The 57,671-nt window shown below is 26.6% G+C and carries 53 protein-coding genes (1 of these 53 cut by a window edge); 39 read left to right on the top strand and 14 right to left on the bottom strand.

Features of this window, described 5'->3' with window-relative positions:
* Window positions 1-346, top strand: partial view of an ABC transporter permease gene (locus tag IC174_RS07050; protein WP_227482511.1) — the final stretch only. 359 nt of this gene lie to the left of the window's left edge; only the last 346 of its 705 coding nucleotides appear in the window; its start codon lies beyond the left edge, outside the window; it ends in the stop codon at window positions 344-346.
* 156 nt (window positions 347-502) lie between these two features.
* On the opposite strand, the gene IC174_RS07055 is transcribed toward IC174_RS07050, so the two are convergent.
* Complete coding sequence (locus IC174_RS07055; protein WP_227482512.1) at window positions 503-1,759, bottom strand: MFS transporter; 1,257 nt, start codon at window positions 1,757-1,759, stop codon at window positions 503-505.
* A 258-nt stretch (window positions 1,760-2,017) separates the two neighbouring features.
* On the opposite strand from IC174_RS07055, the gene IC174_RS07060 reads away from it, so the two are divergent.
* The 8 genes from IC174_RS07060 to IC174_RS07095 all read left to right on the top strand — a co-directional run bounded on the left by IC174_RS07060 (window position 2,018) and on the right by IC174_RS07095 (window position 8,622).
* Entirely contained in the window at window positions 2,018-2,515 is a 498-nt protein-coding gene (locus IC174_RS07060; protein ID WP_227482513.1) for an SPOCS domain-containing protein, read from the top strand.
* Window positions 2,516-2,542: 27 nt separating this feature from the next.
* Window positions 2,543-3,556 (top strand): DUF11 domain-containing protein, encoded by a 1,014-nt coding sequence (locus IC174_RS07065; RefSeq protein WP_227482514.1) that lies wholly within the window; start codon window positions 2,543-2,545, stop codon window positions 3,554-3,556.
* A 632-nt stretch (window positions 3,557-4,188) separates the two neighbouring features.
* Window positions 4,189-4,731 carry an N-acetylmuramoyl-L-alanine amidase gene (locus IC174_RS07070; RefSeq protein WP_227434839.1) on the top strand — a complete coding sequence of 181 codons (543 nt, stop codon included), beginning with the start codon at window positions 4,189-4,191 and terminating at the stop codon, window positions 4,729-4,731.
* A 343-nt stretch (window positions 4,732-5,074) separates the two neighbouring features.
* The gene (locus IC174_RS07075) at window positions 5,075-6,568 is read left to right on the top strand and encodes a DEAD/DEAH box helicase (protein ID WP_227482515.1); all 1,494 of its coding nucleotides are present in this window, start codon (window positions 5,075-5,077) and stop codon (window positions 6,566-6,568) included.
* A gap of 129 nt (window positions 6,569-6,697) precedes the next feature.
* Window positions 6,698-6,937 carry a hypothetical protein gene (locus tag IC174_RS07080; protein ID WP_227482516.1) on the top strand — a complete coding sequence of 80 codons (240 nt, stop codon included), beginning with the start codon at window positions 6,698-6,700 and terminating at the stop codon, window positions 6,935-6,937.
* A gap of 84 nt (window positions 6,938-7,021) precedes the next feature.
* Complete coding sequence (locus tag IC174_RS07085) at window positions 7,022-7,186, top strand: hypothetical protein (protein WP_227482517.1); 165 nt, start codon at window positions 7,022-7,024, stop codon at window positions 7,184-7,186.
* A 145-nt stretch (window positions 7,187-7,331) separates the two neighbouring features.
* A complete protein-coding gene (locus IC174_RS07090) occupies window positions 7,332-8,096 on the top strand; it encodes an alpha/beta fold hydrolase (RefSeq protein WP_227434835.1) in 765 nt (254 codons plus the stop codon).
* 82 nt (window positions 8,097-8,178) lie between these two features.
* The gene (locus IC174_RS07095; protein WP_227482518.1) at window positions 8,179-8,622 is read left to right on the top strand and encodes a VOC family protein; all 444 of its coding nucleotides are present in this window, start codon (window positions 8,179-8,181) and stop codon (window positions 8,620-8,622) included.
* A 312-nt stretch (window positions 8,623-8,934) separates the two neighbouring features.
* Here the strand turns inward: IC174_RS07095 and IC174_RS07100 are convergent, their stop codons facing one another.
* Window positions 8,935-9,792 carry a LysR family transcriptional regulator gene (locus IC174_RS07100; protein WP_227482519.1) on the bottom strand — a complete coding sequence of 286 codons (858 nt, stop codon included), beginning with the start codon at window positions 9,790-9,792 and terminating at the stop codon, window positions 8,935-8,937.
* A gap of 113 nt (window positions 9,793-9,905) precedes the next feature.
* Here IC174_RS07100 and IC174_RS07105 point away from each other — a divergent pair, with 113 nt between their 5' ends.
* Both IC174_RS07105 and IC174_RS07110 read left to right on the top strand, forming a co-directional pair.
* Window positions 9,906-10,478, top strand: a complete 573-nt coding sequence (locus tag IC174_RS07105; protein ID WP_227434833.1) for a chromate transporter — start codon at window positions 9,906-9,908, stop codon at window positions 10,476-10,478.
* Window positions 10,475-11,035, top strand: coding sequence for a chromate transporter (locus tag IC174_RS07110; RefSeq protein WP_227482520.1), 561 nt, complete (start codon window positions 10,475-10,477; stop codon window positions 11,033-11,035). The genes IC174_RS07105 and IC174_RS07110 overlap by 4 nt, the downstream gene beginning before the upstream one ends.
* A gap of 148 nt (window positions 11,036-11,183) precedes the next feature.
* Here IC174_RS07110 and IC174_RS07115 read toward each other — a convergent pair whose 3' ends face one another.
* Window positions 11,184-14,372 carry a DEAD/DEAH box helicase gene (locus tag IC174_RS07115; RefSeq protein WP_227482521.1) on the bottom strand — a complete coding sequence of 1,063 codons (3,189 nt, stop codon included), beginning with the start codon at window positions 14,370-14,372 and terminating at the stop codon, window positions 11,184-11,186.
* Window positions 14,373-14,631: 259 nt separating this feature from the next.
* Between IC174_RS07115 and IC174_RS07120 the strand changes: the two genes are divergently transcribed.
* Together IC174_RS07120 and IC174_RS07125 are read left to right on the top strand one after the other, a co-directional pair.
* Window positions 14,632-16,806 carry a molybdopterin-dependent oxidoreductase gene (locus IC174_RS07120; RefSeq protein ID WP_227482522.1) on the top strand — a complete coding sequence of 725 codons (2,175 nt, stop codon included), beginning with the start codon at window positions 14,632-14,634 and terminating at the stop codon, window positions 16,804-16,806.
* 13 nt (window positions 16,807-16,819) lie between these two features.
* Window positions 16,820-17,251 (top strand): 4Fe-4S dicluster domain-containing protein, encoded by a 432-nt coding sequence (locus IC174_RS07125; protein ID WP_227482523.1) that lies wholly within the window; start codon window positions 16,820-16,822, stop codon window positions 17,249-17,251.
* A 170-nt stretch (window positions 17,252-17,421) separates the two neighbouring features.
* Here the strand turns inward: IC174_RS07125 and IC174_RS07130 are convergent, their stop codons facing one another.
* Window positions 17,422-18,174, bottom strand: coding sequence for an AAA family ATPase (locus IC174_RS07130; protein WP_227482524.1), 753 nt, complete (start codon window positions 18,172-18,174; stop codon window positions 17,422-17,424).
* 327 nt (window positions 18,175-18,501) lie between these two features.
* Between IC174_RS07130 and IC174_RS07135 the strand changes: the two genes are divergently transcribed.
* From IC174_RS07135 to IC174_RS07145, 4 genes are all read left to right on the top strand, one after another.
* Window positions 18,502-18,981, top strand: coding sequence for a DUF2975 domain-containing protein (locus IC174_RS07135; protein ID WP_227482525.1), 480 nt, complete (start codon window positions 18,502-18,504; stop codon window positions 18,979-18,981).
* A gap of 489 nt (window positions 18,982-19,470) precedes the next feature.
* A complete protein-coding gene (locus IC174_RS21075; protein ID WP_255615797.1) occupies window positions 19,471-19,605 on the top strand; it encodes a hypothetical protein in 135 nt (44 codons plus the stop codon).
* 43 nt (window positions 19,606-19,648) lie between these two features.
* Window positions 19,649-19,858, top strand: a complete 210-nt coding sequence (locus IC174_RS07140) for a hypothetical protein (protein WP_227482526.1) — start codon at window positions 19,649-19,651, stop codon at window positions 19,856-19,858.
* Window positions 19,859-19,991: 133 nt separating this feature from the next.
* A complete protein-coding gene (locus tag IC174_RS07145; RefSeq protein ID WP_227434825.1) occupies window positions 19,992-20,741 on the top strand; it encodes an amino acid ABC transporter ATP-binding protein in 750 nt (249 codons plus the stop codon).
* A gap of 201 nt (window positions 20,742-20,942) precedes the next feature.
* Here IC174_RS07145 and IC174_RS07150 read toward each other — a convergent pair whose 3' ends face one another.
* Window positions 20,943-21,659 carry a Crp/Fnr family transcriptional regulator gene (locus IC174_RS07150; protein ID WP_227434946.1) on the bottom strand — a complete coding sequence of 239 codons (717 nt, stop codon included), beginning with the start codon at window positions 21,657-21,659 and terminating at the stop codon, window positions 20,943-20,945.
* 163 nt (window positions 21,660-21,822) lie between these two features.
* Between IC174_RS07150 and IC174_RS07155 the strand changes: the two genes are divergently transcribed.
* The 5 genes from IC174_RS07155 to IC174_RS07175 all read left to right on the top strand — a co-directional run bounded on the left by IC174_RS07155 (window position 21,823) and on the right by IC174_RS07175 (window position 27,928).
* A complete protein-coding gene (locus IC174_RS07155; RefSeq protein ID WP_227434824.1) occupies window positions 21,823-22,551 on the top strand; it encodes a 4Fe-4S binding protein in 729 nt (242 codons plus the stop codon).
* Window positions 22,552-22,614: 63 nt separating this feature from the next.
* Window positions 22,615-24,207 (top strand): hydroxylamine reductase, encoded by a 1,593-nt coding sequence (gene hcp / locus IC174_RS07160; protein WP_227482527.1) that lies wholly within the window; start codon window positions 22,615-22,617, stop codon window positions 24,205-24,207.
* A gap of 373 nt (window positions 24,208-24,580) precedes the next feature.
* Window positions 24,581-25,492 (top strand): patatin-like phospholipase family protein, encoded by a 912-nt coding sequence (locus tag IC174_RS07165; RefSeq protein ID WP_227482528.1) that lies wholly within the window; start codon window positions 24,581-24,583, stop codon window positions 25,490-25,492.
* A 191-nt stretch (window positions 25,493-25,683) separates the two neighbouring features.
* Window positions 25,684-26,637, top strand: a complete 954-nt coding sequence (msrA, locus tag IC174_RS07170; RefSeq protein ID WP_227482529.1) for a peptide-methionine (S)-S-oxide reductase MsrA — start codon at window positions 25,684-25,686, stop codon at window positions 26,635-26,637.
* Window positions 26,638-26,797: 160 nt separating this feature from the next.
* Window positions 26,798-27,928: an XRE family transcriptional regulator gene (locus IC174_RS07175; protein WP_227434820.1), complete on the top strand. Its 1,131-nt coding sequence runs from the start codon at window positions 26,798-26,800 to the stop codon at window positions 27,926-27,928.
* A 166-nt stretch (window positions 27,929-28,094) separates the two neighbouring features.
* On the opposite strand, the gene IC174_RS07180 is transcribed toward IC174_RS07175, so the two are convergent.
* Both IC174_RS07180 and IC174_RS07185 read right to left on the bottom strand, forming a co-directional pair.
* Window positions 28,095-29,048 (bottom strand): L-lactate dehydrogenase, encoded by a 954-nt coding sequence (locus tag IC174_RS07180; protein WP_227434819.1) that lies wholly within the window; start codon window positions 29,046-29,048, stop codon window positions 28,095-28,097.
* 109 nt (window positions 29,049-29,157) lie between these two features.
* Window positions 29,158-30,126, bottom strand: coding sequence for an L-lactate dehydrogenase (locus IC174_RS07185; protein WP_227482530.1), 969 nt, complete (start codon window positions 30,124-30,126; stop codon window positions 29,158-29,160).
* Between the two features lie 359 nt (window positions 30,127-30,485).
* Between IC174_RS07185 and IC174_RS07190 the strand changes: the two genes are divergently transcribed.
* From IC174_RS07190 to IC174_RS07215, 6 genes are all read left to right on the top strand, one after another.
* Entirely contained in the window at window positions 30,486-31,685 is a 1,200-nt protein-coding gene (locus IC174_RS07190) for a DHHA1 domain-containing protein (RefSeq protein WP_227482531.1), read from the top strand.
* A gap of 55 nt (window positions 31,686-31,740) precedes the next feature.
* Window positions 31,741-32,241, top strand: coding sequence for a GNAT family N-acetyltransferase (locus IC174_RS07195; protein ID WP_227482532.1), 501 nt, complete (start codon window positions 31,741-31,743; stop codon window positions 32,239-32,241).
* Between the two features lie 138 nt (window positions 32,242-32,379).
* Window positions 32,380-32,694 carry a hypothetical protein gene (locus tag IC174_RS07200; RefSeq protein WP_227482533.1) on the top strand — a complete coding sequence of 105 codons (315 nt, stop codon included), beginning with the start codon at window positions 32,380-32,382 and terminating at the stop codon, window positions 32,692-32,694.
* A 162-nt stretch (window positions 32,695-32,856) separates the two neighbouring features.
* Window positions 32,857-33,822: a VanZ family protein gene (locus IC174_RS07205; protein WP_227482534.1), complete on the top strand. Its 966-nt coding sequence runs from the start codon at window positions 32,857-32,859 to the stop codon at window positions 33,820-33,822.
* A 111-nt stretch (window positions 33,823-33,933) separates the two neighbouring features.
* On the top strand, window positions 33,934-34,722 hold the full coding sequence (locus IC174_RS07210; RefSeq protein ID WP_227482535.1) for a putative ABC transporter permease: 789 nt from the start codon (window positions 33,934-33,936) through the stop codon (window positions 34,720-34,722).
* Window positions 34,723-35,016: 294 nt separating this feature from the next.
* A complete protein-coding gene (locus IC174_RS07215; protein WP_227434812.1) occupies window positions 35,017-36,336 on the top strand; it encodes an aminotransferase class III-fold pyridoxal phosphate-dependent enzyme in 1,320 nt (439 codons plus the stop codon).
* Between the two features lie 72 nt (window positions 36,337-36,408).
* Here IC174_RS07215 and IC174_RS07220 read toward each other — a convergent pair whose 3' ends face one another.
* The 6 genes from IC174_RS07220 to IC174_RS07245 form a co-directional block, all read right to left on the bottom strand.
* Window positions 36,409-36,843 carry a hypothetical protein gene (locus tag IC174_RS07220; protein WP_227482536.1) on the bottom strand — a complete coding sequence of 145 codons (435 nt, stop codon included), beginning with the start codon at window positions 36,841-36,843 and terminating at the stop codon, window positions 36,409-36,411.
* Between the two features lie 89 nt (window positions 36,844-36,932).
* Window positions 36,933-38,309, bottom strand: a complete 1,377-nt coding sequence (hydG, locus tag IC174_RS07225) for a [FeFe] hydrogenase H-cluster radical SAM maturase HydG (RefSeq protein ID WP_227482537.1) — start codon at window positions 38,307-38,309, stop codon at window positions 36,933-36,935.
* Window positions 38,310-39,395, bottom strand: a complete 1,086-nt coding sequence (hydE, locus tag IC174_RS07230; protein WP_227434809.1) for a [FeFe] hydrogenase H-cluster radical SAM maturase HydE — start codon at window positions 39,393-39,395, stop codon at window positions 38,310-38,312.
* A 35-nt stretch (window positions 39,396-39,430) separates the two neighbouring features.
* Window positions 39,431-40,639, bottom strand: a complete 1,209-nt coding sequence (gene hydF, locus IC174_RS07235; protein ID WP_227482538.1) for a [FeFe] hydrogenase H-cluster maturation GTPase HydF — start codon at window positions 40,637-40,639, stop codon at window positions 39,431-39,433.
* A gap of 14 nt (window positions 40,640-40,653) precedes the next feature.
* A complete protein-coding gene (locus IC174_RS07240) occupies window positions 40,654-40,905 on the bottom strand; it encodes a TM1266 family iron-only hydrogenase system putative regulator (protein ID WP_227434807.1) in 252 nt (83 codons plus the stop codon).
* Between the two features lie 379 nt (window positions 40,906-41,284).
* Window positions 41,285-42,325, bottom strand: coding sequence for a M42 family metallopeptidase (locus tag IC174_RS07245; protein ID WP_227482539.1), 1,041 nt, complete (start codon window positions 42,323-42,325; stop codon window positions 41,285-41,287).
* A gap of 479 nt (window positions 42,326-42,804) precedes the next feature.
* Between IC174_RS07245 and IC174_RS07250 the strand changes: the two genes are divergently transcribed.
* The 11 genes from IC174_RS07250 to IC174_RS07300 all read left to right on the top strand — a co-directional run bounded on the left by IC174_RS07250 (window position 42,805) and on the right by IC174_RS07300 (window position 56,890).
* Window positions 42,805-43,965 carry a DUF819 domain-containing protein gene (locus IC174_RS07250; RefSeq protein ID WP_227482540.1) on the top strand — a complete coding sequence of 387 codons (1,161 nt, stop codon included), beginning with the start codon at window positions 42,805-42,807 and terminating at the stop codon, window positions 43,963-43,965.
* Between the two features lie 342 nt (window positions 43,966-44,307).
* Window positions 44,308-44,469 carry a hypothetical protein gene (locus tag IC174_RS07255; protein WP_227434804.1) on the top strand — a complete coding sequence of 54 codons (162 nt, stop codon included), beginning with the start codon at window positions 44,308-44,310 and terminating at the stop codon, window positions 44,467-44,469.
* 189 nt (window positions 44,470-44,658) lie between these two features.
* The gene (locus IC174_RS07260; RefSeq protein ID WP_227482541.1) at window positions 44,659-45,288 is read left to right on the top strand and encodes an endonuclease/exonuclease/phosphatase family protein; all 630 of its coding nucleotides are present in this window, start codon (window positions 44,659-44,661) and stop codon (window positions 45,286-45,288) included.
* A 251-nt stretch (window positions 45,289-45,539) separates the two neighbouring features.
* A complete protein-coding gene (locus IC174_RS07265) occupies window positions 45,540-46,799 on the top strand; it encodes a VanW family protein (RefSeq protein WP_227434802.1) in 1,260 nt (419 codons plus the stop codon).
* Between the two features lie 183 nt (window positions 46,800-46,982).
* Entirely contained in the window at window positions 46,983-47,960 is a 978-nt protein-coding gene (locus IC174_RS07270) for a protein kinase domain-containing protein (RefSeq protein ID WP_227434801.1), read from the top strand.
* Between the two features lie 250 nt (window positions 47,961-48,210).
* On the top strand, window positions 48,211-49,278 hold the full coding sequence (locus tag IC174_RS07275) for an RNA ligase RtcB family protein (RefSeq protein ID WP_227482542.1): 1,068 nt from the start codon (window positions 48,211-48,213) through the stop codon (window positions 49,276-49,278).
* Between the two features lie 507 nt (window positions 49,279-49,785).
* The gene (locus IC174_RS07280) at window positions 49,786-51,702 is read left to right on the top strand and encodes an endonuclease MutS2 (RefSeq protein WP_227482543.1); all 1,917 of its coding nucleotides are present in this window, start codon (window positions 49,786-49,788) and stop codon (window positions 51,700-51,702) included.
* A 151-nt stretch (window positions 51,703-51,853) separates the two neighbouring features.
* Window positions 51,854-52,603 (top strand): ABC transporter ATP-binding protein, encoded by a 750-nt coding sequence (locus tag IC174_RS07285; RefSeq protein ID WP_227482544.1) that lies wholly within the window; start codon window positions 51,854-51,856, stop codon window positions 52,601-52,603.
* 25 nt (window positions 52,604-52,628) lie between these two features.
* Entirely contained in the window at window positions 52,629-54,608 is a 1,980-nt protein-coding gene (locus tag IC174_RS07290; protein ID WP_227482545.1) for an ABC transporter permease, read from the top strand.
* A 748-nt stretch (window positions 54,609-55,356) separates the two neighbouring features.
* The gene (locus tag IC174_RS21370) at window positions 55,357-56,307 is read left to right on the top strand and encodes an ATP-binding protein (RefSeq protein ID WP_227482546.1); all 951 of its coding nucleotides are present in this window, start codon (window positions 55,357-55,359) and stop codon (window positions 56,305-56,307) included.
* 4 nt (window positions 56,308-56,311) lie between these two features.
* Window positions 56,312-56,890, top strand: coding sequence for a response regulator transcription factor (locus IC174_RS07300; protein ID WP_255606521.1), 579 nt, complete (start codon window positions 56,312-56,314; stop codon window positions 56,888-56,890).
* A gap of 138 nt (window positions 56,891-57,028) precedes the next feature.
* Here the strand turns inward: IC174_RS07300 and ytaF are convergent, their stop codons facing one another.
* Complete coding sequence (gene ytaF, locus IC174_RS07305) at window positions 57,029-57,652, bottom strand: sporulation membrane protein YtaF (protein ID WP_227482547.1); 624 nt, start codon at window positions 57,650-57,652, stop codon at window positions 57,029-57,031.
* Window positions 57,653-57,671: the final 19 nt, after the last annotated feature.

A 57,671-nucleotide genomic window follows, 5' to 3' on the forward strand; every position in this document is an offset into this window, starting at 1 on the left:
TGGGACGATTATTTCCCTCCTTATATTTATGGTTACAGAAGCTTTTTTTCCTATGATTTCTGATAATTTTACTCTTGGATTGTTTTTTAAGATTATTATTGAAACAATTTTGTGTGCTGTATTCTCTTTATTTATAGGTGTAATTTCTGCTAGCATTGGATTTCGAAAATATTCCATTCAAACAACGATTATAGTCTCTGTTATTCTTGCTTCCTGCACTGCTAACATTATAACAACTATGATTCACACATATATTCCTTTTATTATTGTATGGATAGTAGCAGCAGTATTAGCTGGACTTTCGTATTTATGGCTTATCTCAAAAGTTGAAGACATAGAAGTATAATTGTATACTTAATAAAGGTAGTTCTAATGAATAAAGCAACAGATAATAATGCGTCATACTTTATTTATCTGTTGCTTTTTAACATTTTGTGGATGATTAAAGTATGTTTTCCAATCGGTTTGTACATTTAAAAATAATTTTTAATTATTTTATACTTTATGCTTTTGATTCATTCTTATATAGATACTTAGCAAGAATTGAAATTAATAGCATAATTATGAACATACATACTATAGGTATATAGACTGTGGAACTGAAAATTTCAAATAATTTTCCATGCATAATTTGACCAACTGGAGCAACACACTGTGATACAGCGGTAATAGTAGCCATTACTTTACCCAATAATTCATTAGGAGTTTGTTTTTGAACAATAGTTAAAACGAATATAGTAATAATTGTCATAGACATGGCTATAGGTATAACACAAATAAATAACAATATAAAAGATGGATAATATCCTAGTCTAAGCATTAAAGGTGAAATAGAAATAGCCATTGGTATCATCAGAATACTAATTAACATTAACCAGCGATACAGTGTATTCATTTTCATTTTTTTAGCAAACAGACCTATTGAAAGTGCACCTAAAACACTACTAAATTCAATAATTCCTATCCCTATGCCATACATATTATTACTACTATGCATTGTTATACGTAAAATATATTGTATTCCTACAAGTAAGAATGGAGTCAAAAATAAATTTAAAGAAGCAGCTAGAATCATGGCTTTACTAATATAAGATTGTTTTATAACATAAGAAAATCCTTCTTTCATATCACTGACTATTGTTGATACTATGCTTCCATTAACTTTTCTTTTATTAAAAGGTATATGAATAAACATTTCCATTACTGCGGATAGAAAAAATGCAATACAACTTACAATAAGAAGCATCTTAATTCCAATAAGGCCATATAACAAACCTCCAAGTACAGGAGCAAACATACTTGAAAGAGAGCTTATTCCGTTTACAATTCCATTTGCTTGTTCTAAATCTTTTTCATTTGCTATTAAAGGTATGCTTGCTTGCACAGTAGGTTGATACATAGAACTAATAATTGATAATAGTACCATAATAACCCCAATTAATACAATAGAATTATTTAAAGTAGAAAGAAGACAAATAAAAGTAAAAATAATAACTGAACTAATAAAATCAAATATAACCATTAAATTTTTACGATTAAATCTATCAGCTATTGCACCACCAATTGGAGAAAATAAAAGAGGTATGCTTGATATTGCGTATAAAGTTGCAAATATGTCTGCACGTCCTGTCATATCTAAAATATAAGTGGAAAGTCCAAATCTTAACAACGATGAACCAAGTATAGAGACAATTTGACCAAGTACTATTAAATTAAAATTCTTATTAAAACAACTATTCATTTTATTTAAATCTTGCATTTCTAGAACACCTCACTTTTTAAGACTGACCGTCGGTTTAGAAAAATTATAATCAATCACAAATAAAAAGTCAATAGAAATATTTAATTTATAATTTTAAAATTATATTTTTATTTTAAATAAAAGGTATGATATCTATCAAAAATATATCATATCTTATAAATAGCGATATTTCTTTCATACAAAATTAAAAATGGTAATTTGAAATAGTTATAATGAATAGTATTAATATATAGATATAGGGAGATTGATGAAATCATGCATGAAAAAGATAAGGTTATATATAATCTGGAAGAATGTGAGAGTCTAGAAAATACACTTTACTTCTCTCAATTTAATACATATAAAAATTTTAAGCTAGTTTCTAAAAAATCTGGAGTAAATTTATTAGATACATCTATTTGTGGCATGAATATCCACGATATAAAATTGATTGATACAATAGAATGTATGTCGTTAGAGGATGAGCAGATGACTGGTAAAAAGTTAATTTTAGTTGGCGATATAAATACTAACATAAGGTTAGAAAATATAAATAATGCTAAAAGAAATAGGAATTTTACAAAGAAAAATATACTTGAATTAAAAATACCTTTTAGTACATTTATACAAATGCCTAGAGGAATAAAAAATAACGATAAAATTAATTTAAAGTATATTATACAAGATATAACATCATCCATTTTAGATGACAATAATTTATTTATAAGTATAACTACAATTATAAGTTATGACAATAATTTTAAAATAAGATAATATTTAAATTATAGAAAGGTGGGTGCAATGAGAGGTATCAATGAATATGGGGGAGATTTTAGTTATAAGTTATTATCTAGAAGCCCTATAATAACAAAAACTACTTTTAGTAATATTGTTTCAAATGATATGAGTGGAAATATTTTAGAGGTAGAAAAATATGTTGATAAAGAATGTGCATCTGTATTTGATATTTTAACATATACTATTGTTGTTACAAATATGAGTAATCGCAAAACTGGGAATATATTTTTTAAAGATTATATTTCTAAGTACATAAAATTTATAAATAATACTGTAGAAGTTAATGGTATCAGAAAGGGTGGATTAAATCCACAACAAGGTTTTTACATAGGTAAAATAAATGGAAATTGTAAAAAAATAATATCTTTTAAAAGTATAGTATTAGCAAATTCAGCATGTAGGGTTATAGAAAACCACGCTAATATATATTATTATTATAAGTATGATATGGAAAAATTTCCAATGAAAATATCAATAGAAAGTAATCGTGTTTATACAAGTATTAAAAAAGCTGTATTTAAACAATTAAATATAAGCAATACTTTAAAAGCACCTAAAAATCTAAAAGATATATTAAAAGTGAATACAAATAGCAAAATACTTAGTATAAAACTTATAAAAAATCCTATAAATAAAGACAAAAATCTAAAACTATGCAATTTAATAATTGTTGGAAGTATAGAGTTTGAAATTAACTATAGTTGTAGAAATTATAGTAGATTTAAATCAGTAAATAAATTAGATAATAGTTATAACATTCAAGAAGATAAGGACTATAGAAGCAATATAAAAATGGCTAATGAAAATATCGAAAATTACAAAAATCAAATTAATATTACTCCTAGCAAAGTTAAAAAAGTTACTAAAACCTTTGGTTTCTCTTGCTTTATTTGTTCACCTGTTGGAATAGTTTATGAAGATGTAAAAAGTATAAATATAAAAACTGAACATATATCAATAAATGAACTGAATAATGGTGAATTATTCATAAATACATCACTTTTATTATACTATTAATTGGTTGTACATAAAATTTAAAATTACTAAAACAATTATATGGTTTAATGTATACAAATATTATTATAGATTAGATATAAGGTGATAATTATTGTTAAAATAGCATCAATTATAAAAAATCAGTTAATCAAGTATTTATGACTTATAAATTGATTATAAAGCCTTAACAATAAGCTATTATCAAATAATTTATTATAATATTATAATGACAAGTATATAGTTTAAGAATAAAAGTGTTAGCAAAGTTAGAGATAAGAAATTTATGATTCTTGAGGAAATTTTAGCTTGCAATATATCTGTAATAAATATAGAAATATAAATTTAATAACCACAGTATTCTTAGGAATACACCAAATAATTCAATGTTTGTAACATATACTGTTAGATAATGTGTTGAACTATAATACTTATACTGGATTTACAGTAGTTATTATGAAATAGAGTTAAATAATAATTGTAATAAATAAAATTAAGCATCTAGATTTATGCTAAAATAAGACAAATATGTTAAAAAAATGATAAGTTATGAGAACTTTTGCCATCTTCAATTAATATATTATTACTAGTAATAGCTTTAAAATCATATTACTATTATACAAATTTTAGCTTTAAAAGAAGGTGACAAAAAGTAAATGAAAATATGCATAACAGTAGGTCATAGTATACTAAAAGGTGGAAAAAGTACAGGTGTAAATGCAATAGTTGATGAGTATAGTTATAATAAAAAATTAGCTCCTATGTTAGCAGAGATGCTCATAAGTCAAGGTAATACAGTAGATGTAATAATTTGTCCAGAAAGACATTTTGTAGCAGAAAAAGAAGAGTTTTTTTATAGAGTTCCAAAAGTAAATAGTGGCAAATATGATTTACTAGTAGAGCTACATTTAAATAAAAGTGATGGAAAAAGCTTTGGTGCAGAAGTACTTTATTATGGTAATGAAGGATTAGAATATGCTAAAAGAGTATCTAATAAACTTGGAGAATTATTTGAAAATAGAGGAGCTAAAAAAAGAGAAAATTTATATATCTTGAGAAACACGAATCCAGTTGCAATACAAATTGAAAGTTTTTTCTGTGATAATGTGGATGATTGCAATAAAGCCAATGAAGCAGGTTATGACTATATAGCACGATTAATTACAGAAGGTATTTTGAATAAAGATATAGGTATGTGAGATTATGGTAATTTAGGTATTGATTAATACCTTTTAATCTTAGATATAAATTGAAAAATTGTCTAGGAATATAAATTAAACCTAAGAAGTATACTAATTCAGTTTATTTAAATCAATTTAATTATCTAAAAAAAATACCCCTTGAAAATATTGACTTATCAATGTTAATAAGGGGTATTTTTTTAGATTTTATTTTGATTTAAGGACTAGTTCATAATTTTTTCTGCTAAAATCTATATATAATGATAAAAAGTATAAAAATATCGGTGTCTTACATTATAATAATATAATGGAGAAAAATATAATTGATAAGATAAAAATAAACATAATAAGGTGGTAATATATGAAATATACATTCGAAAGCTTTAAATTGGATAAAAAGATACTTAAGTCATTAAAAAATTTAGAATATAATGTACCTTCTAAGGTACAAATAGAAGTTATTCCAGAATTGTTAAATAGTAAAAATATAGCAGTAAAATCAAAAACAGGAAGTGGGAAAACAGCAAGTTTTGCAATACCTATATGTGAAAATATTGATATAGAATACAATAATATTCAAGCACTTATAGTAGTACCAACGAGAGAATTAGCGCTACAGGTAAAAGATGAGATATCAAGTATAGGAAGGTTAAAGAAGGTAAGATGTAGTGCTATATTTGGTAGACAATCTATAAAAGAACAAGTAGCTGAGTTAAAGCAAAGGGTTCATGTCGTTGTAGCTACTCCGGGTAGAATAATTGACCATATAAATAGAGGCACTATTAATTTAGAAAAAATAAAGTATTTAATAATAGATGAAGCTGATAAAATGTTTAATAAAGGTTTTCTTGAACAAATGGAAACAATATTAACAAATATACCTAAAGAGAGAACATTAGGTCTTTTTTCAGCTACAATAGGTGAAGAGATAAAATATATATGTGAAAAATATATGCCAGATTACAGCATTATAAATGTAGAAGGAAATGAAAGTAACACTAATGAAGGATTAAGACAAATAGATGATAAAATAATCAAGTCAAAGGAAAGAAATAAGTATGTAGTTTTAAAAGAATTAATATACAGCGAAAATCCAAGGAGTGTAATAATATTTTGTAATACTAAAGAAAAAGTATCTAAACTATATAATAAAATGAGTAAGGAAGGTTTTTTGGTAAGAGAGTTACATGCAGATTTATCACAAGAAAAAAGAATATTTGTGATTAAGGATTTTAAAAATATAAAGTTTAATGTATTGGTTAGTAGTGATGTAGCATCTAGAGGAATACATATTGATGATATTTCTTTAGTCATAAACTATGATGTGCCACAAGATAAGGAAAACTATATACATAGAATAGGTAGGACTGGTAGAAAAGGAAATAGTGGAAAAGCTATCACTATAGTAGATGAAAAAGATGAGAAATATATAGATAATATAGAAACATATGTAGGATATAAAATAAATGAGTTAACTAATATAGAACAAAGGAGTATTATTAAGGGTAAAGTTTTGTTTGAAGAATATTCAAAAGAAATTTTGAAAGAAGTATCGAAAAGAAAAAAAATTGCTAAAAATTTAAATAAAAGTGGAGATATAAAATCAAATCTAGAAAATGAAGTAGTTAAATTGTATTTAAATGCTGGCAAAAAGAAGAAGATAAGGGTATTAGATATAGTTGGAGCATTTAGTAATATAAAAGGTATTACTAATGATGATATAGGTGTAATCGAAGTTCAAGATTTATGTTCATATATAGATATATTAAATTACAAGGGAGACTTGATATTGAAAAGATATAAAGAGATTCCTATAAAGAAAAAAATGGTTAAGGTAAAAAGAGATATACAATAATTCAATTATCATTATTAGTTAATTATTATAATAAATTGCATTGGTTTTGTATTTTCTAAGTATAATGAGATTATAAAGGCTAGATAAAATAAAATTAGAAGAAAAAAGAATTTGATTAAGAGGTACTATATGAAATATTTTGGAAATGGGTTAAGTGAAGTACACAAAGAATTAAATAAAATCATACGTAAAGAAGAAAAAATAGAACAGGTAAAAACACTATTTTTAGAAATTCATTCAAAATTACATCTCTCAGAAATATCAAATACAGAAAAAAATGAAGTGGACAAACTTATTAATGACTTAAACAGAAATGAATATGCTATTGTGCCAACAAGTAAAGACGAAACTATTGCATGGGTTTTGTGACATATCTCAAGGATTGAAGATTTAACAGTAAATGTACTAGTTGCCCAAAAAGAACAAATTTTTAATGAACAATGGAAAGAGAGATTGAATATTTTTATTACAGATACAGGAAATGCTCTCTTTGATTATGAAATTATGAATTTAAGTAAAAGTATCAATACTAATGAATTGCTTTGCTATCGAGATGAAGTTGCAAATGGAAAGAACATTTTCGTACAAAAAAGAAACTTTACAGAAGTTAGATTATAATAACTTAAGTAAACAACAAATCAACTAAGGTATTATTGATTTTGGTTATACTCTAAGTTATACTATTTTTAAGTGTTTATGACAATAGTCATTTTAAATGTAAATCATAAACATATATTTATAGAAATATTAAAGGGGGAAACATATGGCATACTTTAAATATAATAACAAACAGTGCTACTATAATGAAATTGGAGATGGTACACCATTACTTTTTTTACATGGAAATACAGCCTCATCTAAGATGTTTGATGATATAATCGATTTTTATAAAGATGAATATAAAATAATATTAATTGATTTTGTTGGTCATGGCAAATCTCAAATGGTTGATAAGTTTTCTGTCGATTTATGGTTTGATGAGGCTATGCAAGTTATATGTTTTTTAGAAAAGATGAACTATAAAAAAGTAAATATAATTGGCAGTAGTGGAGGAGCTCTTGTTGCATTAAATGTTGCACTTGAAAGACCCGATTTAGTGAATAAGGTAATTGCAGATAGTTTTGAAGGAGAAGCTCCTCTAGAGTCCTTTGTGCAAAATGTGAAATTAGAGCGTGAAGCATCAAAGCAAGATGATGATGCAAAAGCTTTTTATATTTACAATCAAGGCGAAAATTGGGAGCAAGTAGTAGATAATGATACAGAAGCTATTTTTGAACATTATAAAACTATAGGTAAATTTTTTCATAAACCTCTAGAAACTATGCAACCAGATGTACTTTTAACAGGAAGTAAAGAAGATGAATTTGTATCTTTAGTAGCTCATGATTTCTTTGAAAATACTTTTTCATCACTTCTTGAAAAAATTAAAAATGGAAAAATGCATCTGTTTAATAAAGGTGGGCATCCAGCTATTTTATCAAATGGATTAATTTTTTCAAATGTAGCAAAGAAATTTTTAAAAGAATAATTTAATGATATAATTTGAGCATGGAATAGAGTGTGTTATGGAAATAAAGAATACTTTATATTTTATAAAGGCGTTGGAATATATGAGATACGTACATACAAATATAATAGCAAGAGACTGGGAAAAGCTGTCTGAATTTTATAAAGATGTATTTGAATGCAGAAAAGTACCACCACAAAGAAACCTAAAAGGTGAATGGTTGGATAGATTGACAGGGATAAAAGATGCTCATATTGAAGGTGTGCACTTAGCTTTACCTGGATATGATGATTGTTTACCAACATTAGAAATATTTTCATATAATTTATATGGTGAAGTGCTTCAAAAAAATATAAATAATTATGGTTTTTCACACATCGCATTTGAAATTGAAAATGTTGAAGAAACCCTAAATAAAATAAAAAGTGCAGGTGGAGGTCAAGTTGGAGAAATTGTTAAAACAAAATATCCTAATGGACAAGTTGCTACATTTGTATATGCAACAAATATAGAGGGAAATATTATTGAATTACAGAGCTGGGATTAAATAATAACACAAACAAATTTTTATTTATATTACAAAAAATTTAAAAAGGGTGTTATTAAAATATGTAATTAGACATATCTATTATGTATTGATAATACTTTTTTAATAAATTGGTCATCCTGCAATTTTATCAAATGGTCTTGCTTTCTTAAAAATAGCTAAAGGTTTTCTTAAGAAGTAATTTAAAAAGTTTTTGTATATAATAATGAATAACAAACAATGGAAGAGAGACTTATAAAAAGTAATAGATATTGCTTATAAAAAGGATACTTGATTATTTCATAGAGAATTTATCAGGTATCCTTTTAAATGCTAAATTAATTGACATAGTTTTTCTAATGAGGCAGATTTATACTTATTTTTATTTATTACTACAGTAATATCATTAAAAAGTTTAAAATCAGGAATAAATATCTGTATAAGGTTTCCTTTTTCTATTTCTTGCTCAACTAGAATTTTAGGAAGAATTGAAACACCTAAACTATTTTTAGTAGCTTCTATTAGGGATTGTGAATCTACACTTTCCCAGCTTGCATGTACTTTGTAACCTTGCAAGGTTACAGCTGATTCAAAAGTTTCACGTACAGCACTTCCTCTTTCTCGTAATAGTAAATCCATACCCAATAGTTGAGATAAACTTAACTCGGCAGTATTGCAATAGCTTGGTGAAGATACAATGCATAATTCATAAGAAGAAAATTTTCTGATTTCTAATGCGCCTTGTATGATTTTCCCTTCAATAAAAGCTATATCAACCTTTCCTTGTTTCAATAATTTTAATGCTTTTAATGCACTATGAACTTCAACGTTAATCTTAGTATTTGGATATATTTCTTGAAATCTCCTTATTAATTGAGGCAGCCATATTTGAGCAAATGTAATACAAGACGCAATATGTATGGGCGTTTCACACTCTAAGTTTTTAATCCTTGATTCAACATTTTCTAAATTTTCAAGTATTGGCAAAATTTCTTGTAAAAGAAGTTCTCCTGTTTTTGTTAATTTAACACTTTTATGTAATCGCTCAAATAATTTGGTTTCAGCCTCATTCTCAAGCTCTCTTATTGCATGGGAAACTGCTGATTGTGTAATAAATAGATTATTTGCAGCTTTAGTGAAATTTTCTACTCTTGCAACTTCTCTAAAAATAATGCAATGTTTAAAATTCATAATTAGACTCCTTTACTCATGAATTAAATTCATGTCTGCAACAATATTTTATCATTTTACAAATAGCAGTACAACATTTATAATATGTCCATGTGCACATAGAAAGGAATATTATGAGAAAAAATATTAAATTGTATTTATGGCTTTGCTATATAAGTTTATTTATAAGTGCCTTTACTTTTGGTGGTGGATACGTTGTTGTTCCTATGATAAAAAAGTACTATGTTATGGATAAAAAAATATTTAGTGAATCAGAGCTTATGGAAATGGCTACAATTGCTCAATCTTCACCTGGAGCAATTGCAATCAACTTAAGCATTTTAGCAGGTAAAAGAACAGCTGGATTTATAGGAGTAATTATCAGTTGTATTTGTTCAATTATACCTCCTATAGTAATTTTAGGACTTGTTTCAAGGTGGTATGTTGCGTTTTCTTCAAATATTTATATAATTGCAATCTTAAAAGGTATGCAGGCATGCGTTGCTGCATTGATTGTAGATTTGACTATAGATATGTATAAAATGATTCTTAATGAAAAATCAATGTTATTAAATCTATTAGTACCATTTTCATTTATTGCTTGTACTTTCCTTAAAATTAATGTAATACTCGTATTACTTTTAAGTTGTTTGATTTGTTTATTTGCTATATATATTCAACTTCGAAAAAAGGGGGAGAGTATATGATTATAAATTTATTCTTTACGTTTTTGAAAATAGGAATGTTTAGTATAGGTGGTGGTTATGCTATTATTCCAATTATACAGGAACAGGTAGTTTTTAAGCAAGGATGGATAACACAAAAGGTTTTTACTGATATTATTACAATTTCTCAAATGACTCCAGGTCCATTAGCTGTTAATACTTCTACTTTTGTTGGTATGCAAGTGGCAGGAATTGAGGGTGCTATATCAGCAACAGTTGGTTGTATAATATCAGGAATAACTATTTCTATGTTTTTATATGGATTTTTTAAAAAATATAAGAGTTCGAAATTTGTTTTTGAAATTTTAAATGGACTGAAAGCATCCTCTTTAGGATTAATCATCTCAGCAGGATTTACAATTATATTGTTGACATTTTTTGGTTCTTCAAATTATTATACTACCAATATTTTCAAAAATATAGATATTATAGCTGTTATTTTATTTTGTTGTTCATTGTACTGTTTACGAAAATATAAGATTGGACCTATACTTATGATGGTGTTATCTGGATTGTTTGCATTAATTGTATATTTATAAAGAAGGTTAATATATAAGCAAAGAAAGATTTACATATAATTTGCAAAGCTTAAGATATTATGGAGTCTCCTATATTTTAGGAAACTCCTGTTTATCAATTACAAATAACATAGTAGTATTTTATTTTTACTTACTATATATCTTACCTTCAATTAAACAAGTCCATTATCTCACTATCAGATAAACTTCTTAATACACCTTCGTTAGAAAGCTCTCCATTTATAAATTGATTTATAAGCTCTTTTTTATTTTCTTGTAATTTTATTATCTTTTCTTCTATAGTGCCTTTAGCAATTAACTTTATAACTTGTACTACATTTTTTTGACCGAATCTATGAGCTCTGTCACTAGCTTGATTTTCTACTGATGGATTCCACCATGGGTCAAAGTGAATTACAATATCAGCAGTTGTAAGATTTAATCCTGTACCACCTGCCTTTAAAGATATTAAAAAAACTTTTTTGTCAGTACTATTATTAAATTTATCTACAAGTTCAAGCCTTTCTTTAGCATTAGTTTTACCATCTATATAGTGATATGCAATTTTACACTTATCAAGTTCCTTGCCTATATTTTTAAGGACAGATGTAAATTGTGAAAATAATAATATCTTGTGATTTTCATTTATACTATCTCTAAGTATTTCTAGACATGTTTCTATTTTTGAACTTTTTTTATTATAATCTTTTACCACTATACTTGGGTCTAAACAAAGCTGTCTTAGTTTAGTTAAATAAGAGAAAATAACTATTTTATCTTTCTTAAGATTTTTATCTTTCATTTTATCTTGTATATCTTTTGCATACACACTATATATTTTTTTCTGTTCCTTATTTAATTCAACAAAAAAGTTTTTCTCAATCTTGTCTGGGAGTTCTTTCATTACTTCTTTTTTACTTCTTCTAAGAATAAAAGGCTTTATAAGTCTTTTTAAATTTTCAACATTATCTTCTTTATTTATAAATAACTCTTGAAATTTTCCTCTACTATATAAATATCCAGGCATTATAAAATCAAATATAGACCATAACTCTACTAAATTGTTTTCCATAGGTGTACCAGTAAGTGCAAATTTATTTTTGGCATTTATATTTTTTACAGCTTCTGTTACTAAAGCCACTGGATTTTTAATGTTTTGAGCCTCATCTATTACACAATAATCAAAAATTATTTCATTATATTTTTCTAAGTCATTTCTAAGAGTACCATATGTTGTAAGGACTACATTAAAATCGTTTATTTCTCTAAAGCACTTTTCTCTATCTTTTTTATTTCCATGTATCAATAGAACTTTTATATCTGGAGCAAATTTTTCAAATTCATTTTTCCAATTATAAATAAGTGATGTTGGCGTAACAATAATACTTTTTTTATTGAATACAGATAGTAAAAATGTAATAGTTTGTATTGTTTTTCCAAGACCCATTTCATCAGCTAATATACCACCAAATTTATAAAAATCTAAAACTTTAAACCAATTAAAACCATTTATTTGGTAGTCACGTAGATTTGCTTTTAAATTACTTGGAATTTCTGAATTTATAACATTAAAATTTCTAAATTTAGCACATGTATTTTCTAATTCATTTTTACCAGTTATAAATTTTAAATCTTTACCTTTTATCATTTCATTTATATATAGAGCTTTATTATTATGAATTTTATTATCTTTTGATTTATCAATTACATCCAAATTTTCAACCAGTTCAAAAAAATCTTTAGTTTCTTTTTCTGATAAGTCTATAAAACTTCCATCTTTTAGCTTATAAAAAGTACGTTTTTCTTGGAGAGCTTTTAGAATATCTTTGTACTCTTTTGGATTTATATCAGATATATTAAAATTAAATTCTAGATAATTTTGATTAGTTTGATTAATTGAAGCTTGAATTGATGAAGAATTATATATTTTCTTCAATTTAAACTTTTCAGAATAATAGATATCTCCAAATTCCTTTAAAGATTCTAACTGTAAATCTAAAAATGTAAATAGGTCATAGTCAGTTCCTTTAAATGTATATCTGTTATTTTCTTTTACAAATTGTGAAGAAAGCATTTTATTTTCAATTTTAGCCTCCTTTTGTATATTGGGAAGTATAAATTTTTTACCACCTTCATCATCATAGATATACTTTATGTCGCAACATACATTGCCATCAATTATATCAAAGTAAAACTCTGTTTCAAAATTATTTGCTATATTATTTTTTATGTTTTCATCCAAATAAACTTCTTTGGATATTGACTTTAATTTAGGCACTAATAGCCCTAAAACATCTTTAGAGTCTTCTTTATCAAATTTTAATTCCTTAGATTTTGATAATACTTGATAGATTTTTGAATAATCTCGAGCCTTTTTATGAGACAATAAGTAGATATTATTCTCATATAAAAGTACATCACCTTTTCTACTAAGTGGAACAGGTAGTAAGTCTTTGGAGGATAAGACAATTTTATCTTCTATATTTTTAAAATTAAATTTTATTGGTAAAATATCACTTGATACTTTTGGATGATATTCTTCCTTAGAAAAAATTAGAGTAAAATCCTTGTCCTTAAGAGCATTCAAAAATTGTTTCAGAGAACTCATATTTATTTCCATGAACTTTTTTGAGTATGACGAAGAAAAATTATATGAAAGATTTGTTCCATATTCTTCTATCATATCTATTAACTTCTCATCTTCATCAGCAAAATAATGGATGTTAGGATTATAAATAAATTTTTTTCCAAACTCCAATTCATATCCATTAAGTTTTGAATATGCAAATTCAGTGATATTTTTTAAAACATACATTTTATCGATTCCAATTTTAAACTCAGCAATTGCTTTGTTTGAATCAATGTTTAATAATACATCTAAATTGACTCTTTCTTTTTTAGTATCATTTAAAAAAGAAAGTAGTTGTTTACTTAAGTCCAAGCCGACTTTAGAATCAGTCTTAGAAAGTTTATCTTTATCATCATCTAATATATCTATTAGAACAGGAGGAATGTCATTTTTACTTTTTATTTGCTTTAGGCTTTTTATCACAATAGCAACTAGATGTTTACATATAAAGATGCCTCGATTTGTAATATTTGATTGACAATCAACACAACTACAGTCACTTTCAATTATTTTAAAGTGTTTTATATCTATTGTTATTGAATTAAAATAAAAGCTATAATTATCCTCAGAATTGACTCCACCACGAAATGTTAGCAAGTTATTTTGTAAGTCATCAATATCAATGTCTATATAATCAACTAATTGATTACTATAGTATTTTATACCTCTTGACCATCTTGATGGTTCTGTATTTCTTTTGATTAATTTATATATCATATCTATTTTCATTTTATTCACCTTACCTCACTGTATATATTATAATCTAAATCTATCCAATTTACACTCTAAATACAGTGTTTAAATTAAAGCATATATAAATAGCTTTTATCTATTGCAAAATATATATAAATAACAATTTGCTATTAGATTTTTATTGTAATCTCCTGTAAACTAGGAGTGAAAAATAATGATTTAAGTAGTTTATAAATGTATATAAAATTTAATTATTAAAAACATATTTTAAGTTTATGATATTTAAATTAAAAGAATGTATAATAATTATAGTGTTTTATATTTATCATTGGGAAAGGAAGATATTGATATGGATAGTTATAAATTGATTAAGGCTAAGATACCATGTAAGGAAACAGGAATAGAAATAAAGAAGACTTTATGTGATATTTGTTCTCCAGGAATTCATTGTGGAATTGATGCATATGTCAAAGATGGCAAAGTAATAAAAATAGAAGGAACAAAAGAGCATCCAATGAACAGAGGGTTGTTGTGTACAAAGGGGCTTTGTAATAGAGAATATATGTATCGAGAAGATAGAATAAAAACACCACTGAAGAGGATTGGAAAAAGAGGTGAAGGAAAGTTTAAGCCAATATCATGGGAAGAAGCTTATAGTGAAATAGGGGGAAAATTAAATAAAATAAAAGACGAATATGGAGCAAAACATGTAGCATTTTTTACAGGGTATGGAAAGTGGTATAGACCGTTTTTACAAAGGTTTGCATCTTCATTTGGTTCTCCTAATTATGGTACAGAATCAAGCTCCTGTTCAACATCAGCACAGATGGCTGGAAATGTTGCAACTGGGAGAAATTTTACAATGCAGGATATGGAAAATGCAAATACTTATTTAGGTTGGGGGTTTAATCCATACTACTCTAAATTTTTAAATAGTGTAAATTTAAGTAAACTAAAGGAAAAAGGTTTAAAATTTATAATTGTAGACCCTAGGATAACACCAACAACTCAAAAAATAGCAGATTTGCACTTGAGAGTTAAGCCTGGTACTGATGGAGCTTTAGCTCTAGGAATGGCTAATTTATTTATAGAAAAAGATTTGATAGATAAAGAATACATAGAAAAACATGTACATGGGTTTGATGAATACAAGGAATATGTAAAATTATTTGATTTAGATACTGTCAACAAAATTACAGGGGTTTCTAAAGATGATATAGTAAAAGCTGTAGAGATGTTATCGAAAGGTCCATTTTGTATAAATGAAAGTGCTGCTCCAGTAGTTCATCACCAAAATGGATTTCAAAATTATAGGGCAATGATGTCTCTATCTGCTATAACAGGTAATTATGATAAAATTGGAGGTAACATACCAAAACAAGATTATTTTGCTGGTAAGGTAGGAGGATTTCAAACATTAGAAAAAGAGTTTGTAAAAGAAGTGCTACCTAAAAATATAAATGAAAGAATTGGTGGGGAAAGATTTCCTCTTTGGAATGAAATGGTAAATCAATTTCAAGCTATGGATTTAACTCGACAAATAGAAGAAAAGACACCTTATGAAATAAAAGCATTGTTTTGTCATGGTATAAATGCTAGAATGTTTCCTAATTCAGGTAGGCTTTTTAACGCTCTAAACACTGTAGATTTCTTTGTCAATATAGATTTATTTATGACAGATGCATCAAAATATGCAGATATACTTTTACCTGCATGCACATCTTTTGAAAGAGAAGAATGTAAGAGTTATCCAGGTGGATATATTACATATACGAAAAAAGTAATTGATACATTATATGATTCAAAATCAGATGTAGAAATACTTTCTGACTTAGCAAATGTTATGGACATAGAAGATGATTTCTTAAAAGCAGGTTATGAAGCAAGTATAAGACATATGTTTAAAGGAACTTGTGTAGATGTAGATGAACTTAAAGAAAGTGATTTACCATTGAAATGTAAAGATTTTAAATCATATGAGGTAGGTTCGTATACAATGGAAGGTTATGATACTAGTACATCTAAGTTTGAATTAAAATCTACAATTATTGAGAAATATAAAGATTTTGGATTAGATGCATTACCAACATACAAAGAATTTAATGATGATATAGATGAGTATAATTACCTATTAACATCAGGTGCAAGAATTCCAAATGCATTACACTCAAGACTTCATGATGTTAAGCTTTCGAGAATATTAAAAAATGAGGCTAGTTGTGACATTTCTAGTTTAGATGCAAAAGACTTAAGTATTAATAATGGAGATTATATAAAAATAACTACTAAAATAGGAAGTTTGAATGTCAAGGTCAATGTTACTGATAGAGTTTTATATAAAAACATACATATGTATCATGGATATAGAGAAGTTGATGTAAATAGTATCATCTGTGATAATTTTGACCCTTATAGTGGATTCCCTGCATATAGAAGTTGTAAGTGTAAGATTGAAAAAGTGAATAAATAATTGGGGGGATATAATGAAAAGTTTATTTGAATTCAATAAAGAGTTATGTACAGCATGTGGGGCTTGTTTGCTTGCTTGTATAGACCAAAATGATAATGACATAGATAAGGGTGAATTTTTTAGACATGTATTTACAGTGGAAGAAAAAGAAAAGGTAGAATATTTTTCATTATCATGTGTTCATTGTGATGAGGCAAAATGTGTAGATGTATGTCCTAAAGATTGTTTTAAAAAAGAAAATAAATTTGTCATATTAGATAATCAAGATTGTATAGGATGTAAACTTTGTGAAAAAGCTTGTGAATATGGAGCTTTGATTTATGGAAATGATGGTAAAGCAAACAAGTGTAATGGTTGTGTTGAACGAAATGAGTGTGGTATGGATGCACCTTGTGTAATGGTATGTCCTACAGGAGCATTAAAGTTTAATATGGAAGTAGATTAATTATAAATTATAATTTATACTAAGATGTAAAATGAACTTTGTAAAAGACTACATTAAATTTGTATTATAACTAATTTAATGTAGTCTTTTTATGTATATACTTATAAAATAAAAAATTGAGATAGTTAGAAGTTTAAATTTTTATTTCAAAAAGTTTGTCTTATGGATTACTAATCAATTAACATGTTTAAGAATTTTTCTTTATGATTTAAAAAATCTTGAGTAAGTTGATAATTTTCACTATCTTCGCATTTAACTTTATTAATGCCATTCTCATTTATTTCATAGATGATTGAATTAGGATAACAAATTAATATGGGTGAGTGTGTTGCTATGATGAATTGGCAATTTTGGGTTACTAATTCGTGTAATCTTGTTATAAAAGCCATCTGTCTAGCAGGTGAAAGTGCTGCCTCTGGTTCATCTAATATATATATTCCTTCTTTAGAAAATTTATGAATAAATAATGAGAAGAAGGATTCACCATGAGATTGTTCATGCAATGATACTCCTCCATAATAGTTTATAGTTTTTACTCCTGACGAAAACCTAGAAGCTTTATCTATTGCAGTAGCTACATTATAAAAAGATTCAGCTCTCAAAAAAAAATTTTGCTTAGGTTTTTTAGGTCCTTTTGTGATTGTTATATATTTATGAAGTTCAGAGTGGCTATTATAAGTACTAAAGTCAAAGTTTTTTGTCCCACCTTCAGGGTTGAATCCATATTCAATAGCTATTGCTTCTAATAATGTTGATTTTCCACTTCCATTTTCACCAATTATAAAAGTTACGTTTTTATGAAACTCAAGTTGATATAAGTTTTTTACTATTGGTAGATTAAATGGATATTCATTTATACTATGTATACCTTTTCTGTTTAGTTTAACTGACCTAATATATTGATTTATTTTTTCAGCATTCAAATTTAAAACTCCCTTTTATTGATTTTAATATACTTATTATAACTTAAAATTAGTGACTATATTTAGGTTTTTATCTAATAAATTTTAATATAGATATTAATAATTTTTAAATTGGAATCTAGATATAGATATTCATAGTGTTAATTATCAGAAACCTTACACTAACAACAGATAATTTTAATTACTCTTAAAATATTTACTTAGGAAATTAAAATATTTTATATTTTTAACAATAAAAATATATCTTTTATTATAAAAAAAATATTGAAAAACGATATTGTATGATGTAGTATATAATATATAAAATATTTTAAAGGAGTTGATATAGTGTCTGATAAATTTATAAAAAATCTATTAAATGGTATATTACAAATTTTATTTTTTCTTTTAGCATTAGTACTTTCTGTAGGAGGAATTAAAGGCTTTAGTTATATTTGTTTTAGTGGTGAAGCAACTATACAAAGTTTTATATCTGGTATGTTAAGGTTTTCTTTGGTTGTATCATATTTTATTATAGTAAAGTCATTGTTAGAAATATTAAATAGTTCTGAATATAGCTTATTCATAAATGAAAATGTAAAAAGATTTAGACTTATTGGCTATCTTTTACTTTTAAATTCTGTTATAGAATTTAGTTCAACTTTCGGTACTACTGGAACAGGAATGAGGTTCCTAGATTTAGGATTCGGATTTTACTTTACAGTCCCAACTCTTGTATATTTTGTGGTTGCTCTTATGAGTTTTGTGATTTCAGACGGATTTAAGAAGGCAATAAAGATAAAAGAAGATAATGATTTAATTATTTAGGAGGCACACTATGTCAATTATAGTAAATTTAGACATGATGTTTCGATAACTCTATATTTATGTTTAGTATATGGTAATAAAATATTTAATATATACTCAGTCTTTATTTTAATATATCCAGTATTCGTTCCATCACTACATCCATAATAATTCTTCTGAAGTAAATGATACACGAGATATATTTAATTCTTTACTAAATTTTTTCGTATCTAATTTTTTATTGATTAATATACAGTCTTCCACGGAGGTTGATTTGCAATAGCAGTAATGATATGTAAATATCTATATCACAACTTTTTCATATGTTTTAATTTTATAAAAACGAGTTAAACAGCCCAATTATATTAAATAAATTTGATATTAAAAAGGGCTATATAAGTGAATAAGGAAATAGTTTTTTTCTATTGGAAAAATAAAGAAAATTCTATTATAATTGAACATGTGACAAAAGTTTGCAAAAAACAACATTAAGTGAGGGGGACTTATTTTATGATTTTTAACATGAAATATTTTTTGGAATTATTTCAAATAATAATGAAATCATTCAATGTAACTGTGATTTTAACAATAAGCTCACTGATATTTTCATTAACTATAGGAACGATATTAGTGTTATCATCTTAGAAGAAAAAGTGCTTTAAAAATACTTGGAGATGAAAATATTGAAATGATTGATTTTCCAGCAATGACAGGTGAAGATTTTGCTATTTATATGAATGAAAGACCTGGTTTATTTATGTATATAGGGGTAGGAAATAAAGAAAAAAATATAAATTACAGACTTCATAATAACAAGTTTAATATAGATGAAAAATGTTTAAGCACAGCATCTTCATTATTTGCACAACTTGCAGTAGATTATCTTTGTCAATGTTAGATTATAATTATAAGAATATATTCTATTTAAAAATAAAATAACTAAGTTATTTTTAGATTTCAAATTAACATATTAATTTTTAGTATCAAATATGTGATTAGTCTATTATATTTATTAAAAAAGGTGGATACTGATGATAAAAGTAGAGAATTTACATAAAAGTTTTAAAGGTACAGAAGTTCTTAAAGGTATAAATTTAGAAATAAATCAAAGTGAAGTAGTAGCTATACTTGGTCCATCTGGAACAGGTAAATCTACGTTACTTAGATGTTTAAATTATTTAGTTGAGCCTACAAAAGGAAAAATAATGATTGGAGATGTAAAAGTAGATGTAGAAAAAGCAACAAAAAAGGATATAGCAAATTTAAGAAAACATACATCTATGGTATTCCAAAATTATAACCTATTTAAAAATAAAACAGCATTAGAAAATGTAATGGAAGCATTGATAGCGGTACATAAAAAGAGTAAACAAGAAGCTAGAGAAATTTCGATAAAATTAATAGAAAAAGTTGGGATGTTAGATAGAAAAGATTTTTATCCATCAAAGTTATCTGGAGGTCAGCAACAAAGAATAGGTATAGCTAGAGCGATGGCAGTAAATCCAAATGTAATATTATTTGATGAACCAACATCTGCACTTGACCCAGAACTTGTTGGAGAAGTTTTAAGTGTTATAAAATCGCTTGCAAAAGATGGAATAACAATGCTTATTGTGACTCACGAAATAAATTTTGCAAAAGAAGTTGCTGATAAAATTATATTTATGGATAATGGTGTGATAGCTGAAGAAGGAACTCCTGATGAAATATTTAATAATCCAAAAAATGAAAGAACGGCAAAATTTTTAAATATTATTAGGAAAGAAGAAGTATTTAATTAAAAACATATAATTGAAGTATGTCTTAAGACATATGAGATACTTTCATAAAAGTAAGCTAATTAACATACAAAATTAATAGATATCTTAATTTATATAATTAAGATATCTATTAACTTTTTGAGTAAAAATATAAATTCTAGATTTAGACGTAATGCCTATAATTTGAATTAATTAAAATTATGTGTATTGAATCATATAAGTTTAAATATCAAACTTATTTTGGAAACAAAAGATTTCAAACTTATTTTTGTTAAAAGATAATAGACCTTCATCTCTCATTTTTCCAAGTTCTCTTGACATAGAACTTCTATCAACACATAAAAAGTCAGCCATTTCATTTCTTGAAAAAGGGATTGTAAACTTATAGTTACCCGTTCTCTCTATTTGATTTGAAAAGTACATGAGCAATTTTTCACGAGTTGTTTTACAAGAAAGCAACTCTATTTTGTTATGAAGTAAAATATTTTTTTCAGCTATTAATTGTAACATATTTTCAACAAGTCTATTGTGAAATTCACATGTAGACGAGCAAATACCAGTCACACTTTTAAACTTTATAAATAGAACTTCACATGAAGATGTTGTCACTACTGTTACAGTACTTTTATGTAGTCTAGTGCAAGCAAACACCTCTCCAAATAAATCACCAGGTAAAAGTTCAGCCACAATATTTCTATTACCTTCAATATCTTCTTTTATTATGTGTGCACTTCCCTTAAGCATAATTCCAATAGAAGTCACTTCATTTCCTACAGAAAATATTATGTCATCTTTTGGATAAGTCTTATCAGTAACACCCAAACATTCTAACATTGCTTCAAGTTCATCATCTTTAATCCCTTCAAACAGAGAAATCCTTCTTAATAGATTTATATGTTTTTCTAAAAATTTTTTCAAATAATCACTTCCTTGTTGCATATGCAACCGATAATTTCTTTTCATTGTACTATACTAAATTTATAAAAGCAAGGAGATATAAAAATCCTGATACAAAAATCTAAAATAAAAAAGACCTATGTCTTAAAAATAAATATCTAGTAAAGTAGTATTTTAAACAAAAAAATTTTATGAGGTGATATAAATGATTAGAAAAATAATTAAAATTAATGAAGAAAAATGTAATGGTTGTGGATTATGTGTTGAAGCTTGTCATGAAGAAGCTATAGGTATGGTAAATGGAAAAGCAAAACTTTTAAGAGACGATTATTGCGATGGTTTAGGAGATTGTTTACCAACTTGTCCAACGAATGCAATTTCATTTGAAAATAGAGAGGCTGCAGAATATGATGAAGAAGCAGTAAAAGCAAATATGGAAGCAAAGAGAGCACAAAAAGAAAATTTAGCATGTGGATGTCCAGGTTCTCAGTCTAAGTCTATAAAAAGACAAGATTTAGATACTATATCTACAAATAACAATATAGTAATGGAGGCACAAGAGTCTCAGCTTAATCAGTGGCCAGTGCAAATAAAACTAGTACCTGCTAATGCATCATATTTAAAGAATGCAAGTCTTTTAATAGCAGCAGACTGTACAGCATATGCATATGGAAATTTCCATAATAAATTTATGAAAAATAAGGTTACATTAATTGGTTGCCCTAAACTTGATGAAGTTGATTATGCTGAAAAACTTACAGAAATTTTAAGATTAAATGATATTAAAAATATAGTGGTAACACGTATGGAGGTACCTTGTTGTGGTGGTATCGTAAATGCAGTTAAAACAGCCCTACAAAATAGTGGAAAGATGATACCATGGCAAGTAATTACTATATCTGTAGATGGGAAAATAGTAGATGGAGAAATCTAATTAAGTAAATCGTAAACAATTTAATAAATTTTAATAAATAAAATTAAATGGGAGGAATAAAAGATGGAGAATATGTTTTGTTTTCAATGTGAACAGACAGTTGGTGGTAAAGGATGTACTATAAATGGAGCTTGTGGTAAAAAAGGGGGAACAGCTAATTTACAAGATGAACTTACAGGAGTATTAATTGGACTTTCAAGAGCAACTGTTGGAAATAAAAATAGACCAACAAGAGAAACAGATAAAGTTATGATAGAAGGATTGTTTACTACTGTAACAAATGTAAGTTTTGATGATGAAGCTATAAAAAGACAAATTGAAAAAACTGAACTAGCAAAAAGTGAACTTGTACCTAGATGTTCAGATTGCTCAACAACTTGTAGTAGAAATGATAACTATGATATGAAGAATTTATGGAATGATAATGAAGATATACGTTCATTAAAATCATTAATTTTATTTGGATTAAGAGGGATGGCTGCTTATGCTTATCATGCAATGGTACTTGGATATACAGATAAAGAAGTGAATGACTTTTTCTACGAAGGGTTAATAGCAGTTGGAGAAGACTTATCTAGTGATGAACTTTTAGGATTTGTAATGAAAACTGGGGAAATAAACTTAAAATGTATGGAATTACTTGATAGAGCAAATACCGAAACTTATGGAACACCAGAGCCAACTCAAGTACCTATGAAAATTGAAAAAGGTCCATTTATTGTAGTTACAGGGCATGACCTTTATGATTTACACAAATTGCTAGAGCAAACAAAAGATAAGGGAATAAACATATACACTCATGGAGAATTATTACCAGCACATGCATATCCAAAATTAAAAGAATATAAGCACTTAAAAGGAAATTTTGGTACAGCATGGCAAAATCAACAAAAAGAATTTGACAATATACCTGCTCCAATACTATTTACGACAAACTGTTTAATGCCTGTTAAGGATAGTTATAGAGATAGAGTATTTACTACAGAAGTGGTTGCTTATCCTGGTATGGTTCATATTGGAGAAGATAAAGATTTTTCTAGTGTAATAGAAAAAGCACTTGAACTTGGAGGATATAAAGAAGATATGCATATGACTGGAATAAATGGAGGTGATATGCTAACTACTGGTTTTGCAAGAGGAACAGTTTCATCTGTACAAGATACAGTAGTAGAAGCTGTAAAAAATGGTGCCATAAGACACTTTTTATTAGTTGGTGGTTGTGATGGTGCAAAACCTGGAAGAAATTATTATACTGAATTTGTAAAACAAGCTCCTGAAGACACTGTTATATTGACTCTTGCATGTGGAAAATATAGATTTAATGATTTAAATCTTGGAGAAATAGGTGGTTTACCACGTTTAATGGATATGGGACAATGTAATGATACTTACAGTGCAATTCAAGTGGCTATTTCATTGGCAAATGCTTTTGAATGTGATGTAAATGAATTACCTCTTAGCATAGTTCTATCATGGTATGAACAAAAAGCTGTTTGTGTACTTCTTACATTGCTTTACTTAGGTATAAAAAATATCTATATAGGACCTTCTTTACCAGCGTTCTTGTCTGAAAATGTATTGAATATATTGGTTGAGAAATTTGCTTTAACTCCTATATCTACTCCAGAAGAAGATATGAAAAAAATATTAGGATAAAGAAAATACGCTTAGCTGATAAGGTATAAATTTTATAATCAAAGTATTATTAAGATTAATTATAATTAACATAAATAAGGGGTGGCTTTGTATAAGGTCAACCCTTATTTATATTTTTATGGTCTATTACTAAAGTATATATTATTTTAATCAATTATTTATAATAAATCATACTTTTAAACTTATAATACTTAAAATATGTGTATAGTACAAACAAATAAAAAGTATAGTTTTAATAGTGCAGGATACTGAATTTAATTATAGAAAGAGGAACTTTGTAATATAGAATTTGCATAATATATATATATTATAGTGTAATTATTTTAACTAAAATTTAAAATATATAAGGCATTTTATATGGGGGTATGTATATATGAAAAATTCGAATTTTAATATATTAACATTCGATGGTGGTGGATTAAAGGGAGCATTAAGTATATCCATACTTGAGAGAATAGTAGAGGAGTATCCAAGTTTGTTAAATAACATAAATATGTTTGGAGGAACATCTACAGGAAGTTTGATTGCATTAGGGCTTGCATATGGTGTAAGCCCAAAAGAGATAAAGACTCTCTATTCAATTGAAAATTCAAAGTATATTTTCAACAAAAGTTATGCAGAAATGCTCAGACCAAAGTATGAAAATAAAAATTTAAAGGAAATTTTACTAAGTATATTTCCAGAAGACTTAGAATTGAAAGATTTAAGTAAATTAGTCATGGTACCAAGCTTTTATATAGGTAATGAAGAACATTCATGGAGGCCTGTATTTTATAATAATATGCCAAATTCTCTTAATAAAACTAGTAAAGTTGTGGATGTAGCAATGGCAAGTAGTGCTGCACCAGTATTCTTTCCAACCTATAATTGTCATGTTGATGGTGGTATAATAGCAACTGACCCAAGTTTAGCATGTATAGTTTATTCAATTGACAGTGGACTTAAGCTAAATTATAAAAATACAAGACTTTTTTCTATAGGGACTGGATATGTATATAATAGTATAAAGACAGATACAACTGAATGGGGAGCTATTGACTGGATAATCAATAAGGAGCCAGACTTACCAATTATATCTGTTACACTAGAAGGGAACTCTCAAATGAGTCAACTATTTTCTCAAAAACTTCTTGGAGATAATTACTATAGGTTAAATCCTAAAATGGAGAGAGATGTAGCTATGGATGATTGTGATTCACTAGAATATTTAATATCTCTAGGTGAAAACTGTGATATAAAAGATGCATTTGAATGGATAAATAAAAAAGGTTTTTATAAAAATTAGGTATAGTTTTTCATTATATTTATAAGTAGAAAATTTTTATAGTTTATAATTTTGATAAAAGATTTTGCAATTTTAAATACTTTAATATCATATAGTATTTTCTAAATAAAGTAAAAAATAATAAAATACAAGATTATTAAGTTACTTCTTAGGGAATAAATAAAATATAATTTTTTTAAGGAGTGATGAAAATGATAAAACTTGCTACTTTTGCAGGTGGGTGTTTTTGGTGTATGGTAAAACCTTTTGATAAATATGATGGAGTTATAAAAGTAGTTTCTGGATATACATCTGGTCATGTTGAAAATCCTACATATCAAGAAGTATGTTCAGGAACAACTGGCCATGTTGAAGCTATTCAAATAACTTATGATGATAATATAATAAGTTATGATGAACTTTTAAATATATTTTGGAAACAAATTAATCCTACGGATGATGGTGGACAATTTGGTGATAGAGGAACTCAATATAAAACTGCTATATTTTATCATGATGAAGAGCAAAAAAATACAGCTTTGAAGTCAAAAGAAAGCTTAGAAAATAGTAAAATATTTGATAGTAAAATAGTTACTGAAATAATTCCAGCAACTAAATTTTACGAAGCAGAAGAAAATCATCAAGATTATTATAAAAAAAGACCATTAAATTATAATATGTATTATAAAGGTTCAGGAAGATATAATTTTGTAAAAAGTTATTGGGATGGAAATAATGTAGATAGGGAAGCGTTAAAAAAGACTTTAACTCCTATTCAATTTGAAGTTACTCAAAATGACATGACAGAAGTACCTTTTGAAAATGAATATTATGATAATAATGAAGAAGGTATCTATGTGGATATAGTAAGTGGAGAGGTTTTATTTTCTTCAAAGGATAAATTTGATGCAGGATGTGGATGGCCTAGCTTTGCAAAGCCAGTTATAGATAAGTCTATAATTGAAAGAAGTGATTTTTCACAAGGCATGTATAGGGTTGAAGTAAGAAGTGCTAAAGGAAATTCTCATCTAGGTCATGTTTTTGATGATGGACCAAAGGAACTTGGAGGTTTAAGGTATTGTATAAATTCTGCTTCTCTTAAGTTTATACCTAAAAAAGACATGGAAGAATTAGGATATGGAGAATATTTAGAGCTTTTTAAATAATTAAAACTAGTTATATCATATATTCAGATTAGAGATGGAAATATAAATTTATGTTTTCATCTTTTGTTTTTTTGCCAATAATATGATAAATTATTAATTGTAATGTTATAATTTATATTTGTATGACTAAAGAATTTAATTTTTGAAAGAGAGAAAACAAATGAATTTAAAAGACTTTAATGGAAAAAGATTAAAATCAGCTAGAGTTTTTAGAGCTAAAACTCTAGAGCAGTTATCTAAAGAAACTAAAATAAATAAAAAAGATTTACAAGCTTTTGAAGAAAATAAGTATGTTCCAAATATTGAAAATGCATTAAAATTATCAAATATATTAAACTTCCCAAAAGAGTATTTTTATAAAAACGAAAGTATAAATGTTATTGTGGAAGATAGTCATTTTAATCCTCAATCTAAACTTCCTAGAGTGGAGGAAATTTCTTATAGAGAAAAAATAATAATCATTCATAAAATATACTCGTTTATGGAAAGTTATATAAAATTTCCAAAAGAAAACTTACCAAATAGAAAACTAATTAAGGATGTTAATATAAATGATATAGAAAGTCTTGCTAATAAGACTAGAGAACTTTGGAATTTAAACAACAATCCAATAGTAAATATGGTAAGTTTATTAGAGGCTAATGGGATTATAATATCAGGAATGAATGTAGATAGAAAAGGAGCAACCGTATTTACTCAAAAACAGAGAATAGGTAAAGAAACTAAATATCTAATATCTCTTGGGAATGATAAAAAATCAGCATCAATTAGAAACTATGATTTAGCCTATGAGCTTGGATATATAATATCAAGTCAATTGGGAATACCAAATAAGCAATTCTTAGCAGATGAATATGCCTGTGCATTTTTGCTTCCAAGAGAGACTTTTTTAGAAGACTTGGTTTATCCAGAAGACCTAGATTATTATGTAGAACTAAAGCAAAAATGGATTGTACCTATATCTGTTATGATTTTTAGAGCATACAATTTAGGTGAGATAAGCTATAAAAAGTATAATTATCTTATGAGCGAAATGGATAAACGAGGATGGTTAATAGAAGAACCATTAGATAAAATGAAGGGTGTAAGTCCAGTATATTTAAAAAAAGCAGTCGAATTACTGATAGAAAACAAAATAATGAACACAGACAATATAGTATCAAATTTAGGAGATATAGGAATAAGTCTTTATCCAGAAGACCTAGAATTATTGATGGGATTGAAAAATGGACTCCTATCTCAAAATACAAAGAAAAAAAGTAAAGTTATAAAATTTGATGGGAAAAGATAAATTAATATTTTAATATTGAAAGATAAAAGCAGGTATTTATGATTTAAATTTAAGGTTTATTAAGATAATTTTTTATCATAAGAAATTTACCTGCTTTCAATATTAAATTTGAGATACACTTAAAATATGCTATTAACTTAAATATGTATTCTAATATGGTATTAATCTAAATATCCTTAGCAATTTTAATGTATTCTTTTAAAATAGTACATGATTTATTGAATTTTTTTTGTTCATCATCAGTTAAATTAATTTCTACTATAGACTCAACTCCATTTATGCCAATTATGGCAGGAACACCAGCAAACACATCTTTTTGCCCATACTGACCATCTAATAAAGTAGAAACAGGAAGGATTTTTCTTTCATTATGAAAAATTGTCTTTACTATTTCTGTTAAAGCAGTACCAATACCAAATTCAGTAGAACCTTTGCCATAAAGTACATCCCAACCAGCTCTAGCTGTTTTTTCAGTTAATTCATCTAAGTTTAATTTTCCATAAGTGTTAGGATTTTCTTTCATAATATCAAATAATGGTTTACCACCAATTGAAACATGAGACCAAGGAACCATCTGAGAATCTCCATGTTCACCCATAGAATAAGCTTGTATTGATTGTTGAGGAAGATTTGTTTCCTCAGATAAAAGCCTTCTAAGTCTCGAAGAATCGAGTGCAGTGCCTGTACCCAAAACTTTATTTTTAGAAAATCCAGAAACTTTCCAAATATAATCAGAAATTATATCAACTGGATTTGAAATTACAATAAATATACCATCAAATCCAGAATCAACAATAGGTTTTACAATTGTTTTTACAATGTTGACTGTAGACTCAAGAGTATCCAATCTAGTCTGATTTTTTTCAGGTAATGGACCTGCACTTATTACTACAATATCAGAATCTTTACAATCATCAAGTGTTCCACTTTTTATTTTTGTAGCATGTTTAAGATAAGAAACTGCATCTGATAAATCTAAAGCTTGAGCCTTTGCTTTATTTTCATCTATATCAATCATCAGTAGTTCATCACAAACACCTTGAGTTATTAAACTAAATCCACAATGTGAACCGACATGACCAGTTCCTATTATTGATACTTTTCTTGGTTTTATTGACAAATTTAACATCTCCTTACAATTTGTTTTATGTATACATATGAGAATACTCTATAATAATTATAGAGTATCTAAATAAGTTAATTAAAGAATAAATCGTATATATTTAAAACTAAATAGTCTTTGAAAGTGCAATATGGTCTCTTAAAACAGAACAAGATTTACTAAATCCTTCTTGCTCATCATTAGTTAAATTGATTTCAACAATTCCCTCAATCCCACTTTTTCCTATAATACAAGGAACACCTGCAAATACATTTTCTTCATTGTATTGACCTTCTAATAATGTAGAGACTGGTAAAATCTTTTTCTCATTATGTAGTATAGCCTTTACAATTTCTACTAAAGCAGTTCCTATTCCAAACTCTGTGCAATCTTTGCCATTTATTATACCTATACCTGTTTTCTTGTTTTTTTCAACTATTGATGGTAAGTCTAATTTGCCATAAGTATCTGGATTATCCTTCATCATATCTAAAATTGGTTTGCCACCAATTGAAACATGAGACCAAGGAACTATTTGAGAATCTCCATGTTCACCCATTGAGTAAGCCTGTATTGATTGTTGAGCGATTCCAGTTTCTTCAGATAAGAGTCTTCTAAGTCTTGTTGAGTCTAAAGCTGTTCCAGTTCCAATAACTCTGTTTTTAGGGAAACCAGACTTTTCCCAGATATAATTTGTAACTACATCAACTGGATTAGAAATAACGATAAATATACCATCAAATCCAGAATCAGTTATAGGTTTTACTATAGATTTTATCATCCCAATAGTTGGTTTTAGTAAGTCTAACCTAGTTGTGTTTTGTCTGCGTAAAGGACCTTCTGAAGAATCTGCAACACTTATCACTACGATATCAGAATCCTTACAATCATTAAAAGTTCCTTTTTCTATATGTACTTTATGTGGAAGATAGGAAACCGCATCAGCTAAATCTAAAGCTTGAGCCTTTGCTTTAGCTTCATCAATATCAATCATAAAGAGTTCATCACAAACTCCTTGAGTTATCAAACTAAATCCACAGTGTGAACCAACATGACCTGAACCTACAATAGATATTTTTCTTGGTTTTATTGGCATTTTAAATCACTCCCCCTACAAAATAAAACGATATATTTATAATACAATGCTATATGTTATTAAGTATGTTTTTTATAGATTGCAATATTCTATCATTTCAGAAAATTTATTTAATATGATTTTATACTAAAGTTTTTAAAAAAGCAATGTTAATATACTTTATATTATTGAATATTTAAAATAATATATAATTATAAATTTGTTAACATTAATATCTATATGTTAAAATATAGTAGAAGATTACTATTAAAAAATAGGTTAAGCTCTATCTGGTGTAATTACTTTAAACTTAACCTAAAATATGTGTATATTTAAACAATAAGGCAGTTTAGAATAAAGGAAATGGAGATAAAATCATAATGGAAAAGTTATACTATACAAATCAGTATATAAGAGATTTTACAGCAGAAATAATTGAGATAAGAGAAATAGAAAATAAGTTTCATGTTTTGTTGGATAAAACAGCGTTTTTCCCTGGTGGAGGAGGACAATTTGGAGATTTAGGAAAAATAGATAATTATGAAGTAATAAGTGTATATGAAGAAGATAAAAAAGTATATCATATATTAGATAAAAAACCAATAAAGATACATAAGGTAAAGTGTAGTATTGATTGGGATAGAAGAGAAGATGGTATGCATCAACATTTTGGACAACATGTACTCTCAGGATGTTTTTTTAAGACTTTTAATGCAAATACAACGGGTTTTCATTTAGGTAATGAGTACAGCACAGTGGATATAGAGGGTAATTTAGATGAAGAAAAAATTAGAGAGATAGAGTTGCTTGCCAATGAAATTATTCATCAGAATATACAAGTAGAAACATTACTTCCAACTAAAAGAGAATTAAAAAAAATTTGGTTAAGACGTGCTTTACCAAACACAAATGAAGAAATAAGGGTAGTAAAAATAGGTGACTTAGATACAAATGCGTGTTGTGGAGTACATCCAACATCAACAAGTGAGCTTAGAATGATAAAAATAAAGAAATGGGAGAAGCATAAGTCTAGTACAAGAATAGAGTTTTTGGCTGGTAAAAGAGCTGTAGATGAAGTATTAAAAAGGGATATATGTTTAACTAAAATCTGTAGATATTTAAGTTGTAGTGAAGAAGATGCTATAAATGGAATTGTAAATTTAAATGAGAAAGTGGAAGATTCTCTAAGTAAAAAGAGAAAACTTGAAGAAATAGTAGCTAAGTATCAAGTTAAAGAAATGGTTGAAAATGCAAATAAGATTGGAAATATTTCAGTTGTTAAAAAAATTTATGATGAAGAAGATTTAAAATATGTAAATAAAATTGCAAATAAAATTACAGAAGATGAAAATAAAATTGCATTATTAGCTGTTAGATTTGAAGAAAAAATAAACTTGATTTTTGCATGTTCTAAAAATTTGAAGGATGTTAATATGGGAAGTTTATTGAAGGATGCAATAAGTCTTATAGATGGTAAAGGTGGAGGAAGTCAGGTTTTAGCTCAAGGTGGGGGAAAAAATAATGGTAACTTAGAATCTACCTTCGATTATGCATTTATGAAACTAGAAAAAATTTTATAATGTATTATTACAAAGAGATTAATGTAATACGTAAAATAGATATGGGGGAATAAGTATGGAACAAAAGGACTATATAGAATTATATGAAAATGAAGAACTGATAGAGATAAGAGAAGCCCGTTTAGATGATTTGGATATAATAGCGAGATTTAATTATAATTTAGCTAAAGAAACAGAAGGAAAAGAACTTGACATGGATGTTTTAACTAAAGGTGTAAGGGCGCTGTTATTAGATGAAAGAAAAGGAAAATACTATGTATATACAGTATTTGATAAGGTTGTTGCACAGATTATGTATACATATGAGTGGAGTGATTGGAGAAATGGAAACTTTCTTTGGATTCAGAGTGTATATGTAGAGAAAGAGTATAGAAGAAAGAACATCTTTAATTATTTATTTAATCATATAAAAAATATGTGTGATAGAGATGAAAATATTGTTGGCATGAGATTATATGTAGAAAAAGAAAACATAAATGCAAAAGCAACATATGAGTCTTTAAATATGTATGAATGTGATTATAATATGTATGAATATGAAGTAATAAACCAGTAATGTAAATATAAGATGTAATAAACCAATAATATAAACTTATACTATTATTATATTAAGATTATAAGTTTATATTGGGTATATTGAGAATTGTATGAAATAAAGCAGATATTATAATTAAATTTTTTAGGGGGTATAAGTATGGGCGTTTTAAAAGTCATGTTTTATGTATTTTTGTTTTTAGATTTAGTATCAATATTCTGTTTCTTTTTTAATAAAGGCAAGATAGCATCTAACACAATTGTATTTAATGCAATAGGTGTATATACATTTGTACTTTGTTTCATGTATTTTAGTTCTTATCCAAGTAATAATATTCTTGGTAAATTTATTGCATCTCTCTTTTTTATACTTGGAGTTGCAGGAGTTATGCTTAAAGAAAAAAATTTTTTATATGCTAGATTACTTTTAACTTTGGTTATTGTTTGTTCTACACTTAAATTGTTTGTCATTTAATAAAATGTATCTATAATGAAATTTATGAAGGTCTATATTTTAAAGTATAGACCTTTTTAATATGTTTTAATTTAACACTTAAGGAAAATTTAAGAAAATTTTAAAGGCATCTTAAACACTTGTTGGTATTATTAAAATATTAGAAGAGAGAAGGTGTTATTATTGAAAAAAGACATGTGTAGAACTTCAGAAAAATTATTATTATCAATTATATACATAATATTTTTTGTATATGTTCTAATAACTATAAGGATAATTTTATTTAAAGATGTACCAATTTATGCCATTTTCAAGGGTGGATTTAGGTCTGTCAACTTAATTCCATTCTATACAGTATGGGAATTTATGACAGATAGTAACATTAGTCTTATAAGAGCTATTGCAAATATCATAGGTAATATTGGTATATTTATTCCAATGGGAATTTTTCTTCCTGTAGTATTAAAAAAATTAGATAAAAAAACTATAATTATAATAATTTCTCTTATTAGTTTAGGATTTGAATTAATACAATATATTTTAGCTATTGGAAGCAGTGACATAGATGATGTGCTTCTAAATTCATTAGGTGGGATACTTGGTATTATTATTTATACAAAGGTGACCAAATTATTTCCTAATAACATTAAGAAATTCCAAGCCATAATAAGTACAAGCATAGTTTTGGGAGTAATAGGATTAGGTGTCATTGTTACAAATTACCAAAGCTTGTTAACTTTTAAACTCAAGCCAGATAAACAAGTTTCAAGAATATTAGTTGAAGAAAATAAGGAAATAATTAAAGATATAGATAAAAATGAGGGAGATATAATTGGCTCATTTGAAAGCTTTAAAAATGGTGTATTAACTATTAAGGCAGCTTGTAATAATAATATAAAGAGTCCAGATAATTTAATGGATAAGAATGGTAATATAAAAGTTTATCTAAGTAAAAATACAAAACTAATATCCTTTGTAATCACTGAAGGAGAGAATAAAGATATAATTAGATATGAAGAATTTGATGCTAAAAATTTGCCTCTGTTAAAGAAATCTGATACATTTGAGATTTGGATTGATAAGTATAATCGACCAAAAGATGAACATGGAATTACAGCTGCTAGATTATTAATCGGATTAGATGAATAGAATATCCAACAAAAAAGAATAACAAAAGTAAAAAACGAAAAAACTATTTCTACAATTATTTTTACATTATGCACAAAAATATATCAACTATTGAAGGAGTAGAGATAAATTATGGAGATAATAAAATATATTTTGTATTTTTTTATATATTCATTTCTAGGATGGGTAGTAGAAAGTGCAGGATGTTCTATAGCAAGCAAAAGGATAATCAATAGAGGTTTTTTAAATGGCCCAATATGTCCTGTTTATGGTTTTGGAGCAGTACTTGTGATATCAGTATTAGGCAGGTTTGACAATATAATTATTTTATTTTTGATAGGAATGATTTTGACTACAATACTAGAATATTTTACAGGATTTATTTTAGAAACATTATTCCATGCCAAATGGTGGGATTATTCTGACCAAAAATTTAATGTAAAGGGAAGAGTCTGTTTAAAAAATGCAATATATTTTGGAATAATGTCTGTTGTAATAATAAAATTTATACATCCCTATATAGAATACATTGTGAGTACTATTCCGTATAATATATTAATTTCAATAGTGGTAATTACGACTTTATGGACAATTGTGGATTTAATTGTTACTATCATATCACTTAAAAAATTAGACATGAAGCTCAATTTATTAGATGAAATAATTACAGACCTAAATGGTATAAACATGAAATTGGATAAGTTTGATAGAAGAGAGATACAAGCTTTATTTAAAACAATAAATAGTGAAGAGTTAGAAGCCAGAGAAAAATTAAACAAAATAAACAGTAAATTAGACCGTATAGAATCTAATATTATCTTACAAAAAAGAATTATCAAGGCTTTCCCAGATATAAAACATAAAAAACAACAAGAACAATTACAATATTTTAAAGAAATCATTAATGATAATAAAAGATGATAAGATGATTTAATTAGAAATAAATGGAAAAATAGTATTTATAAGATAATTTGCAAAGAACTCTATTATAATAGAATAGAGTTCTTTATTTTTTGGAGAAATAGAGTTGATTTGCTGAAAATAAAATATATTATCTCTGAATAACAAATATTTTGAAAATTATAAAAACATATATTGACAATTTGTGTCAAAAATACTAACATTAGTATATAAAGAATTTTATATAAAAATATCTTTATAAATTGCAATAATTCTAAAAATATAAATTTACTTAAAGAGGGGAATGATTTGCCAATGAGCGAGATAACTAGTCAAATGATAAGTACAGAAGAAAAAAAATATGTTGCTAAGACTCAAAAAATACCTTATTATCCAGTAGCATTTAAATCAGGTGAAGGTGCGATGTTATATGATTATGAAGGTAATGAGTATGTAGACTTTTTAGCAAGTGCAGGCTCTGCAAATGTAGGTCATGGAAATAAGGAAATCTCACAAGCAGTTAAAGAACAAATGGATGATATCACACAATATACACTTGCATATTTTCATAGTGATCCTCCTGTAAAGTTAGCTGAAAAGCTTGTGGAAATAGCCCCTGGAGATAATGATAAGAAAGTATTATACAGCGCAACAGGCTCTGCTTGTATAGATGCTGCTATAAAATTAGCAAGAGGATATACTGGAAGAACAAAAATAATATCTATGTGTGAATCATATCATGGAAGTACTTATGGAGCTATATCTATATCTGCATTAAGTACAAATATGAGAAGAAAAATGGGTCCATTATTACCAGAAGTTTATCACTTCCATTATCCAGATAAAAATAGAACTGCCAAAGAATGTTTAGATGAAATGGAATATGCTTTTGCACACTACTTACCAGTAGAAGAAGTAGCTGCAATATTTATAGAACCAATTGCAGGAGATGCAGGAATAATAGTGCCTCCAGTAGAATGGATTAAAGGATTAAGTAAAATATGTAAAGAAAATGGAATACTACTTATAAGTGATGAAATACAGCAAGGTATGGGAAGAACAGGTAAATGGTTTGGTATAGAAAATTTTGGTGTTGAAGCAGACCTTATAGTTCTTGGAAAATCTGTTGGTGGAGGATTACCTTTAGGAGCAGTTGTTGGAAGAACAGAAATAATGCAAAGTCTTGATGCACCAGCACATCTATTTACTTTAGCTGGAAATACAACAGTATGTGTAGCTGCTTTAAAATCTATAGAAATAATTGAAAGAGAAAATTTACTTCAAAAGAGTATAGAAATGGGAGATTATATTAAAGCAGGATTTGAAAAACTAAAAGAAAAATACGATATAATTGGAGAAATAAGAGGCTTAGGTTTATCTATAGGAGTTGATATAGTTAAAGGAAAAGGTTCTACTGAAAAACATCCAGATGCTACAGCTAAGATATGCTACAGATGTATACAAACTGGTTTGATAATGATATTCTTAGGACAATCCACTTTAAGAGTACAACCACCTTTAGTAATAACTAAGGAACAAGTAGATAAAGCAATGAGTATTATAGATTCTGCAATAGATGATTATTTAAATGGTAGAATTGGTGACGAAGTTTATGAAGTAACTCAAGGTTGGTAAAATAGATATTAAATAAAAAAGAGTTATCTCAATTTTAGAAAATAATTTCTGAAATGAGATAACTCTTTTAAGTTACCCACAAGTAAGAAGATTAGTCGATTCATTAAAGGTTATGTTTTGGGTATTACTTTTGTGAGTATTAGAAACAGTATTGCGAGAGTAGTTACTCTTACTCGAACTATCTGTCAGTTTTGTTATAATCAAAATTGCTAAAAGAATAAAAATTACTGTGTATAAAGCAATAACATATGGTTTTCTTTTATATTTGTATTTGTTATTAAAAAAAGAATGTCCATAATTATCTTTATTGACCTTATGTTTATTTATATTTGTATTCTTTTTTTTGTTATTCTTCTTTTTATCATCCTTTTTTCTATTTTTAGGGTAAGGAATGACTTTGTGTGTATCATCAAGTTTGACATTTTTATTTTTTTGAATATTGTTTTCTAGGCTAGCTTTTTTTTCTCCAAATTGAATAGTTTTATTGGTATTGTTGTTATCTTTCAATGTTAATCTCCCTCCCTTAAACTTTCCCTTTAGATAATATTACTACTAACCTATAGAATATACAATAATAATATACAACGAATAAAATTTTATAAGTATAAATCTCTTTCCCCACGTTCTAAGGCAGTCATATTGTTAGATACGATGTTTCTTATGTCTTCTCTTTCTATCTTAGATATTTCTTCAGTAATAAGTTTTTTACCCATAGCTTTAAGTTCTTCGTCACCATAATCAATTAAAAATTCATTCAATGTAGTAAGTGCATTTGGTGTGCAGACATTGTGAATTTGACGACTCTTAGCCAAACTCATAAATCTATCTCCAGTTCTACCTTTTCGATAACAGGCTGTACAGTAACTAGGGATATATCCATCAGTGATTAATTCCTTAAGGACTTCTACAGGGCTTCTGTGGTCTCCAACCTCAAATTGTTCTGTATTGTCACCATCTTCATATGCTTTATATCCACCAACACCTGTTAGAGAACCTGCACTAACTTGTGATACACCATATTTTAGTAATTCGTTTCTCATTTCAGCAGTTTCCCTAGTAGACATTATAATTCCAGTAAAAGGAACTGCCAATCTAGTTATAGCTACAATTTTTTTGAACATATCATCAGAAACTAAATGAGGGAAATTTTCTAAACTCATACCCTCAGCTTTTTTTAATCTAGGGAAAGATATAGTATGGAATCCTACACCAAATTTTTCTTCTAGGTGTTCATTATGCATCATAAGTCCTAAAACTTCAAATTTAGGGTCAGCTAGACCAAATAAAACTCCTGCACCAACATCATCAACTCCAGCTTCCATGGCTCTATCAAAAGCTGTTAAATGGTAGTAGTAATCATTTTTTATAGACTGACCATGCATCTTTATAAATGTTGGCTTATGGTAAGTTTCTTGAAATAGTATATAAGTTCCTATTCCTTTTTCTTTTAGTAGTTTATATTCTTCTACACTAGTAGCTGCTATGTTAACGTTTACCCTTCTTATGTTTCCATTTTCATTATATGTTGAATAAATTGCATCTAAGCAGTCTAATATATAATTTATATCACAATTTTTAGGGTCTTCACCAGCTTCTAAAGCAAGTCTTTTATGACCCATTTTTTCAAGTATTTTAACTTCTTCTCTTATTTCGTCCATAGTAAGTTTTTTTCTTTTAAATTTATTACATGTATTGAAACCACAGTAAACACATTCATTTACACAGTAGTTTGATACATAAAGAGGGGCAAATAAAACCACTCTATTACCATATATTTCATTTTTTATTTGCCCAGCTATACTAAATAATCTATCAAGTTGTTTTTTATCTTCTACTTCAAGAAGTGTAGCTATATCTTTATAACTAAGTTTTTCTCTTCTATCAGCTTTATCAAGTACTTTCTCAATATCATCCGAAGTTGAATTTTTTGCATCCTCTAACAAAGAATTAATAAGTTCATGTTTTATGAACATTTACAAACGCCTCCATTCAATATTATCACCACGAGAGTAGTCAACTTTAAGTCCTAGTGACTTGATATTTTCCTCTAAACTCTGGTGATATTCACAAGCTTCTTGACCAGTAAAGGCTTTGTTATCATAAAGAGAATATTGTTTTCTAAATTCTTGAGGAGAAAGGTTTGGCATAATTACATTACAACCAGCTAAAAGACCTGCATTTCTACCACTAGGGTTTATAGATGCAAGAGCTGTTGTAGCAGGTAATAAGACTTTTGGAAGTAGAAGTCTTGTAATTGAAAGCATAAGTAGTGTTTTTTCTAAATCACCATGTTTATAATCTTTAAAGATTGTATCATGATGTGGGATAAAAGGTCCTATACCAACCATATGAGGATTTAACTCTTTTAGGTATAATAAGTCACGAACAAGGTCCTCATTGCTTTGGAATGGTGACTCAACCATAAATCCAGCACCTACTTGATAACCAATTTCCTTGAGGTTTTTAAGGCATTCTTTTCTAGTTCTAAGTTCAATGTTTGGCGGATGTAATTTTTTGTAATGGCTGTCTGTAGCAGTTTCATGTCTTAAAAGATATCTATCTGCACCACTTAAAAAGTATTTTTTATAGGAGTCATAGCTTTTTTCTCCTAATGATAATGTTATAGCACAATCCTCATATTTATTTTTGATACTTGAAACAATCTCACATATCTTATCATCAGTAAAATATGTGTCTTCACCACCTTGTAAAACAAAAGTTCTGTATCCTATCTTATAACCTATATCACAACATTCAAGTATTTCATCCGTTGAAAGTCGATATCTTGTAATATTTTTGTTAGAAGATTGTATACCACAGTAGTAACAATTGTTTTTGCAGTAGTTTGTAAGTTCTATAAGCCCTCTTAAGTAGACTCTATTTCCATAGTGTTTATTTCTCATATCGCTAGCTTGCTTGTAAAGATAGTTTCTCAAATTTTGTTCAAAGTTATATTCTTCATTGTCGATATTCTCTATTAAGTATAGTAGTTCATCAAAGCTTAGTGAATTAATGCTGTAAAGTTTATCTATAAAGTATTTAATCTTATTTTTAGTCATATCTTAGTATGTATTTATTAAATATATTTAAATTTTTAGTAATTGAAAAGTTCAAGGGATCTTTCCAAAATACCTTTTGTATATGCTATTAAAATACCATAGTTTACGATAGGTACATTGAAAGATTTTGCCTTTTCTATTCTAGATAACATTCCAGCTCTATTCATCATACAAGCTCCACAGTGAACTACAAGTGCATATTTAGTTATATCTTCAGTGAAAGATACTCCAGAACTAAATTCAAAAGTAATATTTTTACCAGTTTTCTTTCTAATCATATTAGGGATTTTAACTGTTCCAATATCATCAGTTTGTCTGTGATGAGTGCAACCTTCAGCCATCAAGACCTTGTCACCATCTTTTAAATTTTCTAAAGCATAGGCACCATCAATTAATTCTTTAAGGTCTCCTTTTTGTCTAGCGAACAATATAGAAAAAGATGTAAGAGGAATATCTTTTGGAGTATCTTTATCCACTTGTGGAAATACTTGAGAGTCAGTAATAACAAGCTTAGGTTTTTTACCTAAATTAGATAGAGTTTCTTTTAAGCTATCTTCTTTTGTAACTATAGAAATTGCTCCAATATCCAAAATATCTCTTATAACTTGCTGTTGAGGAAGTATAAGCCTACCTTTTGGAGCTGCCTTATCTATTGGAACAACTAAGACAACTAAATCATTTGGCTCGATTAAATCTGATACCAATTTAAACTCATTACTGTCTTTAGGCAAAACCTTTATTATTTCATTTTTTAAATCTTCAATTCCAATTTTATCTGTTGATGAGACAGAAACAACTGGACATTTAACTTTATTTTTAGTTAAGTTTAAAATTTCAGATTGATTTTTAATTGTATCAATCTTGTTAAGTACTAAAATGTGAGGTATATTTTTATCATTAAACTTTTCAATTAGTGATAAATCTTCTTTTGACACACCAATTTGGCAATCCACTACTAGTAAAGCTATGTCTGTCTTTTCTAAAATATCTAATGATTTGCTTATTCTAAGCTCACCAAGTTCACCAACATCGTCAAGACCAGCAGTATCTATAAGAACACAAGGTCCTATAGGAAGGATTTCCATTGGTCTAAATACTGGGTCTGTAGTAGTTCCAGCAATATCTGATACTATTGCAGCACTTTGATTTGTTATAGCGTTTATTACGCTAGATTTACCTGCATTTCTTTTACCAAAGAGACCTATATGTACTCTTATTGATTGTGGAGTAGAATTTAGACTCATTTGTACTCACCACCTTAAATTTCTTTTTTTGATATACTAGTTTTTACAGATACATGAGGTATATTTCCCAATTTACCAGTCAAACTATTGATAATATCCATTTCGCCAACAACTGCTATACACACAATTGAGACACCTTCTTCTTCACAAGGAATTCCCATTCTACCTTTAATAATACCTTTAAAAGTTGATACAACTTCATTAAATTTAAGCTGACATTCTTTTGGTTCTTCCAAAATAGCACTTATAACCGCAACCTTTTTCATAAATATCCTCCTAACTCAGAAAATATGTTCTTAAACAAATCCAAAATCAAAAAACTTTTCTTTTTAAAGAAAAGTTTCTACAAAAGAAAAGTTATTAATTACACAATTATAATGTGCTATATTAAACTATTTCCTTACAGATTAGATAACTCTTTTCTGGTAGGGTTAGCTTGTAAAATTTATTTTAACAACAATTAGCTAAAGAAAATTTTTATACAATTTGTGTGAATCATATAAAAATTAACTAAAGAAAATTGAAGTTACTTATATAATAGTAGTAAATCGAGATTAAGTCTATAGAAAAACCAATTTTTGTATAAAAATAAAAATAAAAATTGGTTATTTACAAAGAAATGACTTTAATAAAATATATAGTTAATTATTTTTTTAGCATGTAGTTTATAAGAAGTTTTAGAGTATTTTCAATTGCTTCTATATGAGTTCTTTCGTAGTGGTGGCTATTATTTGTTCCAGGGCCAACACAAGCTATTTGAACATCTTCTCCCCAACGAATAGCCTCTGAAGCATCTGAACCATAAAAAGTAAATACATCGACAGCATAATCTAAATTATTATCTTCTGCAACATCTACAAGTTTATTTCTTAAACTAAAATCATATAGAGATAAGTTATCTTTTGCAACTATAGTTACACCATGTTCACTAGATGTTTGACTTGGTCCAGTAGGTGCTATATCTATTGCTACAAATTCTCTAGTTTTTTCAGGTAAAGCTTTAGAGACACCATGTCCAATTTCCTCATAATTACTTATATAAAAGTTAGTAGTATGCTTAGGTATTAAGTTGTTTTCCTTAAAGTATCTAGCTATTTCAAGAACCATTGCTACAGCTGCTTTGTTATCTATATATCTAGATTTTATAAAACCAGATTCTGTAGTTTCAAAACGATGGTCTAGACATACAAAATCTCCAACATTTATTCCCAAATCCAAAATATCCTGTTTATTAAATACTTTTTCATCAAGTCTAATAATCATTGTTTCTTCATTTCTTTCAGATGCAGCTTTTGTCTGTCCATATATATGAGTAGAAGCGTATTTAAACACAACACTTCCTCTAATTTTTTTACCTTTTCTAGTTATAACAGTGCAATTTTCACCTTCTATAGCGGCCCAACAACCACCACCGACTTTATGGTATTTAAGAGTACCATCTGGTGATATTTCTTTTACCATAGCACCAAGTGTATCCATGTGTGCAGATATTGTTATTTGATTTGAATCATCTTCACCAGGAAGAGTAGCTATAAGAGCACCTTTTTTTGTAAGAGTAGTATTAAGACCTAAAGTTTCAAAATCCTTTTTGCTTTCTAAAACTGCATTTTCAGTATATCCAGCTGGACTTGGTATATCAAGATACTTCTTCATCAAATTTATAGTATTAGTTAAATTTAAATTCATATTATTTCCTCCTAAAAAATGTATATTCATACAAATTATAACATAAATACGAATGTTCTGAAAACTGTATTTGAAAGAAAAATTTCTAAATCTATTAAAAAAAATAATATATAAGGTAAAATTAATTTATATTATATGGGTTTAAGTTGAAAATAGTTTTATTGTATAAATAATAAAAATAAATAAAAAACAAATAAACAAATAAAAACAAATAAATAAAATATTTAGTTTAATTCTCTTTACAAATAAAGATTTTAGTAATAAAATAATTTTTGAAAAAGATTTTAAATTCAGACTATTCGTTTTTAAAGTAATTAATCTGTAAACCTTTATTAATATGTGTAAATAGTTGGTTATATATGTATTTAATTAGCTAAATATAAAAAAAGTTTATTTTAATTATTTTCATTATTGGGAAAAAATTTATTAGGAATTATAAAAAATCTGGATTACTTAGAAAAAGAGAGGGTGTGTATAATGTGATTGAAAACGGATTCGTATTTTGTAGTTTTTTAGTTGTATTTGTAGGTGGCATTTTTTACATGGTTGATAAATTAAAATGGAAGATATTCGATGTTATTAATCCAATGCTTTTAATCTATTTAGGAGCTGCTATACTTGCATCATTTGGTTTATTTGCACAAAATGAAGAAGTTGGTATCTATCAGAATATAATAACCGTAAATTTTCTACCATTAATGTTAGTATTCTTATTAATTCAATGTGATTTAAGAAAAATATTAAAAATGGGCCCTAAAATGTTATTATCATTTTTCTGTGCTACATTGACATTTATGTTTGGGTTTGTTATAGCCTTTATAATTTTTAAAGGTTCAATGGGTGCAGATTCATGGAAAGTTCTTGGTGCAGCATCTGGGTCATGGATAGGTGGTTCATCAAATATGATTGCAGCAGCTAATGCTTTAGGTGTTGCAGAAGAAGGGCTTAGTTATGCAATACTTATGGGTTCTATAGGATATACAGTATGGATGTCTGTTTGTCTAATGTCTGTAAAATTTGGACCTAAATTTAACAAATGGACAAAATGTGATACAAGTTTTATAGATGAGGTTACAGCAAAGCTTGAGAAAGAAAATAAAGATAATACAGCACCTACGTTTGTGGAACTTATGACTTTATTATCTGTTGGATTTGGAGTTGCAGCATTTGCACAGATTGTATCTAAGATACTTCCAACTTCAGGCATACTTAATGAGACTATGTGGGTAGTGCTTGTTGCCTCTACAGTATCAATACTGTTAGGTATGACTAAGATATCAAAACTTAAAGGAAGTACATTAGTAGGAAATGTGTTTATGTACTTGCTTCTTGCAGCAACAGGAAGTAAAGCAAATTTCTTTGGACTATCAGAGGCTCCTGTTTACATAATGTTTGGATTAGTAGTAGTTCTTGTACATGCCATTTCATTTATAGGACTTGCAAAACTATTTAAATTAGACTTATTTACTTGTGAGGTAGGAAGTATAGCTAATATAGGTGGTGTAACTACAGCACCAATGATTGCTGGGGTTCATAATCCAGTATTAATTCCAGTAGGTGTACTTATGGGGCTTTTAGGAAATGTTATAGGAACTTATTGTGCTCTTATAGTTACTCAAATATTACATATGTTAGCTTAATGAAACTATAGTATAAAGCTAAATAATTCATATCAAAAAAGTTATTTCAATTTAAGCATAAGCTTTTATCGAAATAACTTTTTTTATTTGGCAAAATAAGTCGTTTTAAAAAGTTGTTTTGACATATTTAGTGAATAATATTGTAAAAATTACCAATAACGATATATATTTAATTTTTATATTGAATCGAACGTTTGTATGATGTATAATAAATATATAGAACGAATGTTTGCAGAACGAATGTTTTTTGAAATTATTTTAATAATTTATGAATATATATCACAATGCATAAATATATTTAAATATAAAGATAAAAAGAATTTAAAGGAGTGTTGATAACTTATGATAATTCCATCAAGAAAAATACAGGATATAACATTAACAAATTTAAAAAATGGTGAAGTGACTTTAATTGAATTAGATGAAATATATAAAAAGATGGGATTTTTATTTGTTGTAAGTGAAGGCAAATTGAAAAAAATAAAAAAGGAGAATCATCATTAAAAATGCATAAAATAAATACTATAAAATTTTGTAAAACCTAACTTATGTAGAATATAAATACTTAAGTTAGGTTTTTTGTGATAAAATCTGTGATTACTTGAGTTTTAGAAAGCAGTACAGTGTTTTATAAACTAAAAAATAAATGAGTTTAAATCTCAAGGGCATAATACTGCATAAGAGGTGATATTAATGAAAATAGTAACCTACAATATTCATAAAGGTATGGATTCAAATAATAAATTGACATTATCTAAAATGGGAATATATTTAAAGAACTTAAATTGTGATGTAGTTTGTTTGCAGGAAGTACTATACCCTCAATTTTTAGCTTTAAAGGCTGTTTTAAATATGGATGGTGTATTTGCTACAAATGTAAAAAAGGTAAATATGCTATATGGAATTTGTACATTTACAAAATTAAAAATATTAAACAATAATCATTTTTTTTTAACTAGTAAAAAAGAACAGCGAGGAGCACTTTGTATAACTGTAGATGATTATGGAAGAATTATAAATATTATAAATGTTCACTTAGGTTTAGATAGAGAAGAGAGAGCAAAGCAACTGGATGAAATAATAGACTATAGAAATAGATTAGTAGGAGCTATTGTTTTATGTGGTGATTTCAATGAAAAAAATATCTCTTTAGATATGTTTAGTGATATGGCTGTTTGTCTAAATAAATCTCAGTTTGCAACCTTTGAAAAGTCAAATTCTAGGATAGATTATATTTTTGTTGATAGAAAAACTGAACTAAAAGGATATATAGTAGAGAAGATTTATTTATCAGACCATTATCCAGTAATAGGATATATTTGATTTTTAATGTAACTTAATCAATATTCGTAAATAAAGAGTAAATTTTTTATTAAGGTATAATTAAAAAAATATAATTAAAAAGTGTCAAAAAGAAATCTAATTATAAGACATAAATTTACAATAAAGTTACATTTGCTTAAATGCCTTGTTTAAAAAAAGCTATTCAAATATAATCTAAAGTAGTTTTGAAAGGGAAACTTTAATAAGCAAAATTAAGATAAATTAAGTTAGTGTTAAAATGAGGTGAATTTATGAGCAGAAGTACAACAAGGGTTTCAAAATTAGGAAAAGAAAAAAAACGAAATTTTATAATAGTGTTAGCAGTTTTAGCTGTAGCGATTGGTGTGTCTACTTATTTTTTTAACAACAAATTTCTATATAATGGGAAAATAGCTAAAAATGTATATATAGAAGATATAAATGTATCCGATATGAGCAAAGAAGAAGCATTAAAAGCTGTAACAGATAAGTATACTCCAGAAGACCTGAATCTTACTTATGATGGAAAAGATTATAAAATATCTCCAAATGATATTGATTTAAAATATAACACAGAAGAAGTTGTAAAAAATGCTTATGAGAGTACAAAAAAAGGTTCTTACTTTCAAAACTTAAAGAAGTATATTGATATAAGAATAAATAAGCTATCCCTGAAAATAGAATCTGGATATGATGAGGCAAAACTTAGTGCTCAAGTATCTTCAGTAGCAGATAGCATCAACGTTAAAATGAAAAATGCTTCAGTTAGTGTTGGAAGTGGTGGATTAAATTACACAGAGTCTGTTATAGGTAGAGAATTTGACTTGGCATCAAATAAAGAATCTATATACAACATGATAAAAAATAAAGAGCATAAGCCTTTAGAACTAAAAGTAAACCTTCAAAAACCAGATATAACGACAGAACAAGTAAAATCTGTGAATTCTGTTATAGGTCAATATTCAACAACATATTCTCAATCTGTATCAGGTAGAGCATATAATGTGGCATTGTCAGCAAGAAAAACTAGTGATGTTTTACTAATGCCAGGTGAAGAATTTTCATATAATAAGCTTACAGGGCCTAGCAATAAAGCTAATGGTTACAAAGATGCACCAGTTATAGTTTATGGAAAATTAGAGCAATCAGCAGGTGGAGGTGTTTGTCAAACATCTTCAACAGTTTATAATGCAGCTCTTCTTTCAGGTATGGAAATAACACAAGTTACAAACCACTCATCTGCATCTACTTATGTACCAAGAGGTAGAGATGCTACGGTAAGTGATGGAGGATTAAATTTAAAATTTAAAAATCCATATAACCATCCTGTATATATTAAAAATTATGCAGGTGGAGGAAGTGTATCATCTATAGTATATGGCAATTCTGGTGATAAACCAAATATATCTATAGAAGTAAAAAACACTGGAAAAGATAAATATTCTACATATAGGGTGTATAAAGACTCAAATGGAAAAGTCATAAAAAGAGAACATATATCAAATAGTTCTTATAAAGAATTGAAAAAATAGATTATTTTTTAGCTTAATATTGAATTGATACAAAAAACAAGAGAGTTGATAACTCTCTTGTTTTTTGTATAAGAGTAGACTTACTAATTGTCGTTTTGATATTAGAATCATTAATATATAGAAAATATTCCTATATATTGGTATAATTATAAATAGATTTAGTTATATAAAATGTATGAGGAGGTGACAGGGTTGAATTTTATAGGCAATAGGTATGAGGTAGTAAATTCTGATGACGTTTTAGAAATTAACAAAATCTATAAAGCTAGGGATGTTTTTTACAGAAAAAATGTGTTAATAAAAGTTATAAAACACAATAACTATATTTGTGAAGATTTTGTATCAAATTTAATTGATGAAAGTACTGCTTTAGATGAAATAAACTCTCCTTATATACTAAAAATAATTGATGTTGGGATTCATTGCACAGAAGAAACAACATTATATTATATTGTAAGTGAAGACTTTGATGGTATTGGCCTAGATGAATTAATTCTAGGTAATTATCTTCATCTAGAAGCAATTATAAATATAATGATACAAGTTTTAAAAGCTTTAGAAATGATACATAGAAATTATTCATATCATGGCAGTTTAAAGTCAAGTAGTATAATGGTGAATACAGAATATAATATTAAAATTTGTGATTTTGGAATTACAAAAGCAAATAATGGGGTTAATACAAGAAGCTATGGAAATAGAAGATATTTATGTCCACATCAACTATGTATAAACTATACTGATAGAGAGAGTGATTTTTTCGCAACAGGTCTTATTTTATTTGAGTCTATATTTAAGAAATTACCTTTTGGAGAAGCAAATTCAGAAGAAAAAATGTTACAATTGATTGATAAAGGGCTAGATTGGAATAGTATAAGAGCAATTAATGGCAACATAGAACTTATAAATGTTATAAAAAGACTGCTTGGTAGAAATAATAAATATACTAGAGCTAATGATATTATTGTTGACCTTAGTAAGGTAATGTATGAAAAAGCATATATAGAGGTTGAAGATAAATTAGAAGAAGAACCAAAAAAAATTGTTCAGGTTAGAAAAGAAGATAAAAGTAAAGTGAGAAGAAAATTACATAAAAAAATTGTTGTTGCTGGCTTAGCTATAGTTATGATTTCAATGATTATTATAGGTTCTATAATATAAAAATTATATATTGTACATTTTAAAATAAATGTCTATAAATAATATACATATAGATTAAAATTTTAGTATTGTTTTAATTATGAGAGGAAGTGGTTATTATGTTAGCAAAAAATAATGAGGTGTTAAACGTTTAAGAGTATTTTAACAAATAGCCACCTGCTTTTGTAGTTTAAAATAAAAAAGCTGTGGCTAAAAGTCACAGCTTTTTGCTACTTTTTAAAGGCAGGAGTATATTAAAAAGGAGCAAAGTATGAGTGAAATAAAAATAATAGCAAGTAACAAGTGTTGGATTGAAGATATAGCAAAGAAACAACTTGAAGATATTTTAAAATTGAATGGAGTTTTAAGAATAGTAGGATTGCCTGATTTACATGCAGGTAAAATACCTGTGGGCCTAGCAGTTGAAACCAAAGATATTATCTATCCACATATAATTGGAAATGATATAGGTTGTGGCATGACTTTATTTAAAACTGGAATTTCCAAAAAGAAATTTAAAAAAGATAGATGGATTAAACGTCTTTATGAAATTAAAGATTTATCTGATATAAAAATAATAAATCCATATGAAGAGGAATGCCCAATATCAAATTTGGGGACTATTGGAAGTGGAAATCATTTTATAGAATTTCAATGTGTAAATAAAATTCACAATAAAGAAAAATTTGAACTATTAAGATTTTCATCTGATGACATAATGATGTTAGTTCATTGTGGGTCAAGAAATTACGGAGAAACCATACTTAAAAAATTTTATAATAAAAATGGTATTGAAGTTGGAAGTGAAAAAGAAAGAGATTATATGATAAATCATGATAAAGCTTTAATCTGGTCAGAGCGTAATCGTGAAATTGTTAGTAAAAAAATCATGCAATCAATAGGTATATCTAGAGATATTGAAAAAATATTGTCTATAAATCATAATTTTATAGAAAAAAGGGAAGATAAATTCATACATAGAAAAGGTGCTGTTTCAAGTGAAAGAGGAGCTGTAATTATACCTGGTTCAAGAGGAAGTCTATCATATATAGTTATGCCTACTGAAAATACAGAACTGTCTTTATATTCTCTATCACATGGAGCTGGTAGAAAATGGTCTCGTTCAATTTGTAAATCTCGTCTTAAAAACAAGTATAATAAAGATACTATAAAACAAACAAAATTTAAAAGTCATATTCTATGTAATGATATAAACTTGTTATTTCAAGAGGCTCCAGAAGCATATAAAAATATAGAACAAATTATTGAAAGTTTGATAGAATATAAGCTTATTCAAGTAGTGGCAACTATGAAACCACTAATTACTTATAAAGGGTAATTTTAAAAATTATATTAAATTATAAATAACTGATTTTATTAAAGCATATTAAGAATGCTTTGATACTATCAGTTATTTTTTTGTTTTTTGTTAGGGTTAATAATTTAAAAAGCTTAACTTCATAATATGTAATTTTTATAAAATTACATTCTGTAAGAAATGTTGGGTATAAATGAAAGAATAAACATTATTTTTATTTTAATAGTGAGTATTATAGGTGTTTTATTATGTTAAAAGATAAATAAATTTATTTATATTGACACTAGGATATAATTTATGAAATAATGTTAAAGTGACTAAAATAGTTAAGTAAAAATAGAAAAGGAGCAGTGTTTTATGAAAAAGAATACTAACATTAGTGAGTCCGGGGTTAGACTTCTTAATAAATAAGGAGTTTAATGAACAATAATTCCTTATTTATTAAGTCGATTACAAATAATTATTATAAAAATAAGTGAAATAGTTATTTAAAATTCATGACTTATAAATAAAGGAGAAAGTAAAATAATGAATAGTAATACAATTGAAAGACTACAACTAAATGAGGTTAAAGAATTAATAAAAATACATTGTGTAAGTTCACTTGGAAGAAATTTAATAGACAAATTAACTCCTAGTGGTAATATTGAAGTAGTAAGAAGGAAATTAAAAGAAAATAAAGAAGCTAGAAAAATAATTGAAAATAGTAATCATATACCACTTGAAGGGTTGTTTAATGCAGGTTCTACAATAGATAAAATTGAAAAAGGAATGATAATAGAACCTATTGAACTTGTAAATATAGAGGATTTTTTAAGAGGTTGTAGGAAGATGAAAGCTTTTATGTTAGACAAAGAATTTTATTCGCCTACATTAAGTTCTTATGCTTTAAATATAACAGAATGCAAAAACATAGAGGAAGAGATAAACTACTGCATAAAATCAAATAAAGTTGATTCTAATGCCAGTAAAGAATTAAAAAAGGTAAGAAGAAATATAGAAGTTACAGAAGGAAAAATAAAAGATAGATTAAATAAGTTTATAACATCAAGTATAAACAAAAAGTATATACAAGAGTTTATAATAAGTAAAAGAAATGATAGATATGTAATACCAATTAAATCTTCTTATAAAAATGAAGTTGATGGTACTATATTAGATACTTCATCAAAAGGAAATACTGTATTCGTTGAACCAATAAGTGTGTCAAATTTAAGTACAGAATTGACTATGTTAAAAGCTGACGAGACTATTGAAGAATATAAGATATTATCTTATTTAACAGAGCTTATATTTGATAAAATAACTCAGATAAAGTTAAATATAGAAATACTTTCTGAATATGATATGGTATTTGCAAAAGCTAAATATAGTCAAAAAATAAATGGTATTACTCCAAGAATAAACAACAATGGATATATAAAAATAATCAAAGGTAAGCACCCACTTTTAACAGGAGATGTGGTACCTTTAGATTTTGAAATAGGTAAAAGTTATAGAAGTCTTGTAATAACAGGACCTAATGCAGGTGGAAAAACTGTAACTCTTAAGACTGTTGGTCTATTAACTTTGATGGTTCAATGTGGTTTTGATATTTCTGCTAAAGAAGACAGCGAACTAAGTGTATTTGAAAAAGTGTTTGTAGATATAGGAGATAATCAAAGTATTGAAAATGCTCTAAGTACTTTTTCATCACACATAAAAAATATTGCAGAAATTATGGACTCATCAAATAATTCTACACTTGTTCTATTTGATGAGATAGGTAGTGGAACTGAACCCAATGAAGGAGCAGGACTAGCAATATCATTGCTAGAAGAGTTTTATAGTATGGGATGTATAACAATAGCATCAACTCATTATGGCGAAATAAAAAAGTTTGCTAATTTGCATCCAGAATTTGAAAATGCAGGTATGATGTTTGATAAAGAAACTTTAGAACCATTATATAAATTAACAATAGGAAAATCTGAAGATAGTAATGCTCTTTTTATTTCTAAAAAGATGGGAATAAAAAATAAGGTATTAAGTAGAGCTAAAGAATATATAACTGATAGAAACTACAATTTAGATTTAGTTAAGAGAAGTAAATTAAAATCCCATACTGAAAATAAAGATAATGTTGAATTTATTTCCAATTATACAGAGTATAATACAGGTGATAAAGTAAAATTATTGGATGAAAATGACTTTGGAGTTGTGTATAAACCTAGAGACAAATTTAATAATGTAGAAATATTATTTAAAGACAATTTTGTTTTAGTAAATATAAAAAGATTAGAACTTAGTATAAAAGCAGAAGAGTTATATCCAGAAGGATATGATTTAAATTCATTGTTTACTAGTTTTAAAGATAGAAAATTAGAAAAAGACATTCATAGAGGTTCAAAAAAAGCTCTTAAACAGATTCAAAGAGAAATTAGAGAAAATAGAAAACAAATGTAAAAAACATAAATGACTATTTAAAATGTAAATAATTATTTTACAAAACATGAGTAATAAATGCGATTATTTTTGCGTATTTTACTCATGTTTTTTTGTGTGTAAAAATTTATACTTTAAACATAGATGAAATAATATTAAAGGAGGTATAAATATGGATGTTCTATTATCTGTAAAAGATGTAACAAAGACTTACAGTAAAAATAAAAAACCAAGTTTGAATCATGTTTCATTCGAGGTAAATTCTGGTGAATTTGTTGGAATTATGGGAGCATCAGGTTCTGGAAAAACAACTTTACTAAATGTATTATCTACAATAGATAGTGTAAATAGTGGTGAGATAATAATTAATGGTGTAAATTTAAAAGAATTAAATAATAACTCTACTGCGGATTTTATAAAGGATAATATTGGATTTATATTTCAAGAATACTTTTTGATTGATAGTTTGAATGTTTTTGAAAATATAGCTGTACCACTTACTTTAAAACATATGCAAGCAAGTGAAATCGAAGATTCTATCAAGTTATTGACAAAACGTTTTGGAATAGATTCAACTTTGTATAAGTATCCAAATGAGTTATCTGGTGGTCAATGTCAAAGGGTTGCTGCAGCAAGAGCTATTATAAAAAAACCATCTATAATACTTGCAGATGAGCCAACTGGAGCACTTGACTCAGTATCAGCAAATGAGTTACTAAAAACACTAAGTGATGTAAATCGAGAATTAAAAACTACTATATTGATGGTAACACATGATGCTTATGTAGCTAGTTTTTGTAGTAGAATTTTGATTTTTAGGGATGGTCAAATTATAGATGAACTTCAAAAAAATGAAAAAAATCATAAAGATTTCTTTGAAGCTATAGTTAGCAAGACCAGTAAACTAGAAGAAATATATTAGTATACATTAAAAGGAGATAGTAAAAATGAATATATATAACATTGCTAAAAAGAATCTCAAGAAAAACTTTTCGTTTTATTCATTATATTTGTTTTCTGTAGCTTTTATACTCATGATATTTTTTAGTTTTGTATCTTTTTCTGTGAATGATATTATAATGAATAAAATTTCATCAGATGGAAGAGTAGAAACTATGACAAAAACTATTTCAATTTTTATAATTTCATTTGTATTATTCTATATGCTTTACTCAAATAGATTTTTTATAAGACGTAGAATGAGAGAGCTTGGCATATACACCTTGATGGGATATAGAAAATCAAGTATATTAAAATTAGTTATGATTGAAAATATATTTATTTGCATGATTGCTTTTATTATAGGTGTTTTAGCTGGTTCATTATTACATAAGTTTATTATACATGTAATTGTGCATTCATTAAATTTAAATGTAGATAGTTCAAAGATACCTTTTTTCAATGTAAATGCTGTTATTTCTAGTATATTATTTTTAATTGTTATATTACTTGTACTATATTTTTCAAATTGGAAATTGATTCGAAGAAATTCTCTTCTTAATTTAGTCAAAATAGAACGAAACGAAGAAAAACAGATTATAATAAGACCTTTGATAGCTTTTATAGGTATTTTTATGCTTGTATTAGGATATGTACTAGCTTTTGATATGACTAGAGGAAAGGATTCTGTTTGGTATAGTATTGGTTTTTCTCCAATTGCTATATTGACCTTACTTTGCGTAGTTGTTGGAACTGTTTTTTTTATAAATTCATTTTTACCTTATATTATTAGAATATTAAAAACTAAAAAAAATCATTTTTATAGAGAAATACAGATTATTACAATTCCTAAGTTTATTTACTCCATACGTTCTAATGCAAAAACATTAATTTTATTAACTTTGTTGTCAGCAGGAACATTATGTATATTTGCGTCAACTGTTTTATCAATTTATTATCCTGTAGTAGCAGTTTCTCGTATAGTACCTTCTGCTATTGAGTTTAAGTTAGAAGAAAAAAGTAATGTTGATAAAATTATTAATGCTGTAAGAGATTATGAATTAATAGAAAACCTTAAATACAGAGAAACAAATATTATAAAAGTAAATTCTTCATCAAAAAATTTACCGATTGAATATTCTATTGGCAAAGACAAAGGAAGAATCTCTGGATTTGACTGTATATCAGAGTCTGATTATATAGAATTAATTAAACAACAAGGGAAAACATTTGATTTAAAACCTCTGAATTATAATGAAAGTGTATTAGTAAAATATAGACCAAGTGAAGAGAATGTGGATAAAGGGAAAATCCTTAACTTAGATTTATATTCAGATAAAAAGGTAGATGTGGTTATAAAGGATACTACATTAGATAATCCAATTAGTTTTTCAAATAGTATTGGAACATTAATAGTGTCGGATAAATTATATAATGAAATATCTAGATACAATAATCTATCAAGAAATTCTATTATAAGTATTGATGGAAAAGATATGAGAGATAATAAAGAAATTTATGAAAAACTTAAAAATTTATTAAAGAATAATCCATATTTTATAAGTGCTTATCAAAGAAAATTTGAAATTGTGCATGAGAGTAGTTCAACTTTTTTATTGATTAGCTTTCTTTCTGTTATATTTTTTATTACTACAGGAAGTATGCTGTATTTTCACAGTATTTCTAATGCCATTTATGATAGAAATAGTTTTAATATATTGAGTAAAATAGGATATAGTCAAAAAAATATAAAGAAAATAATTAAGAATCAGATTTTAGTGTTTTTTTCGATACCATATGTATTAGGAATGGCACATAGTATATTTGGATTAATTGCTTACAAATCTGCTTTAATAGATAACATATTAGGAAATAATACACCTATAATAATTCCAATAGTATTTGCAAGTGTCATATTTACACTAGTATATATAGGATATTACATTTTAACAAAGTATTCATGTTATAAAATAGTGCTTAAAAAATAGCATTAAAAATTTTATAAAATATTTGGAAAATAGAAGATAAGCATCTTGTATATAAATTAATTTACAAGTTATGTAATGTTATCATATAATTAATTATCAGAAAGGAGTTAATATGTTCAAAGTCAGTTATAATAAAAGAAAGATTTTCATATTAATAAATCAATTATTGATAATATTATTTCTAATTTATGAATTTTTTAATAATAAAAATATTAAAAGTATTTCCATTTTCACTCTCTTACTTGTATCTATTATAGTTGTTGATATAATGTACATTGAATTAATTAACTTGAAACAAAATAGAGTGCTCGTACAATTTACAAACTTGCTTGTTTTGCTTTCTTGGTATTTTTTATTTTTATTTGATAATAGTAAAATATCTTCTGAATTAATTTTTTTCCTAAGTCCGATTATTGTTTTTGAAAGTGTAAGATTTTTATTTGTATTTTTCTTTCAAGATTACAAATACAACTACCAGAAAGGCTTAGAATTTATATTGAAACTTATGTGTGCTTTGACAGTCGTTTCAAAATTTATTGATAATCATCTGTTTGCACTACTTTATTTATTACAAATAATTATAAGTTTGATAAGCTTTATATTCTTAATAGTCTTATATAAAAAAACTGTGATACTTGTTTTAAAGTGTGAGAAAAGAAATTTTATATATTCAGCTATTTTATTGTTTATATTCCTTGTATATGCTATAGTTTTTTCTAAAAAACAGGAATATGTTGAGAATCTAGGAATGTATTTAATTATATCATTAGCCATATTTAGTATCCATAATATTGCTATAAAAGATAAAGGTTATATAAAACAAAATACTATGCTAAATGGTAAGAAAAGATTGATTTTTATTTCTTTAATAAGTGTATTTTTCGTTGGAATTGGAAAACTATTAGACCTTAATATAATTACGTATTTTATAATAATACATTGTATATTTTGGTTTACTCTACTTTACTTTATTTTAATTTACACAAACATTGATGATATCATATATAATAAAAATTCAGTAAAAAAATTTAGTGTGCAAGAAAGCAACTTAATAAATAATCTAATGCAGATATATAAAGAGGAAGAGCTTAAAAAGGATTTTTCTAATTATCTACATGATGAAGTATTACAAGATTTACTGTCAATTAAAAATATGATGAAAAAATCTGAAAATCCAGATGTAAAATATATAATCGTAAGTACATTAGAAAAATTAAATCTATCTATTCGCAATCAAATGCAGGATTATCATCCAATATTGTTAAAAACACTTACATTAAAAGAAAATATAGAAAATATGTTTGTTATGGTTAGAGGTAATTATTTATCTAAAAATATAGAAATTTGTTTTACATGTGAAGATAATATATTTTTGGCTGAACCATATAATTTTATTATATACCGTATATTAAAAGAGCTAGTAACAAATGCTTTTAAACATTCAAATTGCTCTAAAATCGAAATTTCACTAATTCAAAAAAATAAAGATATAATTCTTTCAGTATTAGATAACGGAGTGGGAGTGGAAAGTGAATATGATTTAATAAGATATCAAAATAATGGGCTATCTTCTATTCAAGAACAATTACACAGATTAAATGGTGTTTTTAATATTGATAAGACAGCTTCTGGGTTTAGTATTGTTGTAAAAATTCCTATGGAAGGAGAGAATTATTATAAATATTTTATTAATAGATGACCATGTGTTATTTGCAAAAAGCTTAGAAATTGCATTAGAAGATTATACTGAAATAGAAAAATTTATTTATATTAAAGATATTTCCCAGGTAATTTCAATAATTAAAAATGAAAAACCAGATATAATTCTTATTGATATTAATTTAGGAAAAATTGACAATGATGGGTTGTCTCTAGCAAAAGACATTATAAGAATAATACCTAAAGTAAAAATAGTCATGTTAACGGGTTATGATTTGCCTGTATATAAGTATGAAGCTCAAAAAATGGGTGCAAAAGGTTTTATAAATAAAAATATCGAGCCAGATAAATTTATTGAAATATTAAATCAGATTCAAAATGGATATAATTATTTTCCCAATGAAATAAAATATATTGAAGAGCTAACACATAGAGAAAAATTAATATTGCAATTTCTATATAATGGAGTTAAGAGAAAAGATATAGCAACTCAATTATACTTAAGTGAGCGAACAGTATCTAATCATATCCAAAACATTTTTGATAAACTAAATGTATCTTCTTCATTAGAAGCTGTCACAAAGGGAGTTCAGCTTGGATATATTAAACTCAATATGCAATAAGAGAAGTTTGTAGTTCAGTAAATGTATTTGATTGTAAATTTTCATCTAATATAATAATTAAATTTAAGTAGAAATTTTTATCATTTAAAATATATATAAAAAGGCTATCTAAAATAAAATTTTAAGATAGCCTTTTTGTTAACATATTTTCATAAATCCAATAATTAGTAAAATCAAACCGCTTAACCAAGATAAATTTAGATTTATATTTTTAACAAATACATTTCCTAGTAAACAACCAAATGATACTGCTAATATATTTGAAATTAGAGAAAATAAGATAACTTGTATATAATTTACACCTACAAGACCACTTCCAAATCCAATAGCTAATCCATCTAAGCTTAAAGCAAGTGCAAGTGTAAATGCTTCAGCAGGTTTAAGAATTTTAGATTTATTTGTATCTAAAGTGTCAGGTTCAACACTAACATTAAAATTTAACTTAAGGTCTAGCATATTAAAATTATAATCTTTTGAATGTATGGATTTTTTTTTGAAATAAGATTTAAAGAAACTCTCAACTAATCGAGAACTTCCTAATAAAAATAAAATTAAAAAGCATATCAACATTGTTATATTTTGAGGTAAGAAGTCTCTAGCTATTGTACCTGCAAAAAGTGATATTGCCAAAATTGCTGAAGAAACCACACTAATAATCATATTTGAATATAAAGGAACTTTAACTTTATTTACGCCATATCCAAAACTTGTTACAAAGGCATCTATACAAAGAGAAGTTACTAATAAAATTGATTCAATCACAGTAGATTAACATCCTTTC

The organism is Clostridioides sp. ES-S-0001-03 (assembly GCF_020676075.1).
In the GTDB taxonomy this organism is placed as follows: domain Bacteria; phylum Bacillota; class Clostridia; order Peptostreptococcales; family Peptostreptococcaceae; genus Clostridioides.

What these genes read in the sequence shown, in the direction of transcription:
- IC174_RS07275 (WP_227482542.1), top strand. Translation starts at nt 48,211, where the DNA reads ATGAGTGAAATAAAAATAATAGCAAGTAACAAGTGTTGGATTGAAGAT.
- IC174_RS07210 (WP_227482535.1), top strand. Translation starts at nt 33,934, where the DNA reads ATGGAGATAATAAAATATATTTTGTATTTTTTTATATATTCATTTCTA.
- IC174_RS07165 (WP_227482528.1), top strand. Translation starts at nt 24,581, where the DNA reads ATGAAAAATTCGAATTTTAATATATTAACATTCGATGGTGGTGGATTA.
- IC174_RS07215 (WP_227434812.1), top strand. Translation starts at nt 35,017, where the DNA reads ATGAGCGAGATAACTAGTCAAATGATAAGTACAGAAGAAAAAAAATAT.
- hydG (WP_227482537.1), bottom strand. Translation starts at nt 38,309, where the DNA reads ATGTTCATAAAACATGAACTTATTAATTCTTTGTTAGAGGATGCAAAA.
- IC174_RS07080 (WP_227482516.1), top strand. Translation starts at nt 6,698, where the DNA reads ATGAAATATTTTGGAAATGGGTTAAGTGAAGTACACAAAGAATTAAAT.
- hydE (WP_227434809.1), bottom strand. Translation starts at nt 39,395, where the DNA reads ATGACTAAAAATAAGATTAAATACTTTATAGATAAACTTTACAGCATT.
- IC174_RS07095 (WP_227482518.1), top strand. Translation starts at nt 8,179, where the DNA reads ATGAGATACGTACATACAAATATAATAGCAAGAGACTGGGAAAAGCTG.
- IC174_RS07150 (WP_227434946.1), bottom strand. Translation starts at nt 21,659, where the DNA reads ATGCAACAAGGAAGTGATTATTTGAAAAAATTTTTAGAAAAACATATA.
- IC174_RS07120 (WP_227482522.1), top strand. Translation starts at nt 14,632, where the DNA reads ATGTATAATAATTATAGTGTTTTATATTTATCATTGGGAAAGGAAGAT.
- IC174_RS07110 (WP_227482520.1), top strand. Translation starts at nt 10,475, where the DNA reads ATGATTATAAATTTATTCTTTACGTTTTTGAAAATAGGAATGTTTAGT.
- IC174_RS07055 (WP_227482512.1), bottom strand. Translation starts at nt 1,759, where the DNA reads ATGCAAGATTTAAATAAAATGAATAGTTGTTTTAATAAGAATTTTAAT.
- IC174_RS07280 (WP_227482543.1), top strand. Translation starts at nt 49,786, where the DNA reads ATGAATAGTAATACAATTGAAAGACTACAACTAAATGAGGTTAAAGAA.
- IC174_RS07185 (WP_227482530.1), bottom strand. Translation starts at nt 30,126, where the DNA reads ATGCCAATAAAACCAAGAAAAATATCTATTGTAGGTTCAGGTCATGTT.
- IC174_RS07125 (WP_227482523.1), top strand. Translation starts at nt 16,820, where the DNA reads ATGAAAAGTTTATTTGAATTCAATAAAGAGTTATGTACAGCATGTGGG.
- IC174_RS07155 (WP_227434824.1), top strand. Translation starts at nt 21,823, where the DNA reads ATGATTAGAAAAATAATTAAAATTAATGAAGAAAAATGTAATGGTTGT.
- IC174_RS07090 (WP_227434835.1), top strand. Translation starts at nt 7,332, where the DNA reads ATGGCATACTTTAAATATAATAACAAACAGTGCTACTATAATGAAATT.
- IC174_RS07240 (WP_227434807.1), bottom strand. Translation starts at nt 40,905, where the DNA reads ATGAAAAAGGTTGCGGTTATAAGTGCTATTTTGGAAGAACCAAAAGAA.
- IC174_RS07265 (WP_227434802.1), top strand. Translation starts at nt 45,540, where the DNA reads ATGAGCAGAAGTACAACAAGGGTTTCAAAATTAGGAAAAGAAAAAAAA.
- hcp (WP_227482527.1), top strand. Translation starts at nt 22,615, where the DNA reads ATGGAGAATATGTTTTGTTTTCAATGTGAACAGACAGTTGGTGGTAAA.
- IC174_RS07105 (WP_227434833.1), top strand. Translation starts at nt 9,906, where the DNA reads ATGAGAAAAAATATTAAATTGTATTTATGGCTTTGCTATATAAGTTTA.
- IC174_RS21370 (WP_227482546.1), top strand. Translation starts at nt 55,357, where the DNA reads ATGTATTTAATTATATCATTAGCCATATTTAGTATCCATAATATTGCT.
- IC174_RS07200 (WP_227482533.1), top strand. Translation starts at nt 32,380, where the DNA reads ATGGGCGTTTTAAAAGTCATGTTTTATGTATTTTTGTTTTTAGATTTA.
- IC174_RS07285 (WP_227482544.1), top strand. Translation starts at nt 51,854, where the DNA reads ATGGATGTTCTATTATCTGTAAAAGATGTAACAAAGACTTACAGTAAA.
- IC174_RS07115 (WP_227482521.1), bottom strand. Translation starts at nt 14,372, where the DNA reads ATGAAAATAGATATGATATATAAATTAATCAAAAGAAATACAGAACCA.
- IC174_RS07145 (WP_227434825.1), top strand. Translation starts at nt 19,992, where the DNA reads ATGATAAAAGTAGAGAATTTACATAAAAGTTTTAAAGGTACAGAAGTT.
- IC174_RS07255 (WP_227434804.1), top strand. Translation starts at nt 44,308, where the DNA reads ATGATAATTCCATCAAGAAAAATACAGGATATAACATTAACAAATTTA.
- hydF (WP_227482538.1), bottom strand. Translation starts at nt 40,639, where the DNA reads ATGAGTCTAAATTCTACTCCACAATCAATAAGAGTACATATAGGTCTC.
- IC174_RS21075 (WP_255615797.1), top strand. Translation starts at nt 19,471, where the DNA reads ATGATTTTTAACATGAAATATTTTTTGGAATTATTTCAAATAATAATG.
- IC174_RS07290 (WP_227482545.1), top strand. Translation starts at nt 52,629, where the DNA reads ATGAATATATATAACATTGCTAAAAAGAATCTCAAGAAAAACTTTTCG.
- IC174_RS07195 (WP_227482532.1), top strand. Translation starts at nt 31,741, where the DNA reads ATGGAACAAAAGGACTATATAGAATTATATGAAAATGAAGAACTGATA.
- IC174_RS07060 (WP_227482513.1), top strand. Translation starts at nt 2,018, where the DNA reads ATGCATGAAAAAGATAAGGTTATATATAATCTGGAAGAATGTGAGAGT.
- IC174_RS07100 (WP_227482519.1), bottom strand. Translation starts at nt 9,792, where the DNA reads ATGAATTTTAAACATTGCATTATTTTTAGAGAAGTTGCAAGAGTAGAA.
- IC174_RS07065 (WP_227482514.1), top strand. Translation starts at nt 2,543, where the DNA reads ATGAGAGGTATCAATGAATATGGGGGAGATTTTAGTTATAAGTTATTA.
- IC174_RS07260 (WP_227482541.1), top strand. Translation starts at nt 44,659, where the DNA reads ATGAAAATAGTAACCTACAATATTCATAAAGGTATGGATTCAAATAAT.
- IC174_RS07190 (WP_227482531.1), top strand. Translation starts at nt 30,486, where the DNA reads ATGGAAAAGTTATACTATACAAATCAGTATATAAGAGATTTTACAGCA.
- msrA (WP_227482529.1), top strand. Translation starts at nt 25,684, where the DNA reads ATGATAAAACTTGCTACTTTTGCAGGTGGGTGTTTTTGGTGTATGGTA.
- IC174_RS07140 (WP_227482526.1), top strand. Translation starts at nt 19,649, where the DNA reads ATGATTGATTTTCCAGCAATGACAGGTGAAGATTTTGCTATTTATATG.
- IC174_RS07075 (WP_227482515.1), top strand. Translation starts at nt 5,075, where the DNA reads ATGAAATATACATTCGAAAGCTTTAAATTGGATAAAAAGATACTTAAG.
- IC174_RS07070 (WP_227434839.1), top strand. Translation starts at nt 4,189, where the DNA reads ATGAAAATATGCATAACAGTAGGTCATAGTATACTAAAAGGTGGAAAA.
- IC174_RS07175 (WP_227434820.1), top strand. Translation starts at nt 26,798, where the DNA reads ATGAATTTAAAAGACTTTAATGGAAAAAGATTAAAATCAGCTAGAGTT.
- IC174_RS07245 (WP_227482539.1), bottom strand. Translation starts at nt 42,325, where the DNA reads ATGAATTTAAATTTAACTAATACTATAAATTTGATGAAGAAGTATCTT.